Genomic DNA, 56,027 nt, shown 5'->3' on the forward strand with positions numbered 1-56,027 from the left:
GCCGAAATGGGCGGTCACGATGCCGAAACGGTCGGTCACGATGAGCCGAAATGGGGTGTCGGTCACGATGACCGAAATCACCGGTCACGATGCCGAAATCGGCGGTCACGTTGGGCCGAAATACGCACGCAACAGCACGCCCAGGATCGTGCGCTGGCGGCGCACCACCTGGCGCAGCCGCTTGAACTGCTTGGCATGGGCGTAGCCGCCGGCGCGCCGCCGCAAGCTCTGGCCCTCGCGCTCGTGCGTCATCTTGAGCTTCAGGCCCACCCGCTTGGCCAGGCGGGCGATCTTGGCCCGCGCGACTTCCAGCAACCGGCTGTCGGTCGGATGGGCAATGGCCTTCTCCTGGACCGTGGTGTCGACCGTCAGCCGTGGCTACGCCACTGCGCACCGGCAGCGCCGCATCCACCTCAGACATCATCGGCGCAAGCGTCTTCAGGAAATGACCGATCAGGGCCAGACCGGCAGTCGGGGTGGGTCGTAGTGGAGTTGCTTGACTTGGATCGGGCGCATGGCCGGGTTGTTCCAAAGCCATGAAGCTCACTGCCACTGGGCGTCACCCGCAGGGTGAAGGGCTACAGAGGGGCGGTCACGGATTCAGGACCTAGCCGGCTTCCAGAAGCATCTCAATGAGTTGTGAACGTCTCTCGTCAGGCAATGCGTGCCACAGAAGCAGCAGTTCTGCAGTTTGGTCGTCCGGCGAATAGAAGAACTCGACTGGAACATCAAGAGCCCTGGCCAACTGCTGAGCAACGCTGAACCGGGGGCTATGCACACCTCGTTGGTACTGGCTCATCCTGACGCTTGCGGCATCGTCAATTTCAGCAGCTACGGCGACCTGTTCCAGAGTCAAACCGGCACGAGCTTTGGCTTGGACGAACCGACGAGCAAATACCGGAAGTCCGCCTGCATTGGCTGGCTCGGGGCTCTTCGTGTCGGACTTAGGCTGCGCTGCTTTCACCTAAGCAACTCTTAGGCATTGGCACTTCCCTGTCCCTAAGTTATACTTAGGTAAAGATCAGCCCTCACCCTGAGGTTGATCTGGTTCACCGCTGGGAGTGACCTATGTCCTACCGCTTCTGGGAATCCACCCGCTGGCTCAACAGCGCCCTCTGCTGCCGCTACACCGTTGTGCAGTTCGGCATGCTCCAGCTTCCGATGCGGATTGACGGGGTGCGGTTCACTGCCGACTGGCACTGGGCGCTTGGCCTTTTTACCGACGGGCAGTTCCAGGTGTTCGGCGCCTGGCGCGATGAGGGCCCCGAGACGGCCCAGCGCATTGCCGAAGATCTCCACAATCGCGGGTTGGAGCGGGTGGGTGCGTTGGCGGCTGACGAGAGTCTTGTCGCCGCCATGAAGGCCCAGCGCCCGAAGTTCTGTGAACGCTCCGTGGCTGAGCTTGTCGAGTCCGGCGCTGCCAGCTATCGCATGCGGCAGGCCATCCGTTGGACCGACACCGCCGCGCAGCACCTGCAGGGACGCATGTCGCGTGCGGCGAAAAAGTACGGTCCGTTCGCCGATCACGTCGCGGCAGCCGACTTCCTCGCGCAGACATTTCAGCGCGCAGACCGGGATCTGCTGGCCGACTACTGGAAGCGCGCAAAACCGGCGCCGTATGGCGTCAGCGCTGCGCCCCGCGTCCTGGTCCGAACGGCCTGACTGCCATGTCGGCGTGGCTCGTGCACTGGCCGGAGGTTCTTGAACGGGTGCGTGGCGCCTTGCGACGCCGTGGGCAGACCGAGCACGAGGCCGAGGATCTTGTTCAGGAGGCGTGGCTGCGGCTGGTTCGCTACGAAGACGAGCGGCAACCCGTCGAACAGCCTGAGGCCTTCCTGATGCGCACGGCACTGAACTTGTCCATTGATGCGCATCGCACAGCCGTGGGACGGGGCGAGCACGTCCTGCTGGAGGATGTGGTGATTCTGGACACCGCCCCCTCCACGGAGGCCGTGGTGCTCGCCAGAGAGCGCATGGCTCGACTTGCGCTGGGTGTGAGCCGGCTGACTGAGCGGACGCGAGAAATCCTCGTGGCGAATCGAATCGATGGGCTGCCCCCCGCTGAAATCGCGAAGCGCTTCGACATCAGCGTCGCGACCGTGCATCAACACCTTGCCAAGGCGACACTGCGGCTGAACGAGTGGATGGAAGGCTGGTAGCCGTGCAACCGTGGGACGCCTCCGGGACGCAGGGGGCAAGCGACACGCCGCGCGTGACGCGCGAGATCTTGGCCGAGGCTGCCGTGTGGGTGACGCGGCTGCACGGTCCTGACCGGTCACGGGCGATGGAGCGCGAGTGCCTGGCGTGGCAGGCCCAGTCGACGGCGCATCGCCTGGCCTTCGAGCGCTGCACGGACACGTGGCAGGAGGTGGGTGGCCTGTCGCGGGCGCAGATTCAGGCAGCCGTCGAAGTGCGGCGTCGCGTGGCTCCCTTGCGCGGCCGCGCAGGACGCGTGGCCGTTGGCCTTGCGATGCTGTGCCTGGCGGCGGTGTCTGTCGTGCTCCTCTGGCCGGGTCACACGTACGGCACCGGGGTCGGCGAGCAGCGGATGATCATCCTGGCCGATGGCAGCCGCATGACGCTGAACACGTCGACTGAGGCTCGCGTCAGGTTGACAGACTCCCAACGGACCGTGACCGTCGAACACGGAGAGGCGCTTTTCGAGGTGGCGAAGGACGCGGGCCGGCCATTCGTCGTGAAGTTGGCGGACGCCCAGGTGGTCGCCACCGGAACAGCATTCCTCGTTCAATCCTCGCCGCCATCGCAGGCGGCGGAAGGTTTTGGTGTGACGCTGATCGAAGGTCAGGTGATCGTGCAGCGCTCGGCAGGATCAGCGCAGGGCGAGCCCCGTGCGCCCGTCGTCATGGCGCCGGGCGAGCGCTTGCGTGTGGCGCTGTCGCCTGGCGCTGCGCGCCAAACAGCGTCGCAGATGCGCGTGGATCGTCCCAAGCTGGATCGGCTCCTCGCCTGGCAGCGGGGCTTCGCCATATTCGATGAGACCACACTGGCAGAGGCCGTCGCCGAGATGAACCGCTACAGCACGGTGTCGATCACGCTTCGTGATCCGCAGACGTTCAAAGAGCTGCGCATCGGCGGCACTTTCCGAACCGGCGACAACGAGGCTTTTGCGCAGGCGCTGGCCAGACTGTTTGACCTGGTCGTCACGCCGCGCGACGGTGGGCTGGAATTGGCCCGCAAGTAGGTCTCGACGTGCTGTCGCTCAGCCGGTCTCGATCGCTGCCGATCGGACAATCGAGGCTGTCCCGATGCCCGCTTCGCTGGTCAAGGTGGGCTGGGCCTCGCCGATCATCAGCGCCACTGGCTGACCCGCTGCCTGCTCGAGGCTGCGCATGGCATCCACCAAGGGAAGACCGTCGATCTGGCCGATGCGGCTGGTGTCGATGTCCAGCGCGCCTGCCACCTTGACGCTGTTCAGCCCGGTCCTTCTGGCCGTGCATGACACCAAACCTGGGTGTGCCTGCAGTGCCTGGGCGACGGCCTCGGCGATCTAGGTGCCAGGGTCGCGGCGTGTCGACCAACAGGTCCACAGGAAGTACAGCAGCGGCTGGTGCAACAGCTGATGGACGCCCGTGGATCCAAGCGGAGAACTCATTCGCAAACAGTCAGAGCACTGGGGCGCGCAACCGCCGATTGCATGGGGCGGGCGTTGGGAAAAGGCGATCCTGTCTGGTGGATCGATGGGGCGAGCGACCTGGACCGACGGCTGGTCAGGACCTCATGCCACTTGGTTTTCTGCGCGCCCATCGCCAGACTGAGCAGCGGTGACCAGATGTACCGGGCTCGGCGGTGTCCTACTGCGGCGTGGGCCATAGGCGCGGGAAATCGCGGTGCCGCGCCTACGCCGGTGAGTGTGCATGCGACCTAAGGTTGCGGCATGCAGTACCAAGACAACCACGCCCATGCGCAGCGGCACGAGCGCCTCGCTGCCGAGTTCAACACCTACATCTCCGATCGTGCCTTCCCTTGCGTTGGCGCGAAGTCTGCGTCCAACCGGGGCCGCATGGACCTGATCGTCTGTGACGAGCTGGGCACCGAGGCAAGCGCGCAAAGACTGTGCTGCAGCCTGGCCCAGTTCTCTGCTCGGTATCCGGAGCCTGGCGAAGATCCGGTCTCCTTCGTTGCCATCTTCGAGGCATGCGTGGGTGAGGAGGACGAATTCCATCAGAAGTTGTGGCGTCAGCTGCAGTTGATTCACGATCTCGATGCCACCCGACATGCATGGGCGACGGGCGTCAGCGATGACCCGGCTTCAAACGACTTCTCGTTCAGCGTCGCGGGCCGGGCGTTCTTCGTCGTGGGATTGCACCCGAACTCATCACGCTTGGCGCGACGCGCGCCTCGCCCCACGCTGGTGTTCAATTTCCATGAGCAGTTCGAAGCGATGCGCGCGAGCGGCCGGTACGCCAAACTTCAGACGGCGATCCGTCAGCGTGACGTCGAGCTGCAGGGCAACATCAATCCGGTGCTGGCGCAATTCGGGCAGGCGTCCGAAGCACAGCAATACTCGGGCAAGCACGGGGGTGGCTGCCCGTTCCAGGTACGCAAGGCCGCAGCATGACCGAATCTTGCAAGTGCAGAATCCCGCCCCAGTCCGGTCAAGGCTTTCGCATGAAGCGCGGCGATGTGCTGCGTGTCACCGATCCGCAGGGGGAGCAGGTTTCAGATCTTTTTGCCTTCGAGGAAGGGAACCCTGCTTGTGCGCTGTCCTCGGGCCGCAGCATTGACTACGCCAGCAAGATCTATCTGAGCACGGGCGACGTGCTGTGGTCGAACGACAGCCGGCCCATGTTCACGGTGTTGCGCGACGACGTGAAGAGACACGACTTCCTGCTCACCCCGTGCAGTCAGGAAATGTTCGAGATCCTGTACCGACACAAAGGACACCATCCCAGCTGCTTCGAGAACCTCGCGAACGCCTTTGCGCTCTTCGGCATCGAGCCTGCGCGGATAGGGACGTCGTTCAACATCTTCATGCGCGTGGATGTCGACCCGCAAGGTCGCGTCGCGGTTCTGCCGCCGCTCTCGAAGGCGGGTGACTGCATCGAACTGCGCGCGGAAATGGATCTCGTGTGTGCGCTGACGGCCTGCTCTGCCGAGGGCTCGAACAACGGTTCCTTCAAGCCGATAGATTTTGAAGTTCTCAGCTCATCGTCCCAGGTCGATGTCTGACCATGCATCGGCTCTGCCGACATCGCGTCCGCCGATCCAAGCAATCATCAGCGGCCTTGGCGGCGCCGTACTTGTCTGGATCGCCGCATCGTCGGCGTGGAGTGGTCTACCCGCATCGGACGCAGAGGTAGCTGCGGGCCGCTCCAACGCTTGTATCGCCGCGAAGCTGAGTGACCCGCAGGCTCGGCAGCGCGGGCCCTCGAAAGGGGAGCTGGAGACCATCAAGCGCCAATGCTCGCGCTGACCTGCGACGTGCTGCCGTTCTGTCAGAACCAGGCAACCTCGCCGCGCTCAGCGCCGACATCAAAACTGCAACGTACCCTCGATCGAGTCGTCGAGCGTCTTGCCGATCGCTGCGCCGATCGCCATCTTGGCGCCAGCCACGAGGTCGCCATGCTTGTTGTCCCAGTAGTAGCCGGATACCAGCTTGACAGCGATCGTGGTGATCCGTGGATCATCCTTGCCCTGCGTGAACCACGTCTTCATCAACGGACTCCAGAGCTCCTCAATCTTTGCTGAATCCCGTCCGATGGTGGCCTGGCCTTGCAAGCTCGCGAAGCCGGAATGTTCAGAGCCTTGAAAGAACAGCCAGACGAGGGGGTTTCGCTGAATCTCGGCATTCTTGTGGCTGTCCGCCGCGCTCATGAACCACATCACGCCAGCGTCGTCGACTTCAAGCGCACCCATGGGACGGTTGGCGTGCGAACCACCGGTGCTGACGCCCGTGCAGAAAAAGCAGGTCTGATTCTTCTTGATGGTCTGGCGGACACGTTCCAAAGCATCAGCGCCCGTCAAGTCGGCACGGTTGTTCTCGGGCTGTTCGCGGTTGATCGAGTCCATTCTGATTTCCTGGTAGAGGTCGGTCTGGTGCATGGGCAATAAGCGTTCGAGACCGGCAGCGACAACATTGCGACGCCCACGGCGCCGGCTTCAGCAGCAGGCCGCCACAGCGTGCACGCCCAGGCCGACCTGCGGCGCGCAAGGACAACGGCGCGCGCACTTTGAGATCGATGCCATGCGACCCGGCCTGGCGCCGCGCGGCGTGGCACCCCGGTGTTAGAAGGTCGCCAGGGTCTCGTCGATGAAAGCGCGGCCCTGGCGCTGCCCGATGTCCAAAAGTTGCTGCCTACCGTCAACCGCATCAGGGTCATGGCCGACCGCGCGTGGGTGGCCCAACAAGGGCTGGCTGAAATCCGGCGCACGTCGCTTGGGCGTCGTGAGATAGGTCGCGTCGAACAGTGAAGCGGCAGCTGCCAGAGCAACTGCCGCTTGTTCAGGCCGCAACGACTCAGCGGTAGACGTGCTGTCCGTTGTTGCTCGTCCAGTGCCGTTCGAAGTGATCCGCGTCTTCGTCGGACTTGGTGCGAACGCCCATCAGGATGCCGCCGTTCTTCAGGCCTGCCTCGTAGTGCTTCACACGCTCTTCAGGGATGCTCCAGCCGATCAGCGCGCCAACCAGGCCGCCGCTGGCAGCACCGGCGCCTGCGCCGGCGAGAGCCGCGGCCAGCGGGCCAGCGATCACCAGACCCAGGCCGGGAATGGCAACGCTGGTGCCAACGGCTGCAACAGCCGCAGCGACAGCGCCGATCGTGCCGCCGATCGCTCCGCCTATGCCTGCGCCTTCCGCTGCCTTGGTGCCCAGTTCCGTTTCGGCACCGACGTCGGTGAAGTGACGGGTTCGGGTGTCGTCGGACATCACGACGTCCACGTCGCTGCTGCTGTAGCCGCGATCGCTGGCGGATTTGTACGCGGCTTCGGCGCTGGCGCGGTCGGGAAACAGTCCGGTCACAAGGCGTCGGTCATCGGTGGGGTTCATCATTGGCTCCTGTTGTGGGTGTTCGACCGAATCGGTCAATTGCGGTCCGCCTTCGGCGCGAGCGCAACTTCGCGGCCAGAGGCACGCGTGCTATCGCTGGCAACTGGCGTGCCTTGCGACGTGGTCATGCCGTCAACCTTGGCATCGACCTTGTCGCTGGCCTGGCGGGCGCGGTCCGCGACGGTCGGACCCGTGCGCACGACGGTGGCGGTATCAGACCTCTTGATGGCCTTGTCGTTCGCGACCTTGGCGGTTTCCGGGGAGGTGGCGATCGCGTCCGGACGCGATGCGGACGGAGCCACTACCTCCTGAGCGAAGGCGGTAGAACAGGTGGCAGCGAAGGCGAGGCCTGCGGCAATTCGCGAAATGGCGTTCATCAGTGGACTCCTGGCTAGGTTGAGGGCGTGGTGCCCGCATTGATGGGGGTGGTCAGCGTCCGCCTTGAAAGCTGACATAACGGATCTTTGCAGCGCAGGGCAGGGACGAGCGTGGGGGCGCAAGAGATGTCGGTGTAGGAGATGGCAGCCTCATCCCACCCCAATTCGAGGGGCGTGTATCGGCGATCTGGTCGGCATCGGAGGTTCCTGCCCGCATCGGGAAGTGCTCCGCACTGAACGTCAGCACCGGCTTTGCCGTTTCCATGTGAGCTGTACCGGCAGATTCGCAGGGCCGTTATGAACCCGGTCTGCAGATGCACGCGCTGCACAGGGTGGGCACCTCGGCAGCTCCCAACTCGGCGGCAAGCGTTACCTGTCGCGCCTGACCCGGCTTGAGCCGCCTGTAGGAGCTGCACGGCTGGTAGCCAGAAGATCGTGCGGCAAAGGCAACAGCAGCGACAACACGGCCCGCCCCTGCACAACAACGGCTTCAAGACACGCGCGCACGGCGTTGTAGAGCGAACCCCGATCAATCGGAGCGGGCATATGCCTTGCCGTGGCTTGCGAGCACTGAACGGAATTCCGAATGAATGCAATCGATGACGTCGCACTGCTGCCGGCAGCCATATCTGGGACAGGGATGCCCCTGCGCATCAACGGATGTGACGCTGTGGTGGATGTGAAACCGTGGACTTCGCTGCTTGACCTGCTGCGTCACGACCTCCAACTCACGGGAACCAAGAAGGGCTGCGACCACGGCCAGTGCGGCGCCTGCACCGTGCTGATCGACGGCATGCGCGTGAACGCCTGCCTGGTGCTCGCGGTCTGCGCGCAAGGATGCGAAGTCACCACCATCGAGGGGCTGGCCGCCCAGGCAGGCGATTCCGCCACTGCCAGCGGCCTGCATCCGCTGCAGCAGTCCTTCATCGACTGCGACGCCCTGCAGTGCGGCTACTGCACGCCTGGTCAGCTGTGCTCGGCAGCGGGTCTGCTCAACGAGCATCCGCCGGAAAACCGGCAGGAGATCAGGGAACGCATGAGCGGCAACCTGTGCCGCTGCGGCGCCTACCCGCAGATTGTCGACGCGGTCGCGCGGGTGGTGCTTGGGCCCGATACCGCACCGGCGGCCATCGTCGCGTCGACCGCCGCGATGACGGCCACGCGACAGACCGCTGGCGAGGAACGCGCATGAACGAGTTCGACTTCGTACGCGCGCGGTCGCCCGAACACGCCGTGCAGCTGATGAGCGCAGTCCATGAGGATGCGGCTGTACGCACGGCACCACGGTACCTTGCGGGCGGCACCAATGTCGTGGACCTCTGGCGCGAGGGCGTCATGCAGCCCAGATCAATGGTGGACATCTCGCGTTTGCGGCTGGCCGACATCACCGACGGACCGGACGGCGGGATCCGCCTCGGCGCCCTGGCCACCAATGCCGCCACCGCGAACCACCCGCTCGTGCGCAGCCGGTTGCCGCTGCTCCGGTCGGCCATCCTGGCGGGCGCGTCGCCTCAGATCCGCAACCGTGCCACCAATGGTGGCAACCTGCTCCAGCGGACCCGCTGCCTCTACTTCTACGATACCCAGGTGCCCTGCAACAAGCGCGAGCTTGGCAGTGGCTGCCCCGCAGTCCACGGTCTGGCCCGGCAACATGCGATTCTGGGTGCGAGCGATGTTTGCGTTGCGACGCATCCGTCGGACATGTGCGTGGCGCTCGCTGCGCTGGACGCCACCGTGGCCGTCATCGGCCCTGACGGCCTGCGGGCGATCCCCTTCGATGAGCTTCACCGGCTGCCCGGCGACCGACCGGACCTTGATACGACGCTGGATCCGGCCGAACTGATCACGCACATCGACATTCCCGCCAATCGCTGGCGAGCAAACAGCTGCTACCTGAAGCTGCGCGAGCGGGCGTCCTACGCGTTCGCGCTGGTGTCGGTGGCAGCGGCGCTGGACTTGAACGACGACGGCACCATCGCAGATGCACGTGTTGCGCTTGGCGGTGTCGCGCACAAGCCCTGGCGCAATCGCGATGCCGAGCGGCTGCTGGTCGGTCAGCGGCCGTCAAGCGAGGCCTTTGGCCGCTGTGCAGCGCGAATCCTTGACGATGCGCGGGCGTGTGGCGGTGCGGAGGTTCCCGGGGCACCGCCCGGCAACAGCTTCAAGATCCCGCTGGCCGCGCGAGCCATCGTGCGCGCGTTGGAGATGGCGCTGGCCGGCGTGGCTACCAACACCGGTGAAGACGCTTTCCGGGCGCTCGGCGCCGCCAGTGCCTCGCTGTCACAGGGGGCCGCGCGATGAACGAGGTCTCATTCTTCGACGACATTGACCGCGTGCGCCAGACGCAGCAGCCGATGGCCCCGGATGGCACCGGCACGGTCGCCATTGGCACGCCAACGCTGCGCATCGATGCGCTGGCCAAGGTGACGGGCGCCGCCCGCTATGCCGCCGAGCATGGTGACCGCGACGTGCTGCATGGCGTGGTGGTCAACACCGCCGCTGCGCGCGGCCGCATCGTGCGCATCGACGCGTCCAGGGCGCTGGCGTTGCCAGGCGTCATCGATGTGCTGTCGCATCTCAACCGACCGCCCATGCGCTCGCTGGACCTGTTCTACAAGGATATGACGGCGCCCGCGGGCTCGCCGTTCAAGCCGCTGCATGACGACGAGGTGTTCTACAGCGGACAGCCGGTCGCGCTCGTCGTGGCGGAGTCGCTGGAGCTGGCGCGTCGAGCTGCAGCGCTCGTCGAGGTGGAGGTCGACGTGGTGCCGCACGAGACGGGCATCCACGGCGGCCTGGTGCGAGCGCGCGACCCGTCGCATTTCAAGGTGGGCTACACGCCGCCGCCCAAACCGCGTGGCGATGCGGACGGTGCACTGCTGGCCGCTGCGCACACGGTGGACGCCGAGTTCTATGCCGGTGTCGAGCACCACAACCCCATGGAGATGCACGCCAGCACGGTGATCTACGGCGAAGACGGGCATCTGACGATCTACGACAAGAACCAAGGCTCGCAGAATTGCCGATGGCTGGTGTCGCGTGTGTTCGGCTTGTCCAAGGACCAGGTGACCGTGCGCAATGCGTTCGTCGGCGGCGCGTTTGGCTCCGGCCTGAGACCGCAGCACAACCTCGTCCTGGCGACGATGGCAGCTTTGAAGCTCAAACGCTCCGTGCGCGTCGTCCTGACCCGCCAGCAGATGTTCACCTTCGGCCACCGGCCCGAAACCTGGCAGCGCGTACGCCTGGGCGCTGATGCCTCTGGCAAGCTGATGGCGATGATCCACGAGGCTGCCGCTGAAACGTCCAGGAAAGAGGACTATGTCGAGGTCGTCGTCAACTGGTCGAGCCAGCTGTACCCGTGTGAGAACGCGCGCTTTTCCTATCAGGTCGTGCCGCTCGACCAGCACAGTCCCATGGACATGCGCGCTCCCGGCGCGGCGCACGGTGTGCATGCGATCGAGGTGGCGATGGATGAGCTGGCTCACGTCGCCCACATCGATCCGCTGGAGCTGCGTCGCATCAACTATGCGTACCGTGACATCGAGAAGGACCTCCCGTTCTCCACCAAGGCGCTGAGCGACTGTTACGACCTGGGGGCGCAGCGCTTTGGCTGGCAGCGCCGGGCGGCGCAGCCGCGCGCTCGGACGGAGGGCCATGAGCACGTCGGCTGGGGCATGGCCACTGGCACCTGGGATGCGCTGCAGATGTTTGCGCGCGTGAGGGCGACGTTGAGCCACAGCGGCCAGTTGCTGCTGGAGAGCGCCGCGAGCGATATCGGCACGGGAACCTACACCGCCATCTCCCAGATCGCTGCCGCCGAAATGGGGCTGCCTCTGGAGGCCGTCACCTTCCGCTTGGGCGACTCGACATTGCCGGTGGCGCCTATCGAGGGTGGTTCGGCACACATTGCCACGGTGGGGTCGGCAGTGCATGGTGTCTGCGAAAAGCTGAAGAAGGAACTGCTGAAGCGCGCCAAGGCGGTGGACGGACGGTTTGCCGGCGTCCGGCTGGCCGATGCCGTCTGGCGAGACGGCACTTTGGTGTGCCGGCGCACACAGGCAGCGCTGCCACTGGGGGCCCTGGTGAAGGCCAACGGCGAGGACCGCATTGAGGTCCAGTACCTGTTGTTGCCCAACGTCCTGAAACAGCGCAAGTTTGTGCGCGCGGTGCACTCTGCAGTCTTCGTCGAGGCAAAGGTGGACGAAGCGCTGGGCACTGTTCGGGTGACGCGTGTGGTCATCGCGGTCGCGGCAGGGCGCATCGTCAACCCGGTCACTGCACGCAGCCAAATCATCGGCGGCGTGGTGTGGGGCATCAGCCAGGCCCTGCATGAGGAGACGCTCAGCGATCACAAGCTGGGTCGCTTCATGAACCACAGCTTTGCCGAGTACCACATCGCCACCAATGCCGACGTGCCGGAGGTGGAGGTGTTGTTCGTCGAAGAGGACGACCGTATCGTCAGTCGCTTCGGCGCCAAGGGCGTTGGCGAGATCGGCATCGTCGGTGTGGCTGCCGTAATCAGCAATGCGATCTTTCACGCGACCGGCAAGCGCATCCGAAGCACGCCGATGACGCCCGACAAGGTCATGGCTGGGCCTGGTCTTGAGTCCTCAATGATCTGAACCGAAGGGCAGCCATGAGGGACAGTCTGATTCGAGCGGCACACGCCAGCCGGCAGGGGACAGCCGCATTGGCATGCAGCAAGGCGCCTCCGACGGTGGTCAGAGCCAAACCGGACAGCAGCAGCAATCTCTGCCACGAACAGCGCAACAACATGAGCCAGGGCGGTCAGCAGCACCGCAGCCACAGCAGCGCCACGAGCTTGGCGCTGCATCGGACGACAGTGCGACCGATCCCAACGGCGACGACATCTGATCCACCACCCGCCGACTCAAGTTCGGCGAACCCCCAACCACTAGCCAGCAGGAAATCTCATGCCTTCCAACGCTACGAAGACCTCAGCCAAGGCCACCAAGAGTGCAGCCAAGAAGCCAGCCGCATCGGCGAAGCGCAACGCCAAGCCTGACGCCATCGACTTGCTCATCAACGACCACCGCGAGGTGAAGTCGCTGTTCAAGGCCTACGACAAGCTGGTCAAAGCTGACGGGGACGCCGGCGAGAAGCAGGCCATCGCGCTTCAGATCTGCGTCATGCTTACCGCTCACGCCACCGCCGAGGAGGAAATCTTCTACCCGGCAGCGCGCGAAGTGCTTGCAGACGATGAAGACCTGGTCGACGAAGCTGACGTCGAGCACGCCAGCGCCAAGGAGCTGATCGCCCAGATTGAAGCCGGCTCGCCGCACGACGATCACTACGATGCCAAGGTCAAGGTGCTCGGGGAGTACATCGATCATCACGTCAAGGAAGAGGAGGGCGAGATGTTCCCCAAGGTCCGCAAGTCCGACGTGGATCTTGAGGCGCTGGGTGAAGCTATCGCCGAGCGCAAAGCCCAGTTGCTGGGGCAGGACGCCGATCCGCACTGAGGCCCCTGTGCATGCTGCGGACTCTCGCGAAACCGCCCCCTGCCCCTTGCGTTTCAACCCCGCTGTCATGACTCTGCGGTTGAAGAAGAACTACTTGATGAGCATGTGGCTCAGCGCGGCCAATGCTGCGCTGGGGCATGGGCGCGCGAAGGCCACTCAGGCGGTGCGGCGTCAGACCGCCACCGCGACGAACCAGGCCAAGCAACAGATCGCAGATTTCTGGTTCGGCGGGCTTGGAGCCAAACCCCAGGCCACCCGCCGCGCCAAGCCAAAGCGCAAACCCTGAAGCCCGGAGATGCCATGAACAAGTCTGTATCCAACGATGTGCACCGCGGCGTTCGCTTCGCCGTGGAGGCTGTGCCCCGCGGCGGCGGTTTCGAAGGCAGGTTCACTATCCTGGATGTCGCCACCGGTCACGTGACCGGTGCGGACGACACCTACCGTCCGACGACGGACAACCTGTGGAGCACGCCGCTTGAGGCCCTCAACTACGCTACCGAGGCGGCCCACCATGTCATCGAGGGCATCCCGGCGTTCGACAAGGGGATGCCCAGCGCGTGAGACGGGGTGCCCCTCGGATAGCCATCTTCACCAACCGGTACACAAAGCCGTCATCGGCACAGTTGATGTCGTTGCAGCAGCTTCAACCGCTGTCGAGGGTGACGCAGCCAGCTAGGCGGCGGGGTCGTGACTCATCTCGGTTGAGAGAGGAGAATGTCAGCTGTACGGAGGGTTGAACGGGGGCTCCCGACCCTGTCGCGACATCGATGGCTGAGGATTCGACCTACCTTTGCAGTCGTTCGCGATTGCGGCCGGTTGCCGTGCCAGCATCATGTCGTCGCCCTCCCACCGAGACCCGATCCAGGTGGCGTTCAGTGTCGATCGCTGCCCTGAAACCGCCAACGCGTTGCGGCGGAATGGTCACCGCACCACCAGGAATGCGCTCAGCGATGCAATGTCGATGGCGCAGTGTCCCCCGTAGACCGGATGCCACTCGGTGGTCAAGCCGAGTTGTGCGCTGCGTTGCGCCAGTTGCTCGGCGCCTTCGTAGAGACCGTATCGGTCGTAAAGACCGGCGGACAAGTAAAGGCTTGGGCGCGCCGTTTGAAGGGCAGCCTTCTCGATCAGCGCCAGTGGCGAGATGCGTTGCCACTCCTGGTCGTCGGACACATAGCGGCGGGCCAACTGCCAGACGCCGAAGATGATGGGAGGCTCAGCACCCGTGCGCGTCATCGCCGCTTGGATCTGACCGAGGGGAGCGAACGGTGAATCCTGGTAGACGTTGGGGCACAAGGCCGCCACCTTGTCGAAATGCTGGGGCTGACTGAGACCCAGCACCAGGCTGTTCAGGCCCCCCATTGACTCGCCCATCAGCAGCCGGCGCCTGGGCTTGCCCAAGAGGGCTTCAATGGCGGTGATGTGCGGCCAGATGCTGTCCAACAGACCGCTGAGTTCAGCTTGGCCCTTCGGCGCCAGCAACCATACCGGCCCGTAAGACAGCGAAACGACGGTAGGGGGTAACAGGCCGGCGCGCTGCCAGTGCGCCTGAATCATGGCGGTGAAGTACAACGGGTCGTTCCAGATCTCCGCTTCAAGGTTGCGCCCGTGCAGGTGGTAAAGCACGTCTCCATTGACGCCGCCTGAAGCGCGGTACACGCAATAGCGCAGTGGCCCCTCTTGGTGACATTGCTGGCGGGCTGGAGCGAAGTTCACGGCTTGATCGCCCCAAGGGCGGCTGAACTTTTGCCAAGCCCACCAGATAGCAACGGTCAAGGCCAGGAGTGTCGCCACGGGCACCAAGAGCCTGCGCGGTAGCTTGAACGCGATCATTTGCGGGTTCTCCTGTCAAAGAGTAGGGCATGCAGCAGCCACCACCGCAGGGCGCAGGTGGTCCAGCAGGCATGCGAGGGTTCAGGTCAGACTTGAGTGCGGCAGCGGTGGTGGGTGCCGCCGGCGACGCAGCGACACGTGCCACCGACGGGCTGCAGGGCGTTCGGCGGAGCCCTCGGACATGAGTGCGAGGCTCAGCACGTAGGCGCAGATGAAGCTGCCACCGAAGCCCACCAGCGGCGAGGGCAGCCATCCGGGCAACGACAGTGCCACCAGCAGCCCCCACACGAGGCCGTGAATGTGCGCCCCTCGGTAGCGCAACGCGGGCCCCAGCGGCAGCAATTGAAGCAGTGCCAGAGCCAGGCCGATCGCCAGACTCCGATCCATGCCACCGATCAACACCCGATCGACAAAGTCCAAAGCCTCAGGTGTCTGCCATCGTTGCCCGACGTGCAGGGCCATGACAGCGGTAACCCATGCAAGCAGCGCCAGTGCAGTGCTGCGGTCACGCCAAGCCAGCACGCTGAGAACGACCGCAGCGAGTCCCATCAACGCAACGTCGGCCATCAGCGCGAGAGCGAGGCACGCCATCAAGAGGCCGCCCAAGGCCCACCCCCGAGCAGCGGGTAGTCGCCGCACATCGGCGGCCACCAGCAGCGGTGGCAGCAGGAGCCAGGCCAGGTTCAATGGCAAAGACCCCAACCTCAGCCACGCGACAGCGCCCGTGAACATCGGGCCCGAGCTGAGCACAAGTAGCGCTGCACCCATCGCGAACGACGCCTTGGCACGCAGCAGCTCGTCAGCTTGCAGACGCTGCAGCGGGAGCAGGCGAAATGTGACGAGCGCAAAGGCCAGCGACAGCAGGTTGATCCACACATAGTGACTTGGCGCACCCGCGCGATGCATGTAGACGCAGCCCAGAAGTACGGTGGCCGAGCAGGCCAGCACCCCGAAGTGGTGGACCTGCCCCAGACCGGCCCGTGCCGATGCAAACGCATGGCCGAGCGCTGTACAAAGGCATCCCCAAGCGAAAGCCAGGGCCTCGCGCTCGTCCTCGATGGCCTTCGCTTCGGCCTGCATCGCCTGGGCCCACGCCCCATGCCGTGCGCTCAAAAGCCGGGCCGCCGCGCCCATGAGCAGGCGGCTGGCTGTGGTCACGAGCCAGGCGCAAGGGGCATGCCTCATGACCGGGCCTTTGCAGCATGCAGCGGCGTCGGCTGCACTGGCACCGCAGCGAGTGCTTCCGCCTGCGACGCCACCCAGTCACGCCCTGCCGGTGTCAGCCGGTAGACGTGTCGCGGCGGCCTCCCGGCCTGCGGCGACTCGACCCAGCGAGCCTCCAACAGCCCCTGGGATTCCAGACGCATCAGCAACGGATACAGCGTGCCGGACTTGACACCGGCCTGCGTCATGAGGTCGTACCCGTGGCGCCATTCGCCAGAAGCAGCCAGCGCGGCGACGACGCCCAAGGCTTGTGGAGACAGGGCGCGACTGCGACTCATGCCATAACTCTACATATGTAGAGTTATGGCGTCAATGACTCAGCTTGGGCTCGCGCAGACGACTGTTTGCTTGCGGGGACTGAGGAGTAGAGAACCTTGAGCAACCACCATGCGGGTTCACGCGGATGTCTGTTCATGGCCGCACCCTGACCACCAAAAGAGACGCGAGCCAAGTCTTCGGGTGTGGCGGGCTCGCCCCTTGGTCCCAATCAGGGTGTCCGCGCCGGTATTCGTGCCCGCCGTCCAAGGAACGTTCCTCCAGACGGCGCTTCCGATCAGTGCTAACCCTCCCCCATCACCATTCACAAGCGGTGGGGTGGCTGTAATTTGAGCCCAAATGCAGACCCGAGATCGGGCTGATCCTGGCCTATCTTTGTTTGAGGACGCCTGCCGTAACGCCCATCCCACGCGGGTGGCCGGATCGAGCGTCTCAACCGCCGGGAGTGCTGTATGGATAACTGGTCCCACCCAACGCGTGGTCGCCGCCGTCGCTTTCGGCGGCGCCGCCTGTGCTGCGCGCATGGGCTTGGCCATGGAGATCGCCGGTGTGCTCCTTCTCGCGCTGAACCTCGTCGGGAAGGCAAAAGCCATCAGCATCGTTCGCTACTGGCGCTTGTGCGAAGTCGCCTCAAACTTGCGAAGGAAGCAGGCGATATCCATCGCCGTACCCGGTGTGGGTCTCCTGCTGTTGCTGCTCGCCGTACGAAGAACTCTGCGCGGCGACGCCAAGTTTGCAAATGCCGCCGAGATTGGGCGCAGTGGGCTGAGCGACGACAACAGCAATGGACCGCCACCATCTCCTGGGCGACTGCTGCGCGCCATCCGTATCGACATTGCGTTGGATTTGCCCGCAGCGAAGGGCACCAGCAGCGAAAGATGCCAGTGACTGCGCCGCACAGAGGGGCCTCCCGCCGCTATGCCCGCAAAGCCCCGCCTCGAAAGCCCCTATCCAACGCGAAGGGGTCGCGAGGGGCCCGAACCTACGTCGTCTTGGGACGCAGGTCCGGCCGCCGCGCGAGGTGACATTGCCAACCGGTACGGGAGACATCCATGGTCCTGTGGTCGACGCAGCGAAAGGTTGCTGCACTGATCCTGGCTTTTTGTGCCTACGTCGCGCTGCTGCTTGTCGCGATGTACCTGGCGGGCGTGCTTTTCCTGTTGCTGAACCTGGTCAGCCCATCCCCCGCCGGGGTCTTCAGCATCGCGGAGTATTGGATGGCGTACGCGGACGATGAAGGTCTTCGCACGCGGCTGGAGGTGGCGATCGCGGCCGCTGCGGGGGGGCTGCTGATCGTCCTGCGGGTGGTGCTGTTCGTTCGGGTGCGGCCGCTGCGATATCTGCTCGGCGATGCAAGGTTCGCGTGCGCGGCCGAGGTCAGGCGCTCCGGGCTGCTCGCTTGCACTCCCGCGTCCATCCTCTTGGGTCGCTATCGCGACCGGTACCTGTCGCTGAGCGGTCAGGGCTCCGTTCTGCTGGCCGCGCCGGCGCGTAGCTGTGCCGCCTCAAGCGTCGTCATTCCGAACCTGCTGAGCTGGCCGCACTCGGTGGTGGTGGTGGATGTCGATGGTGGGGGCTACCGGGCCACGGCAGGCTTTCGGGCGAAGTTCGCAAGCGAGGTCTACGCCTTCGCGCCGTTCGATGCAGACGCGCGGAGCCATCGATGGAATCCGCTGTCGGTCGTCCGCCGGAGCGGGAACGACCGGGTGACGGACCTGCTGCGGATCGGTTGTCTCCTCTACCCGGATCGGGACAACGCCTCGACCAGAACGGCCCGCAATCTGTTCGTCGTGCTGGGCTTGCTGCTGTCGGAGTCGCCCGAGTCGCCGTTCACCATGGGTGAGATGCTGAGGCTGGCATCGGGCTATGGCGACTCTTTGACGTCGCACATCCGGAACCTGATCAGGCAGCGACGCGAAGAGGGGCGGCCGCTGTCCGACGAGTGCACCCAGGCGCTGGCCTGCGTGCTGGAGATCTCCGAGCCCGCGCTCGCCGGCATCGTCGCGGCCTTCAGGGCACCATTGCTCGTCTTCGCCGATCCCGTCGTGGATGCGGCGACCAGCGAGAGCGACTTCCGGCTGGACGCGCTGAGGCGGCGAAGGATGTCGGTCTATGTGCATCTTCCAAAGGAGCGCCTGGCGGGCGCCACGCCGCTGCTGAACCTGTTCTTTGGCCAGCTCATCGAGCTGAACACCGCTGTGCGACCCGAGGCCGATGCGACGCTGAAGTACCAGTGCCTGCTCATTTGCGACGCGTTCTCCTCCATGGGCAGGATGTCCTCGATCACGTCTGCTGCGCCTGACCTTGGCGAGTTCAACCTGAGGCTGCTCACGGTCGTTCGGACGGTGTCGGATCTGGGCGTCATCTACGGATCGAACCAGGCGGAGGTCTTCGCCCGCCATCACAGCCTGCAGATCTTCTTTGCGCCCAGGCAGCAGGACGAGGCGCATGGGTACAGCGCCATGCTGGCAGATCGCTGCCGGATGTCCGCGCCTAGGCACAGTGGTTTCGGCCTGGGGCGGTTGCTGGTGAGCCGCCAGCTGCGCGAGACGCCGTGGCCGTTCCTGATGCCGCACGAACTGAAGGAGCTCGGTAGCGATTGCGCGATCGTCAGCCTGACGGGATACCGGCCGATCCTCGCCCGCAGGATTCGCTTCGACCAGGAGCTGGCTTTTCGGGAGCGGGTGCTTGCGCCGCCGGTGGTGCCGCAGCTGGACGTGGTGCTGCACCAGGCGCTGGTGCACAAGCGCCGCTGCGAGATCGGTGAACGGCGCCAAGCTGACGAGGCAGCCAGCGTCATGGCCTTTGCCCACGACCTGTCCAGTTTCTCGAGGACCCGCAACTTCAGGGCCGATCCCTTGGGTCACAGCCTGCCAGACCCTGCAGGTGTCGGAAGCGAGCCAGACGATGGACGCTCCCACTGACTGCTGCGGTCGCGGACCCGCCGGGAAGGCTCGCCGCCTTTCGCGGGAACCTTTCGCGGGACTGGGCGACCTTCTTTTGACCACATCAGAGCGAGGTACTGCGTGATGAACGAGTCATTGGTCCAGCACAAGCCCGAGCAGCTGTCGCTTCGGGATGAAGCGACGGCGCTGCCCGTCACGGGGCTTGAGCCTCGGCGGGCGGGATGCAAGTCGCCGCCCCAGCCCTGCGACAAGCTGCAGGTGATCCTCGGTTCACTCGGACCGAGACTGCGTGCGTATGCCGTGCAGCAGCAGACGAGCATGGCGGTTGTGGTTCGACGCGCCGTTCTGAAGTGGCTCGACGAAGAGCTCGGGCCGGCGACGGCCGGGCCGGGCGGCGAGCCGTTCGAGCATTCCGCGCACAACGTGCAATTCCATCTGAACCTGCCCGCGGCCTTCGCTGCCGAGTTGACTGCGCGTGCGCGTGCGGCGGACATGACCCGGGGCGAATTCGTGTGGTCGCTGCTGAAGGGCTTGCATCCCCCGGCCCTTCCTGACGACCATGCCGCCGCCATCCTGGCGCTGAGGATCTCGACGGATCGGGTGGCGACGATTTCCACCGACCTCGCTGCTTACCTTCGCCTCCTGAACGAGACAGGGACGAAACGGGAGGATTTCGAGCCGTATGTGAACAGCGTCAGATCGCTGCAGCGGGTGGTGGGGGAGCACCTGGAGGAAGCTTCCATGCTGATCAAGGAGCTCAAGCCCTATCGGAGGGCGCGGTGGTGAGCGCGGGCCGCAACGTCGACGACGTCCTCGTCCAGTGGGGCGACCGGCTGTTCTACCCGGGCAACCGGATCGTCAAGCCTCTGCACACGCCCAAGCTGACTGCACGGGCCGGCGCGATCCGAAATCGCATCGTGGGCGTCGTGCGGCGAGCACCTCAGGTGATCGTGAAGACCGGCGGCGGTGGCAAGGGGATGTCGGCGATCCATGACCATCTGCGTTACATCACCCGCAATGGTGAACTGGAGTTCGAGGACGACCGGGGAGAGGTCCGCGAAGGCAAGGAAGCGCTGCTCGATCTGGAGCGGCAGTGGCGCTATGGCGGTGCGTTCATCCCCAATATCAGCACACGGCAGGAGTCACGCAACCTGATGCTGGCGATGCCAGCAGGGACTGACGCGCAAGGGGTGCGGCAGGCGGCAAGGGAATGCGCCCGCACTGTGCTTGCTGGATACCGCTATGTGATGGTCCTGCACACGCATCAAACCAGCCCGCATGTCCATCTGTGCGTGAAGAACCAGTCGATCACAGGAGAGCGGCTGAGCATCGGTCCGCCGGACCTCAAACGCTGGCGGGCGACGTTCGCCGAAAAGCTGCGCGACCGTGGTATCGAGGCTGAGGCGACGCCTCAGGCGGCGCGCGGCGCCACGCGAAAGTTCCACACGCTGTGGCAGTTGAAGGCAAGGGATGCAGGACGTCTGTCCGCGAAGATCCACGAGACCAAGAGTGGTCCGGTCGTTGAAAAGACCCTGGGCGACGCGCTGGAGGCCTGGTCGAACATCCTTGTCGCGCTGCGCGAGTCCGATCGGCATGATGATCGCGATCTGGCGACACAGGTGGGGGACTTCCTTTGCCGCACGCCCTATGTCCGCGAGGTGCTTCGCAGGGATCCTGAAGCCATGCCCGGCGTCAGGCGCTACCTGGAAGACAACAGGGGCCGGATCGAGGAAAGCGAACGAAGCTGGCGGCGGGAACGAGCAGCGGCGCTGGAGAGGGCCACCAGCGTTGAGCGGGGGCGGCAAAGCAACGGTTTGGAGGGAACGACGCAACGGACGCAGACAGGTCCCGAGATCGTCCGTTGAAGTTCGTTCGGTGCCAGCGTCGGTGCCCACCGGCGCGGCCCAATCGGGTGCCGACATGGTGCGTGAAGCCTGACTGCCGCTATGGGGCCTGCCGAGCCAGTGCCGGAGCTTTTCGTAGCGATGTCACCCGCCCCCGGCCTCTTACACTTGGCGTGGCCCCGCCTGGGAGGTGCCGGGACAGGACTGAGGGGCCGTTCTCGGCGGGGGTGCGGCATCTCAAGTTCAACGTCAACTGACAAAGTGGTCAGGGCTTCGCGCCGGCGCAATTGCGACTGCCACACAAGTGCCACGGGATGACATCGTTGTTGCGAACATTCGATCAGCAGATCACTCATACGCATACCGCCAGCTCATCTGCTGTGACCTGGGTTCATTCATTCGAGAGGGCGCGCCGACTGTTGGACGCTGCGCAGCCGCGCGTCGGCTGCCGCGGGGCTGATTGAGTCATGTCACTCGACCACGCCAACCTCAAGACCCTGCGCGAGCGCCACCCCGCCTGGCGACTGCTCGCCTCCGCACACGCCCCGCTGGTGGCGTCCTTCCTGCATCGCACGTTCGTGCTGCCCAACGTTCGCACCATGAGCGAGGCTGACCTGGCCGAGGCGCTGGAGGACGACCTGTTCGCATTGCGCGAGCAGTTGGGCGAGGATGCGTATCCAAAGGGTGCGACGGACTACCTGAACGACTGGGCCGGCACCGACAAGGGCTGGCTGCGCAAGTTCTACAAGCCGGGCAGCGATGAGGCGCAGTTCGACTTGACGCCGGCCACCGAGAAGGCCATCGCCTGGCTGGTGTCGCTGACCGAACGCCCCTTCGTCGGCACCGAGTCGCGGCTGCTGACACTGTTCGCGTTGCTGGACCAGATTGGTGCGGGCACCGAAGTCGATCCGGCCCGCCGCCTGGAGGACCTGCAGAAGAAGCGCGACGAGATCGACGCAGAGATCAACCGGGTTCGCGCCGGCGATGTGCCGCTGCTGGACGACACCGCCGTGAAGGACCGCTTCCAGCAGTTTCAGCAGCTGGCGCGAGAGCTGTTGGCAGATTTCCGCGAGGTGGAGCACAACTTCCGCAGCCTGGACCGGCGGGTGCGCGAGAAGATCGCGTTGTGGGAAGGCGCCAAGGGCGCGCTGCTGGATGAGATCCTCGGCGAGCGCGATGCCATTGGCGATTCGGACCAGGGCCGCAGCTTCCGCGCCTTCTGGGATTTCCTGATGTCCAGCAGCCGGCAGGAACAGTTGTCCGAACGGCTCGATCAGGTGCTGGCTCTGCCGGCCGTGGCCGCGTTGAAGCCGGAGCCGCGCATGCGCCGCGTCCACCACGACTGGCTGGAGGCCGGCGAGCACACGCAGCGCACCGTCGCTCAGCTCTCGCAGCAGTTGCGCCGTTTCCTGGACGACCGCGCCTTCGTCGAGAACCGCCGCATCCTGGAGGTGTTGCGCGGTATTGAGGCCAAGGCGCTGTCGCTGCGCGGCCAGCCAACGCCCGAGGCGCCCATGAGCCTGGACGAGATGAGCGCCAACATCGCGCTGACCCAGGAGCGTCCGCTGTTCACGCCGGGCCGCAAGGTGAGGCTGGCGGACCTGGCGCTGGACGCTGCCGCTGCCGATGAAGTCATCGACACCTCGCGTCTGTTCGACCAGTTCGTCGTCGACAAGGAGCGTCTGAGAGCCACCTTGCAGCAGGTCCTGCGCGGCAGAGCGCAACTCACCCTGCGCGAGCTGCTTGAGGCTGAGCCGCTGAGCCAGGGCCTGGCCGAACTGGTGGCCTGGCTGGAACTGGCTCACGCGGATGACGCCCGCACCACGGTGGATGATGCCGTCACGGAGCCGGTGCGTTGGACCACCCGCGATGCCCAGGGCGAGCTGGTCACGCGCGAGGCGCGGCTGCCGCGCGTGATCTTCTCGCGCTGAACCCGGGAGAATTCGGGCCATGCAAGAGGAAGCAACACAGGACGTCCAGGCGACACCCGCAGCACCCGAACTTTCCGTGCTGATGATCCACCTGCTCAAGAGCGTGCTTTACCGCGAGGACGATGAGCGCCTCTGGGCCAGCCTCTTGCGGCTGCAGTCGCGGGTGCGCGAGCAGGCCGGTGTGCTCTTGCTGGATCTGCTGCTTGATGAATCCGAAGGCTATGCCTTCCTCAAGGGTCGCCCCGACCCCGACGAAGCCGAGGGCGTGCCGCGCTTGCCGCGCCTGGTTGCGCGCCGGGCACTGTCCTACCCGGTGAGCCTGATGCTGGCGCTGCTGCGCCGGCGGCTCGCGGAGTTCGACGCGGGCGGGGGCGACAACACCCGGCTGGTGCTGGCCCGTGAGGACATCGTCGAACTGATGCGCGTGTTTTTGCCCGAGGGCTCCAACGAGGCCAAGCTGATCGATCAGGTGGAGTCGACGATCAACCGGGTTGTCGACCTCGGCTTCCTGCGCCGCCTCAAAGCGGCCGCGGGCGCCGCCGAGCACTACGAGGTGCGCCGCATCCTCAAGGCCTTCGTCGACGCGCAGTGGCTGGCCGAGTTCGACGCGCGGCTGGAGGCCTACAGGACGGCACTGTCCGACAAGGGAGCAGCGTCTTGAAGCGAGAAGTGGACGAAGCGCTGGCGCTGGACTTCGGCAGCGACGACACCCGGGTCGGCTTTCGCCTGCAGTGCCTCCAAGTGCTCAACTGGGGCACCTTCGACAAACGCGTCTGGCGCCACGAACTGAACGGCCGCAACGGCCTGCTGACCGGCGACATCGGCTCCGGCAAGTCCACGCTGGTGGACGCGATCACGACCCTGCTGGTGCCTGCGCACCGGGTCGCCTACAACAAGGCGGCCGGCGCCGATGCGCGTGAGCGCAGCCTGCGCTCCTATGTGCTGGGCCACTACAAGAGCGAGCGCAACGAGGTCACCGGCAGCGCTCGTGCGGTGGCCCTGCGCGACGCAAGCAGCTACTCGGTGATCCTGGGCAGCTTCCGCAATGAGGGCTTTGACAGCACGGTCACGCTGGCCCAGGTCTTCTGGCTGAAGGATCCGCAGGGCAAGCCGGCGCAGTTCTACGTCGCGGCCGAGCAGGCGCTGGACATCGCCAGCCACTTCACCGGCTTCGGTAGCGACATCGTCGGCCTGCGCAAGAAGTTGCGCGCCGCCGGCTGCGAAGTGTTCGACAGCTACCCGCCCTACGGCGCCTGGTTCCGCCGGCGCTTCGGCATCGAGCATGAGCAGGCGCTGGAGCTGTTCCACCAGACCGTGTCGATGAAGTCGGTTGGCAACCTGACCGACTTCGTGCGCCACCATATGTTGGAGCCTTTCGATGTCGGCACCCGCATCGAGGAGTTGATCCGCCACTTCGACGACCTCGACCGCGCTCACCAGGCGGTGCTGAAGGCCAAGCGTCAGGTGGAGCTGCTGGCGCCCTTGATTGCCGACGGCCAGCGCCACGCCGCGCTCAGCGTCGAGATCCAGGCCTGGCGCGAGGGCCGCGATGCGCTGAGGCCGTATTTCGCCGGCCTGAAGGGCGAGCTGCTGTCCCGTCGTCTGACGCTGTTGGCTGACGATGCGGCCCGCCTGGACGCACAGATCGAACGGCTTGACCAAGACAACGACACCGTGAAGTCGGAAGTCGGCCAGTTGGAGGCCGCGCTGCGCTCCAATGGCGGTGACCGGCTCGAACAGCTCGCCGCCGAGATCCGCCGCAAGGAAGCCGAGCAGGCCCAGCGCCGTCAGCGAGCTGTGCGCCATGCCGAGCTGCTCGCGCTCATTGACGAGGCGCCGCCCGCCGACGAGGCCGCCTTCCTCGCGCAGCACCGCACCATCGCCTCGCATGCCGACTCTCTGCGAGAGCGCATCGCCGACCTCGGCAACCGCGAGCGCGAGCAGGACTTCGCGTGGCGCAAGGGCCGTGAGGAACATGCGGCGCTGGACGAAGAGATCGACAGCCTGCAGCATCGCCGCAGCAACATCGACGTGGCCCAGCTGCGCATCCGCGAGGCGCTGTGCCAGGCGCTGGGGCTGGCGGAGGACGAGCTGCCCTTCGCTGGCGAGCTGATTCAGGTGCGCGAGGACGAACGCGACTGGCAGGGCGCCGGCGAGCGCCTGCTGCGCGGTTTCGGTCTGGCGCTGTTGGTGCCTGACGAACACTACGGGGCCGTCGCCGACTGGGTGGACCGGCAGCACCTCGGAGCGCGCCTGGTCTACTTCCACGTGCGCCCGCGCAAGGCGGTGCCTGGTGCGGCACTGCACCCGCAATCGATGGTGCGCAAGCTCGCCGTCAAGCCTGACTCGCCGCTGGCCGACTGGCTGGAGCAGGAACTGCGCGCCCGCTACGACATCGCCTGCTGTGACAGCGCCGCTCAGTTCCGTCGCGAGGCCCGTGCCATCACGCGCGCGGGCCAGATCAAGGACCCCAGTGGCCGCCACGAGAAGGACGATCGCCGCGCCATCGATGACCGCAGTCGCTACGTGCTCGGCTGGAGCAATGCCGACAAGCTGCGCGCGCTGCGCGACCGGCGCGCGCGGCTGGAGGCCGATCTGGCCGAACAGGCCGCCAGGCTGGCCCAGGGTCAGGCTGCGCGGCGCCAGCTCGACGGGCGGCTGGATGCACTGTCGCGGCTGGAGGAGTTCACCCGGCATGCCGAGATCGACTGGCAGGGCCTGGCCCGCGAGATTGCGCAGCTCGAGGACGAACACCGGCGACTGGAGGCTGCTTCCGATGCGCTGCAGGTGCTCGCCAGCGAGCTTGCTGCGGCGCGCCTGCGGCTGAGGGACATCGATGGCCGGCGCAGCGAGTTGCTGGGCAAGCGCGGAGAGGTCAAGAGCAAGACAGAAGCTGCGACGGAGTTGGCCGAGCAGGCCCGTTCCATCCACGCGGCGAGCCCGCTGGACGCCGCGCAGCTCAACAGACTGGAAGGCTGGCGGGCCGAGGCGCTGGGTGAGCACCAACTCTCCGTCGAGTCCTGCGACAACCGCGAGCAGGACCTGCGCAAGTGGCTGCAGGACCGTATCGACGCCGAAGACAAGCGCCTGGCCCGACTCGCCGAGCGCATCGTCAATGCGATGCGCGGCTTCAACGAGGAGTTCAAGGCCGAGACCGCTGAGATCGACGTGAGCTTGGCCGCACTGCCGGAGTATGGGCGACTTGTCGATGGCCTGCAGCGCGACGACCTGCCGCGCTTCGAAGCCCGCTTCAAGGAGCTGCTCAACGTCAACACGATCAACGAGATCGCCAACTTCAATGCGCAGTTGGCGCGTGAGCGCGAGACCATCAAGGAGCGGGTTGAACTCATCAACCAATCGCTGCAGGCCATCGACTACAACCCCGGGCGCTTCATCCGGCTGGTCGCCCAGCCCAGTCCCGATGCCGAGATCCGCGACTTCCAGCAGGACCTGCGCGCATGCACCGAGGGTGCGCTGACAGGCTCCAGTGACGAGCAGTACTCGGAAGACAAGTTCCTGCAGGTCAAGCGCATCATCGATCGCTTTCGCGGCCGCGAAGGTCTGGCCGAGGCCGACCGGCGCTGGACGGCCAAGGTCAGCGACGTGCGCAACGGCTTCTTGTTCTCGGCCAGTGAGCGGTGGCGGGCGGACAACAGCGAGCACGAACACTACTCGGACTCCGGCGGCAAGTCCGGCGGCCAGAAGGAAAAGCTCGCCTACACGGTGCTGGCCGCCAGCCTGGCCTATCAGTTCGGGCTTGAGTGGGGCGCCGTGCGTTCGCGTTCGTTCCGCTTTGTCGTCATCGACGAGGCCTTCGGTCGCGGCTCCGACGAATCGGCGCAGTACGGCTTGCGCCTGTTTCAGCAGCTCAACCTGCAGTTGCTGATCGTCACGCCGTTGCAGAAGATCCACATCATCGAGCCCTTCGTCGCCAGCGTCGGCTTCGTGCACAACGAGGGCGGGCGCGACTCGCGGCTGCGCTGCCTGAGCATCGAGGAGTACCGGGCGCAAAAGGAAGCTGGCGCAAGCCCGTCATGACCTGGACGACGCCGGCCGACCTGCGCGCGCAGTTGCAGCGCCTGTGGGAGCGCGGTGAGCTTCTGCGAGCCGCAGTGGACGAGACGCACATCGCTTGGCCTGTGCGCCTGAACCTGCGTGGCCCGACGGCTGCCGAGCTCAGTGAGCGCTTCGACGCCGCCGGCGCATGGGCCCGAGCGCTGGCCAACGTGTCCCCCTTGCGCATCGAGTCGCGTGAGTGGAGCCACCGGGTGCAGGGACGCCAGCGCCTGCCCGCCATCGCCTGGGTCGACAACCTGCGCGATGCGCTCGCTTGCATCGGCCAGCAGCGCGCGACGCAGCGCTACCGCGAACTCTGGCAAATGGCCGCTGCCGCGCAGCCGAAGCTGCTGCCCTGGCTGATGAAGCGGCCCTTGCAGGCGCTCGAACTGGCGGATCGCTGGGAGCGGTTGCTCGCCATCGTCGCCTGGATGGACGCCCATCCGCGGCCTGGCGTCTACCTGCGCCAGGTCGACCTGCCGAACGTGGACAGCAAGTTCATCGAGGCTCACCGCGGCCTGCTGGCTGAATGGCTGGATCTTGTCTTGCCGTCCGCCGCCATTGACCCCTTGGCCACCGGAACGGCACAGTTCGCGCGTCGCTACGGTTTTCTCGAGAGGCCGTCGCGCATACGTTTTCGGCTGCTCGACCCGGCGCTGCCGACGCTGCCCGGCTGCAGCGGCCTGGCCGACATCACGCTGGACGCCGCGAGCTTCGCCAAGCTCGCGCTGCCGCTGGCGCGCGTCTTCATCACGGAGAACGAGACCAACTTTCTGGCCTTTCCGCCGATGCAGCGATCGATCGTCATCTTCGGTGCCGGCTACGGCTGGGAAGGGCTCGCGCAAGCAACTTGGCTGCAAGGGTGCGCGCTGCACTACTGGGGTGACATCGACACTCACGGCTTCGCCATCCTGGACCAACTGCGCGGCCACTTCGCGCATGCCCGCTCTTTCCTGATGGACCGCGAGACCCTGCTCGCACACCGCGCGGCGTGGGGTCAGGAGCCCGAACCGGCGCGGCATGCGCTGCTTCGGCTCGACGCCGTCGAAGCGGCGCTGTACGACGAACTGCGCTTCGACCGCCTCCAGCCACTGCTGCGGCTGGAGCAGGAACGCATCGGCTACGGCTGGTTGGAGCGGCATCTGCCCGGCGGCTAGAACAGGAACCGGTGCTCCTCGAGATGCAGGCATAGCTTCGTGGCCTCGCGCCCGAGTCGATAGCGGCTCCAGGGTCACGGCACGAAGGTGGGCGATTCATCCGGTCGCGCTGAGGAGCCGCCGATCGACGCTGCGGCGCCGCGGTTTGCCAGCAGCTCTACTCCACGGCCACCTCGATCGTCCGGCCGACGTTTTTGTCATCGAAGCCTTGATGCTGTCGACCATCACTGGGGATGGCCCCCCACCGGTCTGACGAGGCGGTCAATCAAGCCGACTCAAAAGTCGCAGGGCCGTGTCGCGGCCGCGAACTTGCGGACCGAGGAAGGGTTGCTTCTCATTGTTAAGAATTCGTCCGTCAAGCTGGTGATCCGCCCGAGGGTGCCAGCGCGGATGCGGTGCTAACGTTCCAATGAACGGGCGATACAGCGCCGGACGTCACCGTCGCATTCAGCATCCCCACGTCGCGGGGCTGCCTGTACGTGGACGGATGCTAGGAAAGGGAGAACGAATGCGACTGCGCAATGAATGTCGGTACCTGATCGCCGCCTTGCTGTTCATCAGCTGGCGGACGCCTTCGCGTCGGGCTTCTGCCGCACAACGGGTTCTCAACGCTTGGTTCGACGCTGAGGATGACGCCGCTGTGCCCGCCATACTTGGCGCATTGGAGGATACAAGCGGCTCGGTGGAAGATCGGCTTCTGCAGATGGTGGACCACGTCGATGTCCATGCCGCCCACAGTCAGCTGCTGCTGGACTGGGTCGATTCCCTCGCCCGGCCGTTCGAGAACGAGAGAGTGCAGGAACTCTTCTCGAAAACGATGTTTGCCCTGGTTTTTGATCCTCTGCAGAAGGCAATGGACGAGCCCACGAACTTCGGCGCTTTGGACGGTACTGAAGCGGAGGAGGCCGATTGGAAGTTCGCTGATCCAGTTGGAAGGTACGTGGAGACCCTTGAGATCCACGGGCCGCCGAGCGACCAGGCGATGCTGGCTTGCAAGGAGTACCGCAGCGTGGTGGTGTACTTCGGGACCAACCGGGCTGACGGCAACTCAGGAGATCACCGCGCCAAGCACTTCTCCGGCGAAGATGGCGAAGAGCTTCGGTTTGGTAAAGCCGTTGTCACGCTTCCCAGGGATCGGCGGGAGGGTGATCTGGATCGCCCTTGGTCCTTTATCGTGAGATTCGATGAGGACAAGCGCGTGCATGTCGTGGTCGACGAAGTCTCGCTCCTCGGGAAGGACGATTGGATTGAGCAAGCCGCCGACGGCGCCGCGGGCCAGCCCGCCTTCCTCTTTGTCCATGGCTACAACGTGACCTTCGACGAGGCGGTGCGGCGCACGGCTCAATTGGCGTACGACCTGAAGCTCACCGCACTTCCACTGTGCTACTCCTGGCCTTCTGCCGGGCGTGTACTGTCGTACGCGAAGGACGAGGTGTCTGTCCAAAATGCGGCACTGCACTTGCAGTCGTTCATGCGGGTTGTCATGGAAGAGCTGAAGCTGACGCAGCTGCATATCGTCGCGCACAGCATGGGGAACCGTGCTGTCCTCGAGGTTCTTCGGCGCCTGAGCGAGTCCGGGGCAAGTGTGGCGCCGCTGGATCAAGTGGTGCTTGCGGCGCCTGACGTCCACACCGGGACCTTCAGACAGCTTGGCACCCACTTCACCAAGTTCAATCAGGTCACCATGTACGCGTCGCGCCGCGATTGGGCGATCTTGGCGTCCAAGGTGTTCCATCAGGGCCCTCGTGCCAGCGACGGCGCTCCTCCGCTTGTCCTACCGCCTATGGAAACCGTTGACGTCACTAACGTTTCTCAAGCTATTTTTGATCTCGGGCACGGCTACATTTCCTCGGCAACTAAAGTTTTCCGGGATCTGTACGAAATCCTCAAACATGGAACTCCTGCAGCAGAGCGCCCAAGCGTTCAGCGAGCAGATCGTGGTGCTCACTACGAGCTGCGCTGAATCCGTTGTTGCGCCGCAACAATTTGAAGCTGCAAGCGTTGTCAGTGCGTTCCGACACGGCGACGAGACGGTTTGGGGGTTGTGCCCTGCGGTCTACCGTCTTACCTTGGGAAATGAGGGGCTGGGTGAAAGAGGAACCGGCTCAAAGCTACAATGGCCTATTTTGGTGGAGGCCCTGCGTCGCAGGGTCGCCGATGACGGGAGAACTCATGCCTCGCACAATTGACGCGCTCGCGTTCTTGTCTGAGCAGGAGAAGGCGCAGTTCAAGCAAGCTGCCAGCGAAAGTCTGCGGCGGCCGGGCAAGGTCGTTCGCCTGGACCGATCCATCTGGCAACGCATGGAAGGCGCGATGAGTGATGCCTGCCATGACAAGCTTGTGCGGCTGATCGACGAGGAACGCAGCATCGAGGACGACGTCCTGCGCATGCGCATCCGTTGACCTGGCTGACCCAACGCACGTCGGCGCTGCCGGCAAATAGATTGCGCCTCTGCTGAGGCGCATTTTTTTGCTCCCGCTCTTTCCGATCGCGTGCGGCCTCCCACCCTCGAACCTGCGATGCCGTCGAAGAGGCTGCTCACCGCCGCGGCCTCATTTTCGACGAACAGACCAGTTGGCTCGGATGCTTGACTAGCGCATCTACGGGCAAGCCCTCCGGCTTGAGGCCGATTCCTGCTGATACGCTGATAACGCCGCAATAGGGCGGTGAGCGTGCAGAGAGTGGGTCGCTGTCGAACTCTCATGCCTGTTGCCTAGCGATATCGCAAAAGAGAGGCATCGGACGTCGTGCGGGAAAGCCCATCGAGATACCTTCTACTGCCTTTTGAGCCGGACAAGGCAGAGGCCATGGAGATGCTGCGCAGCTTTCTCGACGATGGCGGCGGCTCCGCAGCGCTGCTCAAGAGCGCCAGCCGCAATGATCCTTGGAAGGAGGTCGTTGCCCAGTTGGTTGCGCACGACGCCAAGATGCTGCTGGTCCAGAGCTTGGTGGTCGACCAAGACTTCATCGAAGAACACAAGATTGCCTACGCCCAGCAGCACCGCCAGGTCGACAAGTGGTGCCTGCGTGTCCATGCCTTCCGTGAGAACTTCAGACGAACCAAGAAGACCAACAGCGCCACGCACATCCTGAACTTCATTGATCGGGCAAACAGCAAGGCCGGCTGCTATCTGGGTTTCGTCACGCTGAGGCCGCTTCGGCATGCACCCGTAGGCGCCACATTCCTGCAGGTGCCGGCCAACCTGAAGATCAACGCCAGCGATCGCTTCAACGTGCAGCTCACAGGCGTCCAGTTCTCCGTTCAAGCCACGCCGTTCCTACAGCAGGAAAGCGCCGCGGGTGCTTGTGCGCAGGCCAGCATTTGGATGGCGCTGCGCACGATCTCGCAGCACATGAAGCGGCAGCGGGTTTCGGTAGCCGAATTGACGCTTGCAGCATCTCGTCAGACGCGCTTCAACCGGCGTTCACCGGGCACTGACGGGCTCACTGTCGGCGAGATGATCGAAGCGCTGAAAGCGATTGGCTGGAACTACTTTCACTTCGACATTCCTCGTGCGCAGGAAACTCGAGGAGACATCGTGTTTCGCACCGTGGGGCCCTACCTGGATTCCGGACTCCCTGTGGTCATGTCGCTGCGTGTCGGTGACGACGTGGGGCACGCGGTCGTCGCGATCGGACGGGAAATGGGCTCTGATCCGATGTTGCCCCCTTCCGAGGAAGAGAAAGAGTGGCAATGTCAATTCAGCGAAGGGTGGACGGCGCATCTGACGGTGAACAACGACAACACAGGGCCCTATGTGTCCCTCCCGATGACACCCAGGGCTACGAAGCAGTATGCGGCTTCACAGGCCAAGGGGCTCATCATTCCGCTCCCGAGCGCGGTGCTCATGTCAGCTCGCCAGGCACAGCTCATTGCTTGTGAGCTCGGCCTGCCGGTCATCAGTCGCGTCTTCACCATCACGGACGACGCGCTCAAGGTTCGCCCCGACAGGGCGGTCGTTCTTCGCACCTACTTGTGCTCTCGGCACGCCTGGCGGTCTTGGGTGGGACGCGCGAAGCACATGGGACCTGAGGTGCGCTCGCAGTACCGGTCGATGTCGCTTCCCGAGCTAATGTGGATCGTCGAGCTGCACGACGCGGACAGCTTTGATCCGGCAAAGGACTCTGGGTCCTGTTGCGGCGAGATGCTCTTCGACGCAGCCTCAAACTCGTTGCATGGTGAGAGCTTCGTTGCCGGCCGCGCTATTGCAGACCTCTATGAAGATACCGAGCGCGATGGAGAGTTGCTCGTGTGGGAGGCAAAGCGGTACCTGCTGTTCGTGGCTTCCACTGGCACCATGGGGCCCGGCATCGACAAGCCGGACTATGTCTAGGATCGTGCCGAGGTCGATGAAATTTTGTAGCAACGGCTACCCATCCCGCACTACTGAAACCGCACCCGGGCAATCGCCGTCTCTGCAATGCCGCGCTTACGTGAATCACGGCCGGTCGGTCAGCCGTGAAGTTGAACTGAAGTTCGAGGGCGACCGTGGAATGGTCCGCGAAAGCAAAGCCACTCAGCGTGACGTCGAGCGTCAGTGGCGTGACTGCGGCAGGTCCACGCGTGGCCCAGCACTCGGCTACTGCGTGCATCATGCGCCGCTGGCGATGCGCAAGCAGCCGGAGCCCGAGGCGCCAGATTCACCTCGGCAGTGAGGGGCTGCCCGTTGATGACGTTGGTTAGACAGCCACCGACTGCGCAATGGAACGATCGTGCAACCACGCTCGAAAGACATGATGCCCGGGCCGCAGGCGTCACAGGGCCGCATCGGCGGCGGCCCCGTCACGCCCTTCCGTGATGCTTTGCCTACCCGCCCGACTTGATCTCTTTCAGAACTCCTGCGATCTGCTTGGCCAGTGCGGTGCCCTGCTGGTCCAGCTTGTCCGCCACCGGGCCGAGCTTTTCGGCCTGCGCGCGCAGCTGCTTGATGACCGCCTGCTGCTTCTCCATCGACTTCGCGAGGGCCTCGTCCTTCGCAAGCAACCCCGCGATCTCGCTGCCGATTGCCGTCACGTCCTTGTGATTGTTCTTGCCCGCCTTGATCAGCTTGGCTGCGTTCACGCAGCTGGCCCTCGAGCCCGTGCTTTCGATGGTCTTGAGCGCATCGAGGATCTTCTTGTCCGCATTGGCGGCTGTCGCGCGCTTGAGCCAGCCGTGCCGCTGCAGACTCGCGGCGCTGGCGCCTAGAGCCTTCACCTGGGCTTGTGAACTCTTGATGTCCGCCAGCGTCTTGCTGGCCAATGTCTTGAAGCGCGTTGCCTCGGCGTCCGCTGCGCTAATCAGCTTGCCGAGCTCGGAAAAGTCGTCTGCCATCACACACCTCCGTCAAGTGAATATGAAAGCGCCTGATCCGGGCGCCCACGATCAGGTCGCGCCGATCTGCTTCTGGGACGTCGTCAGCATGCGCTGCACTTCGTTGGCACCCTTGAGTACGGTGACTTTGGCGGTTTCAAGCACGCCAAACTGCATGAGCGACTTGCGGACTTCCTCGCCGAGGGTGTTCATCCTGACGCGTCGCGCTCGAGCGCCGTTGGCGTTGTTGCCACCGACGACTTCTTGATAGAGGAGTTTCAACGCCTGCAGCGCCATGAGCAGGCCTTTCATGGCCAGCCAGCCGATGTTCAAAATGCTGATCAGCTCGAGTAGGGCCATCAGGTCACCCCTCAAGGCATCGAAAATTCGCGTCGTTAGCCAATCGTTCGTCATGGATCACTCCTGTTGTTTGCATGTCATGCAAAGGTGGATGAAATTCCCGCGGGCCGATAGCCCTTTCAACAAGGTCTGCCAGGGTCTGCGGCATCGTCGACCTCCAACGAATGTCCAGAGCTGTTTGCTCAGTTCGGTTTGAGGTCGACGCGTCGCCACCCTTCTCTGTAGAACGCGAAGACCTGCTGAAACACGACATCGTTTCAATGGGCTCAGCAGCTGGGTTCGGCCGCAGCCCGGCGTGGTGATGGCAACTCCTATTGAAGCTGCGGGCTCTATAGCGTTGTCTAGCATGTGCTGGGGAGAGCCTGCGCTGCACATGCTCTGGACCCACGCGGACAGTGCGCCCCCTCGCCTTCGCTGAGGCGGTGTGAGGTGCGGGAGGGCACGGGAGCCCCCGTATCGATCCGATGGTGATCCCAGTCAGACGGTTCGTTATGCTCACGCAGCGATAGCGCGGACCGGCCTTGCAGAGGCTGGCGACCGGGAGCACGCGGCAAGGGAGGATCACATGGCGAGACGACGCAATCGCGACAGCGTGGCCGAGGACATCATGAGCCTTGTGTCGAAGTTGCCCTGGTGGGTGGGCGTCTTGCTGGCCGCGGCTTCCTATGCGGCGTTGCACAGGGTCTCGCAGCAGCCGGTTGCGCAGCCGACGCAGCTGGGTCTGCTGGGCGCGACGGTCGTTGAGACGATGTGGCGCACGCTGGCCTTCTACGGGCAGTACCTGCTGCCCCTCCTGTGCCTCATCGGCGCCCTCATCTCAGCAATCAAGAGACGATCGCGCACGAGGCTGCTCGATCGCACCACGTCCAATCCGGCCGCCGATGCGCTCAACGGCATGAGCTGGCAGCAGTTCGAGCGACTGGTGGGTGAAGGCTTTCGTCGTCAGGGCTATCGGGTCACAGAAACTGGCCAGATCGGGCCGGATGGCGGCGTGGACCTCGAGCTTCGGAAAGACGCGGAGCTGCACCTCGTGCAATGCAAGCAATGGCGCGCGCAGCGGGTGGGTGTGGCCGTCGTGCGCGAGCTGTACGGCGCCATGGCGGCCCGCGGCGCAGCGGGCGGCTTCGTGGTCACGTCTGGCCGGTTCACCCAGGAGGCGGCGGACTTCGCAGACGGGCGAAATGTCCGCCTGATCGATGGCGATGGACTCAAGGTTTTGCTTGCGGCGGGGCGCATGCCGCCCGTGGCGCCTGTACGTCCTCGCGCAGAGCCGCCGTGCCCGCTGTGCGGCAAGGGGATGGTTTTGCGTGCGGCAAAGCGGGGTGCGCAGGTGGGCAACCGGTTCTGGGGCTGCTCTGCATTCCCAGGTTGTCGCGGCACGCGTGACGCGCCCTCAGACGCCGCTGCCTGACCGTTTCAGCCGCCCAATGGAGGTTGAAGATGGGCGCGCCGGCAGGATGACCATCGCCGGTGGCTGGCACCGGACTGCGGTCGCCTGAGCAGCAGGTTTCTTCGTCAACGCCGCCCCGACGCCGGCGCCGCAACGGGCGGCTGTGGCGTCACCGGCTCGAAGCCTCGTGCCAGCTCGAGCACGTCTTACAGCTTGCCACGTTGGGTGTAGGCGCTCGGGCACAGAATGACGGTGGTGCAGCAGTGCCGCACCGGCCAAGGCAGCTGCGAAGGTCTCCCGGCCCGCCACAATGGCCCCGACTCCCGCTAGTGATTCCGTCCAGAGCCGTATCCCAATGACCCGCAAGTTCCCGATTTCCCCTCTGCTTCCTTCCCTGCTCGCCGCAGCCATCCTGGCCACCACGGCCGGCACCTTCAGTGCGGCGGCGCAAGCCAAGCCCAAGTCTCAGGCCGCGGCACGCAAGGCCAAGTCAGCCGCACCTGCCGAACAGGCGATGACAACTGACGCGAACGGCCAGTCCATCCCGTTGCTCCAGAACAAGGCCTGGGTGCTGATGGACTACAACACCGGCCAAGTGCTGGCGTCCTCCAATCCGGACGAACCGCTGCCGCCGGCGTCGCTGACGAAGATGATGACCAGCTACCTGGTGGAACAGGGCCTGAAGAGCGGCAGGCTCAAGCCCGACGACAAGGTCACCATGAGCGAGAGCGCCTGGTGCCGCGGCGGCAAGGGCGGCGACAGCTGCATGTTCGTACCGCTGAACGCGCAGGCCACGGTGATGGAGATGCTGCGCGGTGTCGTGATCGCCAGCGGCAACGACGCCTCCAAGGCGCTGGCCGAACATGTCGGCGGCTCGGAGGCCGGCTTCGTCGCGATGATGAACGCTGAAGCCGCCAAGCTCGGCATGACGAAAACGCACTTCGAGAACTCGGACGGCCTGCCGGGGCCAAACCACAAGGCATCGGCGCGCGACATGGCGGTGCTGGCCGCGGCCATCATCCGCAACAGCGGCGAGTACTACCCCCTCTACGCCGAGCGCGAGTTCACCTACAACAACATCAAGCAGGGCAATCGCAACGCGCTGCTGTACACCGACCCGACCGTCGACGGCCTCAAAACCGGCCACACGCAGGAGGCAGGCTATTGTCTGACCGCCTCGTCCACGCGCAACGGCATGCGGCTGATCTCGGTCATCTTGAACGCGAACAGCATGCAGGCCCGGGCTGACCAGACGCGCGTGCTGTTCAACTGGGGCTACGCGAATTTCGAGGAAGCGACGCCCGCGAAGCCGGGCACGGCGCTCACGAACGCGAAGGTGCTGTATGGCGTTGCGCCGGAAGTGGCAGCCGGCATTGCCAAGCCGTGGACGATGGTGGTCAAGAAGGGCGAGGCTGCCGCGGTCAAGACCGAGATCACGCTGAACCCCGGCCTGGAGGCGCCGATTGCCAAGGGCGCCGTGATCGGCAAGCTTGTGGCGGTAGCGAACGGCAAGACGCTCGGCGAGACGCCGGTAGTTGCGATGGCCGATGTCGAGCGCGCGGGCTTCTTCCAGCGCATCAAGCAGCGCATCGCCGGCTGGTTTTCCAAATGACCTGAGGCCGGCCCGTCAGCGCCCGTGGGTGGCCCACCGGGCTCCGGCCTACAGGGGGCCAGGTGCTGCCGGTCGCGGTGTGTCTCGCCGTTCGGCGAGGGTCCTGTTCAAGCCCTGATGGAGCCTATGCTGGGGAAGGCGGCAGGGGCGCGGGATCCAGGTCGAGGTCGGTGCGCTGCCTCACCAGCTCGAAGCCGCCTGCCAGCTCGCGCACTTCGTACAGCTTGCCGCGTGCATTCTTGAACGGGCGGTGCACGACGAGCATCCATCGCTCTTCCAGCGTGCGGAACAGCATGCCGTGGCCACTGCCCTTGGCCAGCCAGACGGGCAGGTGCTCCCACGGCCCGAACAGGTCGCCCGACTTCGAGCGTGACAGCGTCTGGAAGTAGCCGTCGTCGCCCCAGCTGGACCACAGCATGTGCAGGCTGCCATCCGCCGTTCGGTAGAGCTGCGGGCCGTCGGTGACGATGATGCCCTGGCCCTGCTGCGGTTTGGCAGCGGACGAGGCGTCGCCGCGGAACAGCTCGCGCGGCGGGGCGGTGGCGCGGAGTTCGTCGTCGAGCGGCACGGCGGCGAAGGCGCCCACGCGCAGCTGCAGCCACTCGTGCGCGTAGACCATCCAGGGCTTGCCCTTGGTGTCGACGTAGAGCGTGCCGTCCAGCGTCATCAAGTCTTTGGAGACGACCGGTTCGCCGTCGCGCACCAGCGTGAACGGGCCGCCCAACTGGTGGGCCACCGCGAGCACGGTGCTGCGTCGGTGGGTCTTCTGCCCCGGCACCGGGCTGGGCGCCGCCAGCGGCAGGCTCTCGTTGTGCACGGTGACGAACAAGTACCACTTGCCGCGCCAGCGGTGCACCTCGGGCGCCCAGCAGCCTTCATTGGCCCAGGAGTCGGCGGGCAGCTGGAACACCAGCTCGGCCTTGCTCCAGTGCTTCAGGTCACGGCTGCGATAGGCCATCACGCCGATGGCCTTCTTGCCGCTGAACGACGGGTGGTTCTTCGTGAACAACCAGTACGTCTTCGTGGCCGTGTCGGTCACGATGAAGGGGTCGTGCAGGTCCATCTCGGGCAGCGTCATCGTGCCCGCGGGTTGCGCCCAGGCGGGCAGCGCGCCGGCCAGCGCAGCGCTCGTCAGCAGATCACGCCGCTTCATCGCGCAGCCTCCTTGTTCAGCAGGCCGCGCTGGCGCAACCAGTCTTCCGCGCGCCTGGGCCAGGCGGACGCCGTGCCCAGACCGTCGCGCATGCCGATGCCGTGGCCGCCCTGCTCGAAGACGTAGAGCTCCGCCGGCACGCGGGCGCGGGTCAAGGCCTGGAAGTACAGGATGCTGTTCTCGACCGGCACGGCCGGGTCGCCCTGCGTGTGCAGCAGCAGCGTGGGCGGCGTGGCGGCGCTTACCTGCCGCTCCGCGGACATCAGTGCGAGCTCCGCCGCGCCGGGGTTGGCGCCCAGCAGCGCCTTGCGCGAGCCGGCATGGGCGGCGGGGTCCATCATCGTGATGACGGGGTAGACCAGCACGGCGAAGTCGGGTCGCGCGCTGGTGCTGTCCAGCGCCGCGCCGGTGCGGCCATCGGCGTGGTCGAACAGCGTGCTGGCGCTGGCGGCCAGATGGCCGCCGGCCGAGCTGCCCATCACGCCGATGCGTTTCGGGTCGATGCCGAACTCGGCCGCGCGCGAGCGCACGAGGCGGATGGCGCGCAGTACGTCTTGCAGCGGCGCGGGGTGGCCCCACTCCTGCAGCCGGTTCTTCAGGATGAAGGTGGTGACGCCCAGCGTACTCAGCCACGCGGCGTACTGCAGGCCCTCGCGGTTGGACGACAGGAAGCTGTAGCCGCCGCCCGGGCACAGGATGACAGCCGTGCCATCGGGCGACAAATGGCGATCCACCGCGGGCGGCACGACGGTCAGCGTGGGCTGGGACACGTTGGCGACGCCGCCGCGCTCCTCGCGCTCGGCGCCGAGGTCGCCGCGCGCGGCAGGCGCATCGGCGCGCCGCGCCGCGGGCACGCCCTCAGGCCACAGGGGCAGCACGGTGGGCGCGGTGCCCGCGAAGGTGAATGCCGGCAGCAAGCCGGCCAGGGGCAGGAGGGTCATGAGGCGACGCTGGCGGTTCATGATGGCGCAGTGTGCCGGCACGGCGCCGTCATGGCGGCCGGCGGCCGCAACCGCTCAGCAGGTTGACGAGCGGGCCGGCTACTTGGCCGGCCGGCCCAGGCCCGTCGCGGCCCACCAGATGCCGCCCCACAGGTGATCCAGGTAGCGCTCGTCTCGGTACATCACGCCGGCGTGCCCCAGCGCGGTGACGAACACGCGTCCCTTCTCGTAGGCCTGCCACCAGGCGACCGGGTGGTCCGCGCCCATGCCCTTGGCGACCTGGCCGGGCCAGATCTTGGTGGGGTCGTAGCTGCGCTCGTCCACGGTCAGCACCGGGTGGATGGTCACGCCGTGCGGGTTGCTGAACTCGTACCACTCGTCCGACCAGAGCCACGGGTCTGGCAGGCCGAACGTGGCGGGGTGCGACGCATCGGCCTTGGTGACCACCGCCGTCTGCAGCATCGGATGGATGACGAAGCTGCGGCCCACCAGCTTCTCGTACCAGGGCCACAGCCCCGGCTTGCTGATGATGGCGCGGTGCACGACGACGGCGTTGCCGCCGGCCTTCATGTAGCGCTCCAGCCCGGCGCGCTGCGCCTCGTTGAACTCTTCCCCCGAGCTGTTCAGCAGCACGACGGCTGCGTACTTGCTCAGGTCACCTTCGAAGGCCCAGGGCTGCGCGACCCAGGTCATGTCGAACGCATGCAGCTTCGCGAGCTTCTCGAAGCTCTCGCGCGCCACCGGGATGTACTCGTAGTGGTACTTCGTGGGCATGGCCAGCACCAGCAGCTGGAACTGGCCGTCGGCGGCCTGGGCGCCCGGCGTGGTGGCGACCACGGCGGCAATGGCGAGGGTTTGCAGCGTTGGCTTCATCGTGCGGCGGATTCTTGCAGCACCGCGCGCGAAGTGCAGAAGATCGGTCCGACTCAGCGCCGCTCCAGGTTCCAGGTCGCGGTGAGCGTGGCGCTGCAGGTCACGGACCCGCGTCGCAGCAACACCGCCGTCACGCCCCTCACGTTCTCGCACTGGGCGCCGGTGCCCGTGAAGGTCTGCGTACCCGTGCCTTGCCAGACCGGCGCGGCGCCGTCCACGGCCTGGCTGAAGATGGAAGGGATCAGGTAGTAGGTGCGGTTTTCCTCGCCGTCACCGAAGCTCCGGCTTGACGCACCACCGGGGCAACCACTGCTGCGGGTTTCGACAGCGTTGCCGAGCAGTTGCGTTCGGAACGTGGTGTCGATGGCGCTGGGCGACGACAGCGTCGACGCCGTCGACAAGCCCAGGCGGTCGTCGCCGCCCAGCGTCAGCATCCAGGGGCGACGCATCCGGGCGGCGGTGGGCACGCCGTCCAGACGGTGCGCGCCGGTCGTGGCAATGGTGCAGTTGCCCAGGGGCGAGATGTAGCTGCCGCTGGTCTGCCCCGTCAGGCTGCCGCTCGCGCTGACATGCGTGAGGGTGAGCGGGGCGCCCGCGCCGCCACGCGCCACCGCGCCATTCGTCTGCGCGGCCAGCACGTGGGTCACGCTGCCGGTCTCGGTGCCGGCGCCCTTGCCGTTGCAGGTCCCGCGGTCCCCCAGGGTGTTGCCGCACTCTTCGCTGTGGTCGTAGGACCACTGCACGCTGAACGTGTACTGCAGCGTCAGCTGCCCACCCCAGGCGTTGGCCGGCACGGTGGGCGCCTCGCTGGCGGCCAGCCCGACCTGCCAGCGCTGACCGCTGAGCAGCCGGGTCTGCACGAACGCGACGAAGCTGATGTCGCTGCCACCGTCCACCGTCGCCAGCCACGGGATGACGAACTGCGTCTGCCCGTTGCTGGCCGCCTGCTCGCCGGCCAGCACCAGCACGAAGCTGCCGTCGGCTGCCGTCGTCTTGCGGTACACGCGCACGGCCTGCACGTTGTAGCCCTGCAGCGGGAACAGCACCTCGGCTGCCGTCAGGTCGACCGTGAACTTCACGTCGTCCAGCGCCTTGAAGCGGGCCTTGTCTATCGTCAGCGTGGCGGTGGGCGAGCGGCCCATCGGCACGCTGGTCTCCAGCTTGGCCTGCTCCAGGATGAGCCCGACGAGCGCGGCAAAGTCGCCCAGCGCCTCGGTGGGCGCCACGCTGGCCTCAAAGCTCAGCGCGTACTGGCCGGCGCTGGCCGCATCTTTGGCCTGCGCGTTCTCGGTGCCGAGGATGGTGGCGAACTTCAGGCCCGCCTGCGCCTCGATAGCGTCGAACTGCAGCGTGCTGCTCCAGCGCGCGCCGCCCTCGAAGTTGGCCCATGCGTACACCTGTCCGCTCAGCTCCAGCCGGTTGGCGGTGAACTCGGGCGCGACGACGTTGGGCGTCACGCTGCCGCTGGTCTGCAGGCTGTTCAGCGACGCGCAGCCCGGGTTGCAGTCGAAGCCCACCACCACGTCCGCCTGCGCCTGGCCCTTGAGGTTCAGCGCCACGCCGTTGATGGGCAGCGCGCCTTCCAGCGTGAAGCCCACACCCACCGGGAAGCCCACGCCCAGGAACAGGCCGATGGCCGGCGGCAGCGGGATGGGGATGTCGGCCAGCTCAAGCTTGCAGTCGAGCTTGCCGGTGAAGGCCAGCTTGGCGGTTGGCTCCAGCTCGAACTGCACGCCCGGCTGCCCGCTCAGGCGCAGCATCTGGCGCTGGTCGTTCCACAGCACGCGGTAGCGCAGGCTGTCCATGCCGGTGGGCGTCACCTCCTTCTTGGCCAGCTCCACGCCGCCGGCGGAGCCCTCGGCGTCGCAGTCGAAACCGGGGACGCTGAAGCTCGTCTCTGCCAGCGGGCGCACGCGGCCTGCGGCCAGCGCACGCATGCCTGCCGGGCCTGCAGCCGCAGTGCGCACGCGGGCCGGTGCGGCCTGCAGTGGCAGGTCCAGGTCCAGCTGCAACTGGGGCAGCAACTGCCGCAGCGGCACCAGCGCCAGGGTCAGCACCCGGCCGTTGACGGCCATCACCTCGCCCGCGATGGCCTGGCTGCCCCGCCCCAGCACGCGCTGGCCCACGGCTGGCGGCGCGACGTCGGGCGCCAGCGTGACGGTGTAGGTGCTGCCCACGCGCAGCGGCGCCGCCGGATCGGTGGCCTGCGGCAGGCCGATGACTTGCGCGTCGTTCAGCACGACAGTGCCCGGCGCCGCACCCGCGACGACCGCCACCGCGCTGAGGCTGCGGCTGCCGACCGTGGCCGTCACCACCGCGGTGCCGGTGGCAGCGACGGACGTCAGCGTGGCGGCCTCGCCCGTGGTGCCAGCCGCAGGAGCGGCCACGCCGACCACGGCGGGTGCGCTGCTTTGCCAGGTGACCGGAACGTTCAGCACCTGACCCTGCGCCCCGAGCGCCTGCACCTGCAGCGGTTGTTGCTGCCCGCTGGCGGTGAACAGCGGCGCGGCCGTGGCCCATTGCAGGCGCGTGACGGCGGCCGGGTCGTCGGTGCGGACGGACGGGGTGACGGCGGCGGGGGTGGCGCCGCCGTCCCCACCACCGCCGCAGCCGGCGACCCCGAGGCACAGAGCCAGCGAGAAGGCACCCAGCAGGCGGGCGGGCAGGGAAGACGGTCGAGCGTTCATGGCCGCATGCTGGCCCGCGACCGTCTCTGCGCCGTCTCACCGTGCGGCGTGTGTTGTCAGCCTGTCTTGCGTCGCGTGCCTGTGGACTTCGCGGGGGGGCGCGGCGGGGCGGCGCCTTGCCTCCGCGCAGGCTCTGCCGCAGCAGCTCGGTCAGGTCGACGACGTTGCCACAGTGGTGGTCGAGCGGCACCTCCAGGCGTTCCACGCGTGCCTTCTTGCCCGCCTTGGCCTGACGATGTCTTCCTTGCCGATCTGCTTGCGCGCGCGTTTTGTCCGAGCGCTTGTTGATGCGCTGGTATCAGCGGGGGCAGGCTGCGCTTGTCGAGCCTGTGGAAGTTGAGGTCCTGCTCGCGCGTGGCCGGGTGCAGCTTGACCGGCACGTGCACGAAGCCGAAGGAAGGCGCCCTTTCAACTGGCGCGACCCCCCGACACGGCCCCACGGTCGGCATCGGCCTGGTTGGCCGACGATCCGCTACGCGCCGCGCGTGTGCGCGGGCAACAGGGCGGCGGCTGCGGCGAACTGCGTCAGCACCACCGTAGGCTTGGGTGTGCGATCCGGCACCGGTGTGGGCGGTGGCGGCACCTCGCGGCGGCAGGCCGATAGCGCGGCCAGCGCCACCAGCGCCGCGGACATCACCTGCACCAGACGCTGCTTGGGCTTCATGGCCGGCTCCTCGCGTGCGCGCTGCGCTCAGACGCCCCAGGGGACGGGCACGCCGTAGTGGTCGTACACGCCGCGCCCGTACTCGTCCGAGTGGGCGGGGCGGTCGTCCGCGGCATAGCGCGGGCCCGCCTTGAGCTGCTCCATGTCGAGGTTGACGACATAGCCGTCCTTCTCGACGTCATAGGTCAGCATGCTCCACGGCAGCGGGAAGCGGTCCGTGCCGAGGCCCAGGAAGCCGCCGAACTCCAGCGCGGCGTAGCGCACATGGCCGTTGCGCTTGTCGATGATGAGGTCGTCGATGCTGCCCAGCTTTTCGCCGGCCAGGTTGTAGACGCTGGTCCCTTCGACGCGGGACGAGGAAATGGTGGGATGAATCATGGTGGACGCTCCGAATCGATGTGCGTTTTGACTATCGGCGGCCAGCGCCGGCGCGGCGATCAGTGCAATGGCTGTGGCGCTGTAGGCGCAGGCTGACCGCCGCGAGAGCGGGCGCCGCACTGCCGGGGGCCTTGTCCGATACGTATCGCCGAAATGGGCCGACAACCAGGGCGGCGGCAAATTCGCATCATTGCCATACCGCTTTTCACATCAGCACGCCCTACCGCCTGGAGTCTCCCGCCATGAACCGCCACTTCATCGCACCGTGGATCTGCCTGTGGTTTGCCTGCCAGGCGCAGGCGCAACAAGTGGGGCTGAACGGCGTGCCGCTGGCCGGCCAGGGCGCTGGCAGCGCGGTGGCCAACCTCGCCACCGCCGACCCCGAGCTGAACTGGCGCGATCCGCAGTGGCTGGCCCGTCAGCGCGAACAGTCCCGCTGGCGCTACCAGCTCGGGCTGGAGCAGCAGGTGCGCTCGTCCGCCACGCTGGGCCCGCAGGCCGCGGTGCGCGAGGCGGTGTGGGCCGGTGTCAGCTACGACGTGACGCGCAGGTTCAGCGGTGGCGTGGAGGCGCCGGTGTGGCAGCGCGACACGGGTTGGGCGTCCCGCATGACGTTCCAGAAACCCAAGGACAGCGGCGTCGCCGGGTTGCGCGGTGCGCTCACCTACAAGCTGGGCTCGCAGAGCAAGCTGACGTTGCGGCCCTCGGCACGGCGTGTCATGGTGACCTACGCGGCCACATGGTGAGCGGCGCTCCGGCGGCGGCGGTCAGACCACCGCCGCGCCGAGCGTGAAGCTGAACGTGGCGCCCTCGCCCGGCGTGCTGTCCGCCCAGACCCGGCCGCCGTGGCGCTCGACGATCTTGCGGACGATGGACAGGCCCACGCCCGACCCCTCGAAGGCCGCGCCGTGCAGGCGCTGGAACGGCGTGAACAGCCGCGGCGCCCGCTCGGCGTCAAAGCCCACGCCGTTGTCGCGCACGAAGAACACCGGTGCGTCCAGCGGCGTGTTGCCCACCGCATCCATGCCCACCGCGTCCATGCCCACCCGCACCTGTGGCGCCGTGTTGCCGGCGCTGAACTTCAGCGCGTTGCCGATCAGGTTGACCAGCACCTGGCGCACCAGCTTGCGGTCCGCTTCCACGACGGCGAGCGGCTCGATGACGACCGGCAGCGGCGCGTCGCCGGGCAGGCGCTGCAAGGACTCCACCACCTCGGCCGCCAGCGCGCTCATGTCCACCCGCTCGCGGCTGAGGCTGGCGTCGCTGGCACGCGCCAGCGCCATCAGGGCGTCCACCAGTTGGCCGGTGGTCTCGGCCTGCGTGGCAATGACCTGCATGAAGCGCAGCGCGCGGTCGGTGTCGTGGCTGGCGATGAACTGCTGCGCCAGCCGGGCGGCGCTGGCGATGCCGCCCAGCGGACCGCGCAGGTCGTGCGACACGCCGCGGTTGAAGCTCTCCAGGCCAGCGATCACTTCATGCAGCTCGGCCGTGCGCTGCAGCACGCGCTGCTCCAGCAGCTCGTTGGCGAGCTGCAGCTGCTCCGCGGTGCGCATGACCTTCTTGTAGAGGCTGCCGTTTTCGTAGATGCGGCCGGCCTGCGCCGCGTAGATGGACAGGATGCGCTCGTCCTCGGGCGTGAACCCGTCGGCGCCCAGCTTGTCCATCAGCAGCACCCAGCCGTAGGCGTGTTCGGGCGAGCAGATGGCGGCAATCAGGCCGTGCTGCAGCGCCGGCATCACGTGGGGCAGGCCGGCGATGGCCGGGTCGCCGCCCGGGTTGGCAAAGCGCCGGGCGCGGCCCTGGGCCATCACTTCGCCCGGCAGTCCGGCGTCGGCCACCAGCTGCTGCAGGCCCTCGGCCTGCGCCGCGGCCAGGCCCCAGCTGCTGACGTGCGTGAGGCCGCTGTCGCTCTTGTCGCGCACCGCCAGCACCGCAGCGCGCGCGCCCAGCAGGTCGCGGGCGCCCCGGCAGACCTTGTTCAGCATCACGAGCGGGTCGTGCTCCGAGGCGAGCTGCAGGTTCAGGTCGGTCAGCGCCGACAGCCGCTGGTTGGCAGCTTCCAGCTCGCTGACCTTCAGCGCCAGCTTGTCGGTCAGCAGGCGCAGGTGCTCGCGGTCGAACTGCGCCGTGTCGGCCACCGGCTCGGCCGCCCTCGCGCCCTGAAGTGACTGCGCGATCACGCGCAGGATCTCCTCGGGCTCGGTGGGCTTGATGAGCACGCGCGACACGCCGCAGGCCTGCGCCAGCGCACGCGCCTCGCGTTCCATGAAGGTGGCTGTGTAGAAGATGACCTCGGTGTGCGCGATGGCGGGCTCGGCGCGCAGCTGGCGAACGAACTCGTAGCCGTCCATCGTCGGCATCAGCAGGTCGCAGATCACCAGCTCGGGGCGCGCGGCGCGCACCTGGGCCAGCGCCAAGTGGCCGTCAGCCGCCTCCAGCGGCTCGTGGCCGGCGTACTTCAGCAGCGTGACCAGCAGGTCGCGGTTGGCAGCCTGGTCATCGACGACGAGCACGCGGGCCATGGTGGACGCTCAGACCCGCGCGGTGCGCAGAGCAGCCGGCAGGAAGGCCTCGATCTGCCCGACGAACAGCTCGGGCTCGATGGGCTTGGACAGGTAGCCGTTGAAGCCGGCCGTCATCACCTTCTGCCGGTCGTTGGGCATGGAGAAGGCCGTCACCGCCACGATGGGGATGGCGGCGCCCGCGGGGTGGCGGCGCAGCGCGTCCAACACCTGGTAGCCGTCCATCCGCGGCATCTGCAGGTCGCACACGATGAGGTCGGGCAGCTCGCGCAGGGCCACCTCCACGCCCAGCTCGCCGTTGCTGGCCTCCAGCACCGTGTGGCCGCTGAAGGACAGCAGGTAGCGCACGAGCTCCAGGTTGGCGGCGTTGTCTTCGATGACGAGAATGCGTGCCGGCACGGTTCAGGCTTCCCCGAAGGTGAGCGAGAAGCGGCTGCCCTTGCCGTTCTCGCTGTGGAAGACGATGCGCCCGCCCAGCAGCTCTGCGAGCTTCTGGCTCAGGTGCAGGCCCAGGCCGGTGCCTTCCGGCGCATTGGGTCGGGTGTTGTTGATGCGGCTGAAGGCGCCGAACAGCTTGTCGTGGTCGGCCTCCGGGATGCCCACGCCGCTGTCGTCGACATGGATCTCGACGCGGCGCAGCGCCGCATCGGCCTGCAGCGTCAGGCGCACGCCGCCGCGCTCGGTGAACTTGATGGCGTTGCCGGCCAGGTTGAAGACGATCTGGCGCAGCGCACGGCGGTCGGTGTCGCGCATGACCGGGTGGGCCGGCACCTCGACGTCGAACGTGAGGCCCTTGTCCTGCGCCTGCGGGCGCAGCGCCGCGGCCACCTCGTCCACGACAGCGCGGCAGTCCACCGGCTCGATGAACATCTGCACCTTGCCGGCCTCGATCTTGGAGACATCCAGCAGGTCGTTGATCAGCGCCAGCAGGTGCCGCGCGCTGGACTGCACCGTGCGCAGCTGCTTGTCCTGCTCGTCGTTCAGCGGGCCTGGCAGCTTCATCAGCAGCGTGCCGGTGAAGCCGATGATGGCGTTCAGCGGCGTGCGCAACTCGTGGCTCATGCCAGCGAGGAAATTGTCCTTGGCACGGTTGGCATCGGCCAGCTCCTGGTTCTTCTCCTGCAGCGCCTTCTCGATGCGCTTGCGGTCGCTGATGTCGCGGATGGCGCTCATCACGAACGCACTCTCCTCAGTGCGCAGCGGGCTCAGGCTGATCTCGATGGGGAACTCGCTGCCGTCCTTGCGCCGCCCGGCCAGGTCCAGCCCCGACCCCATCGCGCGCTTGCGCGGCTGCAGGAAGTAGTTGGAGCGGTGTCCCACATGGGCGTGCCGGTAGCGCTGCGGCAGCAGTGTGTCCACCGAGCGCCCACGCAGCTCGCCCGCGTCGTAGCCGAACAACCGCTCGGCCTGCGTGTTGGCGATGACGATGTGGCCCGTGGCATTGGCCATCACGATGCCATCGGGCATGGACTCCAGCAGGTCGCGGAAGCGCTCCTCCATGCGCTTGGCATCGCGCAGCACCCGGATCAGCGTCACGTCCTTCTCTGCCACCAGCACCAGCGCCGTGCCGTCGCCGGCGTGCACGCGGCGGGTGGACACGTCCACATACAGGAGCGAGCCGTCCTTGCGCCGGCGCACCGATTCGTAGGTGCCGCCGCCGCTGGCCAGCGCCTCGGCCAGCCGCTGGTGGTGTTCATCGATGCGGTCGGTGGGGACGACCAGGTCGTCCAGCGCGCGGTCACGCACCTCGTCGAGCCGGTAGCCGAAGATCGCATCGGCCCCGCCGCTCCAGTGCACAACATGACCCTGCCCGTCCAACAAGATCAGTGCGTCCGGCGACTGGCTTGCCATCAGGGCTAACGCTTCAGCTTCCATCGCGTTGAATCCCTTCGGAATTCTTGTTAGGACCATTAGAGCAGTTGCGACCTGGCTTGACCACGTGAGTTCGCGGCGCCACTGCTGACAGCTTCCCCTGGCCGCTTGCCCGCCTATGACCCCTCGCGCCGGGGTCCTACACGGGCGCATGCGCCGGGGACGGAGAGTCGTGGCACAGGCTGCCACGCCGTTCGTGCATGGCGCCACCTTCAACCCCGGAGACCCTCATGAGCCTCGGCGCCATCCTTCTCGTCATCGTGATCTTGCTGCTTGTCGGCGCCTTCCCCGCGTGGCCGCACAGCCGCAGCTGGGGCTACGGTCCCACCGGCGGCCTCGGCCTGGTGCTGCTGATCCTGGTGGTGCTGCTGCTGATGGGACGGTTGTAGGCGGGGCGGGGCGGGGCGCTGCTCGGCGCCGCCTTCGTGATCTGCGCCGCCGCGAAGCTGCAAGGCCTTTTCACCAACCACGCCGAGGTCTATGACGACAGAACCGGGGCAGTCTGGCGAAGCGATCCCGGTCATGAAGTCACGCCCCGTGACGACGCGGACGTCGAAGACACCGTGACGGCAGGTGCTCAGCGTCCGGGCACTGCGAGCGGCTTGCCCGCCTTCTTGTCCTGAACGGCCTGCCAAACCGCCTCGATGATCACGCCCGACGCGTTGTCAGGGTTGCAGCCCTTGCCGCAGGCGTCTTCGAGCAAACCCTCGTTGCCTCGCCAGAGGCCATAGTGGTTGCGGATGCCCATGCCGCAGCCGATATGGAAGCCGATGAGGTCGTCCTTTTTCGTCTGGCGCAGGATGTCCTTGCCTGGTTCGCCGCTGCGGACCAGCAGGTCGCCACCGTAGCCTTGACCGTGGTGGGCCATTTGCCCGGCCCGAGCACCTCTGCAGACTTCTTCTCTTGCGCGAGCGCTGCCCCTAGACGGTGGCGCCGAGGAGGAGGGCGAGCAGCAGTCTTTTCATGGACATGGGGTTGGTCGACACCGAAAAAGGCCCGGGACGTTGCGCCGCGGGCCTCATGTTCACAACCAATCGATAGGCGGTTTTTAAAAAGGTCCTAAGCACAAGGAACTGTTGATACGCCGTTTTGCCCAATGTCTACGGGCGTCGCCGCGGTATCGTTGGTTGCAAGTGTGGGTTTGGCAGTCAAAAGCCCCAAAACCTGCCCGAAGGAGGCCTGGGATAGCCGAAGCGTGGGTTGGGCGAAGAGGTTCGATCTACGGGGCGGCGTTCCATTGCGCTCGGCGTTCACTGCCCACGTGTGGAACTGCTCCAGAAGCAACTCGTTCTCGCGCTTCAGCCGGTCCGCTTTCTCTTTGAAGCGATCCCTTTCGTCCATCGCAGCAAGGATCTGCCCGTCCCGCGGCGTTCGAGGCCCTCTGGCCAACGTGCCGCTGAGCTTCTTCTTCTTGACCGCGAAGGCGTCGGCGATTCGGGGGTATTCGGCGAACGTGACCTGAGCACCCAGTCCAGCGTCCTTTGAGCACCTAATCCCGCGCCTGATGAGCACCTTGTCCGTAGGTGTCGTGCAGGGGAGCGTGTCCGTCGACTTATCAGCGCATGCAGTCAGGGGCGGCTATTCCTTCGCCCCCGGTGGTTGCGCGGGCACCAGCGGCTCCGCGAACGCCATGGCTACGGCCAGGTTCTTCCCGGCGAGCTCCCTCATCTCCTGCGAGATCGGCGCGCCCAGGTCCTCTGTCTGCGCCGCGGTCCAGAAGCGCTCGGCCGCCTTGGCGGCCAGGGACCACACCTCGGGCTTGGCGCCGATGGAGCCGACCCTGGGCTCGATGGGGGTGAGGTCTGGATCCACGCCGGCGCCGATGGAGGCGTAGCGCATGGGCAGGATGTCGTAGGCGGGAGCGATGCCCAGGTACTCACTGTCCTCGCCGATCAGCATCGAGATGTTCTCGAAGTGCCGGTCGCCGTTGCCAATGAGCTCGCTGAAGGCGGCCATGGTGTCGACCCAGAAGGCGTCCCGTGGCTTGAGATATCGGGCCTGGACACAGCGTGCAGCGAACTCGGACCACGCGCCAGTCATCCCGAAGAACTCGTTGTTGACCGACCCCGCCGAGAGCATGCCGATGCGGCCTGACAGGCCCTTGCGGTCAAATCGCTTGACCTCCAAGAAAACGTAGTCGCCGCCGACCAGCAATTGCGTGCGCGACGCCGGCACTCCGACTTCGGCTAGGGTCCGGAGCGCCAGGTGCTCGAGTGGGAGCAACTCGGCCATCCGGCTACCGAGCTTGGCGAACTTCACGATGACGTGGCCGGCGTCTGCAGTGAGTCCGAGGAACTTCGGCTGCTCTCCGCCGGCGCTGGACCCGTAGGAAGCGCCCTTGAGCGCATTGGCCATGTCGACGTAGAACTCGAGCTTGTGCTCGGTAGGGATCACCTGCGCGGCCCGGAACTCGATCTCGGTTTGCAGACATGCGTCGCCGAAGACCAGGTTGCCGGACAGGTTCAGGCCCCGGGTAAAGAGGTAAGCGACCATGTGGTCGTCTCCCCAGTCCTTTAGGCTGCTCGGGAACTGCTGACCGCGCGCGGCCTCGTTGGCGAGTTGTCGGCCCAGGAATCCGGACGGCGCTGCGAACGCCATATAGGGCGGGAGGCCGTCATAGAGCTTTGTGGTGCCGCCGTCGATGCGCTCCAGAGTTGCGCCGCCGGCGAGAAACTCCACTCCTGCAAAGGGCTCGATCTTGCCGGCGCCGAGGTAGCGATAGATGCGCTGCCGTGGTTCCAGGCCCAGCGGTAGCTGGCGCAGCAGCGCATACCGTGGGGTGCGGTCACCAGTGACCCGGAAGCTCGTGACCATGTGGAGCCCGTGAATAGCTCGTGAAAGCGTAGGCTGGGTGATCCCAAGGGCGGCGATCAGCTGGGCAGCCGACTGCGGCCCACGGCGAAGCACTCGCTCGATTTCGCTAGCGACACTTGAAGGCTGTGGATGCGATGAGGAAGCCACGTGCATGCCTCGTGAATAGTTCGTTGCATTGTACGGCGCATAGTCTCTGTGCTGCTTTGCAGCTTGTCATCGCCGGAAAGCACAAAAGCGCTCTCGATGTCGGGTTGGGGCAATTGCTGCCGCGCGGACGCCGGCCGCGAGCGTCAGCAACCGGCTGCAGAGCCGACGTACCGCTCCGTTTACCTCCTGGCCTCACCCGGTGCTCATGGTGACTGGATTGCGTGCTCATCGCGCTGGCCCGGATGCTGACGATCACTGGAATACTCAAGGGCAGACTTGCAGTGCATCGCAAGCGACGTATGCGCATGAAAAGCTGTTGGAGGAAGCGGAGGTTTCTGGACTCCCTCAGCCAGCGAAACGACGGTGCGCGGGGCCGGGCGCTGCGGGCCCGGCAGGTGCGTGGACAACACGCTGTGTTGCCCACCGGCAAATTGAGAAGCTCTCCCAATTCCGAATTCGAGCGTTTTCCCTAGCCACAAACTCACCTAAGTGATCGAGGAACTTCTCGGCCACAAGTGCTCGATTTGCGTGTGGGTAAGAAAAAAAAGCCCCGGCTCACAGGAGAGCCGAGGCTTTTAATCAACAAAAATGCTGTTCTTCTGTCCTAGAACGGGATGTCGTCATCCATGTCATCAAACCCCGTCGACGCCTTGGGCGCCGGGGCCGGAGCGCGCGGTGCCGGGGGGCGAGCCGCCGCCGGGCGCGCTGCCGGGCGGCTACCGCCGCCGCCGAAGTCGTCGCCACCACCGCTGTCGCCGCCACGGCTGTAGCCACCACCACCGCCGCCGCCACCTGCACTGCGGCTGTAGCCGCCGCCCCCTTCATCGCCGCCGCCCATGCCGTCACGGCCGCCCAGCAGCTGCATCTCCTGGGCGATGATCTCGGTCGTGTAGGTGTCGCGGCCTTCCTTGTCCTGCCATTTGCGGGTCTTCAGGCGGCCTTCGACGTACAGCGGGCGGCCCTTCTTGACGTACTCGCCGACGATCTCGGCCAGCCGGTCGTTGAAGACGACCCGGTGCCATTCGGTCTCTTCCTGACGCTCGCCGCTTTCGCGGTTCTTCCAGTTGCGCGTCGTGGCGATGCTCACGGTGCACCAGGCACCGCCGTTGGGGTTGTAACGAATCTCGGGGTCCTTGCCGACGTTGCCGATGATGATGACTTTGTTGACGCTGGCCATGACGCTCGCCTGAATTCGATGGGGGAGGGGCTGAATTATGCCGGGAGGCCCCCGGCGCGGGGCGTCAGCAACACCCCCCAGACCGCATCCCGCACCCCGGAGCCCGCACTTCGTCTACCCGCGCCCCTGCCGGCCAGGCGCCATCCCTAAGATGAGCCCATGACCCCGCTCGCCGCAATCCCCGGCAGCCGCCGCACGAACCGGCGGCTGTGGCTGGCCTATGCCGGCTGCTGCTTGCTGGCCTGGTGCCTGTTCGTGTTGGCCGGCAGCGAGTTCGACCGCGGGCTGGACCCATTCTGGCTGGCCGTCTACCAGGCCACCACCATGCTGTGGGCGCCCATGCTGCTGGGCATCGCCATCTGGCCGCTGGCGCGCCGCCTGCACGGCAGCGATGCCGGCTTCGCGGCGGCGGCGATGGCGCACATCCTGGCGGCGGTGGCGTTCTCGGCGCTGTGGCAGGCGGGCGAGTTCGCCGTCAACGCGACGCTGTTTGGCACCGACCACGCCGGCGCGGTGCTGGTGGCGGGGCTGCTGTGGCGCTCGGTTTGGGGGCTGGTGGTGTACGCGGCCATCGCCACGGCGTTCGGGGCGGTGCTGCAGGCGCGCTCGGCACGCTCGGCGGCAATCGCCGCGGCGCAGGCCGAGAGCGCGCTGGCCAGGGCCGAGCTGTCGGCCATCAGCGGCAAGCTGAACCCGCATTTCCTGTTCAACACGCTGAACACGCTGATCGCGCTGACGCGCAAGGACCCGGCCGGCGCCGAGGCCGCGCTGCTGAAGTTCGCGTCCATGCTGCGCTATGTGCTGGACACCAAGCGTGGCACCGAGGACCGCGTGATGCTGGGAGACGAGATCGAGTTCCTGCGCGACTACCTGGCGCTGGAGGCGCTGCGCCTGGGCACGCGGCTGCGCGTGGACTGGGACCTGGAGGAGCGCGTGCTGGCCGACGAGCTGCCGCCGCTGACGCTGCAGCCGCTGGTCGAGAACTCCATCCTGCACGCCGTGGCGCCGCGCAAGGGCGGTGGCCGGGTGACCATCACCGCACGCCGCAATGCGCTGAACCACGGGCTGGACCTGGCCGTGGCCGACGACGGCCCGGGTTGCGAGCCCGAGGCGCTGGAGCCGCAGCCCGGCCAGCGCCGCGGCGTGGGCCTGGCGGCGCTGCGCAAGCGCTTCGCCCTGGACTACGACGGCCAGGCGCGGCTGCGCATCCACACGGCGCCCGGCGCGGGTTTTCGCGTCGACCTGTTCATTCCACAGACCTGACCATGACCACGACTGTCCTGATCGCCGAAGACGAACCGCTGGCTGCCGAGGCGCTGGCCGACTGGGTGAAGGCCACGCCGGGGCTGCAGCTCGTCGCCGTGTGCGAGGACGGCGAGGACGCGCTGGACAAGATCCGCGCGATGAAGCCGGCGCTGGTGCTGACTGATATCCAGATGCCGGGGCTGACCGGCCTGCAGGTGGTGCAGGCGCTGCAGCACGACGCCCACCAGCCGCGCATCATCTTCACGACCGCCTACGACCAGCACGCGCTGACCGCCTTCGAGCTGCACGCGGTGGACTACCTGCTCAAGCCGTTCTCGCGGGCACGCTTCGACGAAGGGGTGGCCCACGCGCTGCGCGATGCCGCGCCGACGCATCTGCGCACCGCGGCCGATGTGGCACAGGCGCTGGGTGCGTCGCACGACGCGCCGCTGACGCGTCTGCTGGTGCGCGATCAGGGCAAGATCTTCCCGTTGCAGGTCAGCGATATCGAGTGCCTGCGCTCCGACAACAAGTACACCGCCATCACCAGCCGGGGCCGCAGCTTCCTCGTGCGGTTGCCCATCGCGGACTTCGAGGCGCGGCTGGACCCGGCGCGCTTCCTGCGCGTGCAGCGCGGCTGCATCGTCAACCTGGACTTCGTCGACAGCATGACGCCGGATGAGAACTCGCAGCTCATCGTGCAGCTGCGCGACGGCACGCGCATCACGGCCAACCGGGAGGTGTCCAAGATGCTGCGGGAGCAGTCGCTTTGAAAACGCCTGGCTGGATCCTTCTGCTGTCGGCCGCAGGCCTGGCCCAGGCGCAGACGGTGCCCGCGGCACCGGCGGCGCCCGCCGCGACGCCACCGCATGCCGCACCCGCAGCGCCCGCCGCACCCGCGCAGCCTGCCTTGGCGGCCGTGCCCGCGCTGCCGGCCGGTCCGGGCAAGGTTTACGCGCCGGGCGAGTTCGACCGCCTGGAGCTGGCCGGTGCGGCCCGCGTGCTGCTGGTGCAGGGCGAACGCAATCAGGCCTTTGTCGCCGGCGATGAGGAGGTGCAGCAAGGCATTGCGGTCGAGCTGCATGGCCGCATGCTCGTCATCCGACCCGCGGGCGGCTGGAAGTTCTGGCACGCCGACAAGCCGTTCGTGCAGGTCGAGGTGCGCCAGCTCAAACAGCTGTCGGTGTCCGGCGCCAGCGACGTGCATGTGCCCGGCCTGCTGCGCGCCGATCAGCTCCGGCTGACGATCAGCGGGTCCGCCAGCGTGCGCGCAGAGCAGCTGGAAGCGCGCCAGCTCACCTTCGGCATCAGCGGGGCCGGCGACGGCCAGCTGGGCGGGCGCGTGGACGAGCTGGCGTTGCAGATCTCCGGCAAGGGCAAGGTCGTGGCCGACAAGCTGCAGGCCCAGAAGGCGCGCGTCAGCGTCAGCGGCATCGGCAACGTGGTCGTCTGGGTCACCGAGGAGCTGACCGCCCGCATCTCCGGCATCGGCTCGGTCGACTACTTCGGCAGCCCCCACGTGCTGCGCTCGGTGTCCGGGATGGGCACCATCACCGCCAAGGGCGACAAGCGCTGACGCGCCGGCGCCGGCGGGTCAGTCCCGAAGGACCTCAGGGGAGCTCAGCGGACCTCAGCGGCCGTAGGTGAAGTTGCCCAGCTTCAGCCCGCTGCCCGACAGGCTGTAGGGCTGTGTGTAGACCTTGGCCCAGTTGATGGTCGGCGGCCGGTCGTTGGCCTCGGTCTTGTCGTAGTTGTAGCCATCGCTCTGCAGCGTTGCGCGAACGATCCGGTAGCGCAGCGTGCCGCCGTCGCAGGACGAGATCGCCAGCACCGTGGTCTGCCGCGCACTGCCGCCCTGGTTCACGGAGCGCTGCACCAGCGTCGCGCGGGCGCCGTCGAAGGTCCAGCTGCCGCCGGTGTCGTGCGACCACGTGCCCTGCAGCTCGTCGAGACAGCTTGCCACCTTGGCGGGCGGCGTGGGCTGTGCCGGCGCCGTGTTCGGCGTGGGCGCCGCCCCGGCGGCCTGCGGCGCGACGGCCACCGCTGCGGGCGGCTGGGCGGGCACTGCAGTCGTCTGGGCGACCACCGGCGGCTTCGGCCGGCTGCGCTCGATCTCGGCGGCGTTCTTCTCGCCGTCCACCTGCTGCCAGCCGGCGACCAGTTCGCGCCGCTGCTGCGCGGTCAGCGCCTGCTGCTGGGCCGTGGCGAGCGCGTCCTCCGCGCAGCCGAAGTCGCGCGCCTTCGCGCAGGCCGTGCCGCGCGCCAATGCCTGGCGGAATGCCGCGCTGTCGGCGGCCTGCGCGCGGGCCGGCACCGGGGGCGTGCCGCCGGCGGACTGGCCCGCAGGCGGATGCGGGTCGGGCAGCTGGCTGTAGCGCGTGTCGGCGGTCAGGCGCGCGAACAGCTGGCGCATCGCCGTGCCCGCGCTGCTGCCCTCCAGGTTGCGCGCCTGGGCCCACTGGTAGAAGTGGTCCGCCGCGATGCCGATGGCCACCCCGGTGCCGACGGCGACCAGGAACGGCGATGCCGCCCCGATCAGCGCAGCGGTCTCTCCGGCGGCCAGCGTCTGGCCGGCCAGTTTGACGGTGAAGGCCGCGCCACCCACCAGCGAGGCCTTGAACATCTCGTGCAGCGGCGCGGCCCAGCGCTCGCGCGCGTCCTGCGCCGACTGGCTGAAGAAGCCGTCCAGCAGCCCGGTCTGCGCATGCGCCGCCGGGATCAGGTCCACGCGCTGCCACCAGGCCTGCAGCAGCGCCGTGATCGTCTGCGGCGTGCGCGCTCGCGCCGTCGTGTCGACGCCCATCTGCG

Annotated in this window: 52 protein-coding genes and 1 pseudogene (1 of these 53 running past the window's edge); 29 read left to right on the forward strand and 24 right to left on the reverse strand. The window is 66.5% G+C overall.

Going from position 1 to position 56,027, the window contains the following annotated elements; translation table 11 throughout:
- Window positions 1-126: 126 nt before the first annotated feature.
- Together ACG02S_RS00005 and ACG02S_RS00010 are read right to left on the reverse strand one after the other, a co-directional pair.
- Window positions 127-375, reverse strand: a pseudogene (locus ACG02S_RS00005) (IS5/IS1182 family transposase); the annotation flags it as partial.
- A gap of 232 nt (window positions 376-607) precedes the next feature.
- Window positions 608-964, reverse strand: coding sequence for a helix-turn-helix domain-containing protein (locus tag ACG02S_RS00010; protein ID WP_394468380.1), 357 nt, complete (start codon window positions 962-964; stop codon window positions 608-610).
- 104 nt (window positions 965-1,068) lie between these two features.
- Between ACG02S_RS00010 and ACG02S_RS00015 the strand changes: the two genes are divergently transcribed.
- The 3 genes from ACG02S_RS00015 to ACG02S_RS00025 are packed head-to-tail and all read left to right on the forward strand — an operon-like array spanning window position 1,069 to window position 3,202.
- On the forward strand, window positions 1,069-1,662 hold the full coding sequence (locus tag ACG02S_RS00015; RefSeq protein WP_394468381.1) for a hypothetical protein: 594 nt from the start codon (window positions 1,069-1,071) through the stop codon (window positions 1,660-1,662).
- A gap of 5 nt (window positions 1,663-1,667) precedes the next feature.
- Window positions 1,668-2,159, forward strand: coding sequence for an RNA polymerase sigma factor (locus ACG02S_RS00020; protein ID WP_394468382.1), 492 nt, complete (start codon window positions 1,668-1,670; stop codon window positions 2,157-2,159).
- A gap of 53 nt (window positions 2,160-2,212) precedes the next feature.
- Window positions 2,213-3,202, forward strand: a complete 990-nt coding sequence (locus ACG02S_RS00025) for a FecR family protein (RefSeq protein WP_394468383.1) — start codon at window positions 2,213-2,215, stop codon at window positions 3,200-3,202.
- A gap of 18 nt (window positions 3,203-3,220) precedes the next feature.
- On the opposite strand, the gene ACG02S_RS00030 is transcribed toward ACG02S_RS00025, so the two are convergent.
- Window positions 3,221-3,421 carry a hypothetical protein gene (locus tag ACG02S_RS00030; protein ID WP_394468384.1) on the reverse strand — a complete coding sequence of 67 codons (201 nt, stop codon included), beginning with the start codon at window positions 3,419-3,421 and terminating at the stop codon, window positions 3,221-3,223.
- 474 nt (window positions 3,422-3,895) lie between these two features.
- Between ACG02S_RS00030 and gntA the strand changes: the two genes are divergently transcribed.
- Together gntA and ACG02S_RS00040 are read left to right on the forward strand one after the other, a co-directional pair.
- On the forward strand, window positions 3,896-4,579 hold the full coding sequence (gene gntA / locus ACG02S_RS00035) for a guanitoxin biosynthesis heme-dependent pre-guanitoxin N-hydroxylase GntA (RefSeq protein ID WP_394468385.1): 684 nt from the start codon (window positions 3,896-3,898) through the stop codon (window positions 4,577-4,579).
- A complete protein-coding gene (locus tag ACG02S_RS00040; protein ID WP_394468386.1) occupies window positions 4,576-5,190 on the forward strand; it encodes a DUF1989 domain-containing protein in 615 nt (204 codons plus the stop codon). Before gntA ends, ACG02S_RS00040 begins: the two co-directional genes overlap by 4 nt.
- Before the next feature lie 303 nt (window positions 5,191-5,493).
- Here ACG02S_RS00040 and ACG02S_RS00045 read toward each other — a convergent pair whose 3' ends face one another.
- The 3 genes from ACG02S_RS00045 to ACG02S_RS00055 form a co-directional block, all read right to left on the reverse strand.
- Window positions 5,494-6,063, reverse strand: a complete 570-nt coding sequence (locus tag ACG02S_RS00045) for a pyridoxamine 5'-phosphate oxidase family protein (protein ID WP_394468387.1) — start codon at window positions 6,061-6,063, stop codon at window positions 5,494-5,496.
- Between the two features lie 415 nt (window positions 6,064-6,478).
- The gene (locus tag ACG02S_RS00050; protein WP_394468388.1) at window positions 6,479-7,006 is read right to left on the reverse strand and encodes a hypothetical protein; all 528 of its coding nucleotides are present in this window, start codon (window positions 7,004-7,006) and stop codon (window positions 6,479-6,481) included.
- A 35-nt stretch (window positions 7,007-7,041) separates the two neighbouring features.
- A complete protein-coding gene (locus tag ACG02S_RS00055) occupies window positions 7,042-7,383 on the reverse strand; it encodes a hypothetical protein (protein WP_394468389.1) in 342 nt (113 codons plus the stop codon).
- A gap of 640 nt (window positions 7,384-8,023) precedes the next feature.
- Here ACG02S_RS00055 and ACG02S_RS00060 point away from each other — a divergent pair.
- The 6 genes from ACG02S_RS00060 to ACG02S_RS00085 all read left to right on the forward strand — a co-directional run bounded on the left by ACG02S_RS00060 (window position 8,024) and on the right by ACG02S_RS00085 (window position 13,427).
- Window positions 8,024-8,575 carry a (2Fe-2S)-binding protein gene (locus tag ACG02S_RS00060; RefSeq protein ID WP_394468390.1) on the forward strand — a complete coding sequence of 184 codons (552 nt, stop codon included), beginning with the start codon at window positions 8,024-8,026 and terminating at the stop codon, window positions 8,573-8,575.
- Complete coding sequence (locus ACG02S_RS00065; RefSeq protein WP_394468391.1) at window positions 8,572-9,684, forward strand: FAD binding domain-containing protein; 1,113 nt, start codon at window positions 8,572-8,574, stop codon at window positions 9,682-9,684. Before ACG02S_RS00060 ends, ACG02S_RS00065 begins: the two co-directional genes overlap by 4 nt.
- Window positions 9,681-12,005: a xanthine dehydrogenase family protein molybdopterin-binding subunit gene (locus ACG02S_RS00070; protein ID WP_394468392.1), complete on the forward strand. Its 2,325-nt coding sequence runs from the start codon at window positions 9,681-9,683 to the stop codon at window positions 12,003-12,005. Before ACG02S_RS00065 ends, ACG02S_RS00070 begins: the two co-directional genes overlap by 4 nt.
- Window positions 12,006-12,317: 312 nt before the next feature.
- A complete protein-coding gene (locus tag ACG02S_RS00075) occupies window positions 12,318-12,866 on the forward strand; it encodes a hemerythrin domain-containing protein (protein ID WP_394468393.1) in 549 nt (182 codons plus the stop codon).
- Window positions 12,867-12,945: 79 nt separating this feature from the next.
- The gene (locus ACG02S_RS00080; protein ID WP_394468394.1) at window positions 12,946-13,152 is read left to right on the forward strand and encodes a hypothetical protein; all 207 of its coding nucleotides are present in this window, start codon (window positions 12,946-12,948) and stop codon (window positions 13,150-13,152) included.
- Between the two features lie 14 nt (window positions 13,153-13,166).
- Window positions 13,167-13,427, forward strand: coding sequence for a hypothetical protein (locus ACG02S_RS00085; RefSeq protein ID WP_394468395.1), 261 nt, complete (start codon window positions 13,167-13,169; stop codon window positions 13,425-13,427).
- A 360-nt stretch (window positions 13,428-13,787) separates the two neighbouring features.
- Here the strand turns inward: ACG02S_RS00085 and ACG02S_RS00090 are convergent, their stop codons facing one another.
- From ACG02S_RS00090 to ACG02S_RS00100, 3 genes are all read right to left on the reverse strand, one after another.
- On the reverse strand, window positions 13,788-14,696 hold the full coding sequence (locus ACG02S_RS00090; protein WP_394468396.1) for an alpha/beta hydrolase-fold protein: 909 nt from the start codon (window positions 14,694-14,696) through the stop codon (window positions 13,788-13,790).
- Between the two features lie 81 nt (window positions 14,697-14,777).
- Window positions 14,778-15,854, reverse strand: coding sequence for a hypothetical protein (locus ACG02S_RS00095; RefSeq protein WP_394468397.1), 1,077 nt, complete (start codon window positions 15,852-15,854; stop codon window positions 14,778-14,780).
- Between the two features lie 23 nt (window positions 15,855-15,877).
- Complete coding sequence (locus tag ACG02S_RS00100) at window positions 15,878-16,198, reverse strand: PadR family transcriptional regulator (protein ID WP_394468398.1); 321 nt, start codon at window positions 16,196-16,198, stop codon at window positions 15,878-15,880.
- A 475-nt stretch (window positions 16,199-16,673) separates the two neighbouring features.
- Here ACG02S_RS00100 and ACG02S_RS00105 point away from each other — a divergent pair, with 475 nt between their 5' ends.
- The 11 genes from ACG02S_RS00105 (at window position 16,674) to ACG02S_RS00155 (ending at window position 32,425) form a co-directional block, all read left to right on the forward strand.
- A complete protein-coding gene (locus ACG02S_RS00105) occupies window positions 16,674-17,084 on the forward strand; it encodes a hypothetical protein (RefSeq protein ID WP_394468399.1) in 411 nt (136 codons plus the stop codon).
- Between the two features lie 164 nt (window positions 17,085-17,248).
- Window positions 17,249-19,120 carry a type IV secretory system conjugative DNA transfer family protein gene (locus ACG02S_RS00110; RefSeq protein WP_394468400.1) on the forward strand — a complete coding sequence of 624 codons (1,872 nt, stop codon included), beginning with the start codon at window positions 17,249-17,251 and terminating at the stop codon, window positions 19,118-19,120.
- Between the two features lie 105 nt (window positions 19,121-19,225).
- Window positions 19,226-19,888, forward strand: a complete 663-nt coding sequence (locus tag ACG02S_RS00115) for a hypothetical protein (protein ID WP_394468401.1) — start codon at window positions 19,226-19,228, stop codon at window positions 19,886-19,888.
- Window positions 19,885-20,967: a relaxase/mobilization nuclease domain-containing protein gene (locus ACG02S_RS00120; protein WP_394468402.1), complete on the forward strand. Its 1,083-nt coding sequence runs from the start codon at window positions 19,885-19,887 to the stop codon at window positions 20,965-20,967. Before ACG02S_RS00115 ends, ACG02S_RS00120 begins: the two co-directional genes overlap by 4 nt.
- A gap of 446 nt (window positions 20,968-21,413) precedes the next feature.
- Complete coding sequence (locus ACG02S_RS00125) at window positions 21,414-22,877, forward strand: DUF3375 domain-containing protein (protein WP_394468403.1); 1,464 nt, start codon at window positions 21,414-21,416, stop codon at window positions 22,875-22,877.
- A gap of 82 nt (window positions 22,878-22,959) precedes the next feature.
- Window positions 22,960-23,538 (forward strand): DUF4194 domain-containing protein, encoded by a 579-nt coding sequence (locus tag ACG02S_RS00130; protein ID WP_394468404.1) that lies wholly within the window; start codon window positions 22,960-22,962, stop codon window positions 23,536-23,538.
- Entirely contained in the window at window positions 23,535-26,915 is a 3,381-nt protein-coding gene (locus ACG02S_RS00135) for an ATP-binding protein (protein WP_394468405.1), read from the forward strand. Before ACG02S_RS00130 ends, ACG02S_RS00135 begins: the two co-directional genes overlap by 4 nt.
- The gene (locus tag ACG02S_RS00140; protein WP_394468406.1) at window positions 26,912-28,090 is read left to right on the forward strand and encodes a Wadjet anti-phage system protein JetD domain-containing protein; all 1,179 of its coding nucleotides are present in this window, start codon (window positions 26,912-26,914) and stop codon (window positions 28,088-28,090) included. Before ACG02S_RS00135 ends, ACG02S_RS00140 begins: the two co-directional genes overlap by 4 nt.
- Window positions 28,091-28,598: 508 nt before the next feature.
- Window positions 28,599-30,053 carry an alpha/beta hydrolase gene (locus ACG02S_RS00145; RefSeq protein ID WP_394468407.1) on the forward strand — a complete coding sequence of 485 codons (1,455 nt, stop codon included), beginning with the start codon at window positions 28,599-28,601 and terminating at the stop codon, window positions 30,051-30,053.
- Window positions 30,054-30,247: 194 nt separating this feature from the next.
- Entirely contained in the window at window positions 30,248-30,493 is a 246-nt protein-coding gene (locus ACG02S_RS00150; protein WP_394468408.1) for a hypothetical protein, read from the forward strand.
- A 405-nt stretch (window positions 30,494-30,898) separates the two neighbouring features.
- Entirely contained in the window at window positions 30,899-32,425 is a 1,527-nt protein-coding gene (locus tag ACG02S_RS00155) for a hypothetical protein (RefSeq protein ID WP_394468409.1), read from the forward strand.
- A 473-nt stretch (window positions 32,426-32,898) separates the two neighbouring features.
- Here ACG02S_RS00155 and ACG02S_RS00160 read toward each other — a convergent pair whose 3' ends face one another.
- Together ACG02S_RS00160 and ACG02S_RS00165 are read right to left on the reverse strand one after the other, a co-directional pair.
- A complete protein-coding gene (locus ACG02S_RS00160) occupies window positions 32,899-33,405 on the reverse strand; it encodes a hypothetical protein (RefSeq protein WP_394468410.1) in 507 nt (168 codons plus the stop codon).
- Window positions 33,406-33,456: 51 nt separating this feature from the next.
- Window positions 33,457-33,798: a hypothetical protein gene (locus ACG02S_RS00165; RefSeq protein WP_394468411.1), complete on the reverse strand. Its 342-nt coding sequence runs from the start codon at window positions 33,796-33,798 to the stop codon at window positions 33,457-33,459.
- Window positions 33,799-34,309: 511 nt separating this feature from the next.
- On the opposite strand from ACG02S_RS00165, the gene ACG02S_RS00170 reads away from it, so the two are divergent.
- Window positions 34,310-35,155, forward strand: coding sequence for a restriction endonuclease (locus tag ACG02S_RS00170; RefSeq protein WP_394468412.1), 846 nt, complete (start codon window positions 34,310-34,312; stop codon window positions 35,153-35,155).
- Between the two features lie 334 nt (window positions 35,156-35,489).
- Window positions 35,490-36,746, forward strand: coding sequence for a D-alanyl-D-alanine carboxypeptidase family protein (locus ACG02S_RS00175; protein ID WP_394468413.1), 1,257 nt, complete (start codon window positions 35,490-35,492; stop codon window positions 36,744-36,746).
- 124 nt (window positions 36,747-36,870) lie between these two features.
- Here the strand turns inward: ACG02S_RS00175 and ACG02S_RS00180 are convergent, their stop codons facing one another.
- From ACG02S_RS00180 to ACG02S_RS00205, 6 genes are all read right to left on the reverse strand, one after another.
- Entirely contained in the window at window positions 36,871-37,899 is a 1,029-nt protein-coding gene (locus tag ACG02S_RS00180) for a glycoside hydrolase family 43 protein (protein WP_394468414.1), read from the reverse strand.
- The gene (locus ACG02S_RS00185; RefSeq protein ID WP_394468415.1) at window positions 37,896-38,840 is read right to left on the reverse strand and encodes an alpha/beta hydrolase; all 945 of its coding nucleotides are present in this window, start codon (window positions 38,838-38,840) and stop codon (window positions 37,896-37,898) included. Before ACG02S_RS00185 ends, ACG02S_RS00180 begins: the two co-directional genes overlap by 4 nt.
- A gap of 99 nt (window positions 38,841-38,939) precedes the next feature.
- Window positions 38,940-39,713, reverse strand: coding sequence for a ThuA domain-containing protein (locus tag ACG02S_RS00190; RefSeq protein ID WP_394468416.1), 774 nt, complete (start codon window positions 39,711-39,713; stop codon window positions 38,940-38,942).
- A gap of 53 nt (window positions 39,714-39,766) precedes the next feature.
- Window positions 39,767-42,400 carry a hypothetical protein gene (locus ACG02S_RS00195; protein WP_394468417.1) on the reverse strand — a complete coding sequence of 878 codons (2,634 nt, stop codon included), beginning with the start codon at window positions 42,398-42,400 and terminating at the stop codon, window positions 39,767-39,769.
- A 472-nt stretch (window positions 42,401-42,872) separates the two neighbouring features.
- Window positions 42,873-43,064 (reverse strand): hypothetical protein, encoded by a 192-nt coding sequence (locus ACG02S_RS00200; protein ID WP_394468418.1) that lies wholly within the window; start codon window positions 43,062-43,064, stop codon window positions 42,873-42,875.
- A gap of 27 nt (window positions 43,065-43,091) precedes the next feature.
- Window positions 43,092-43,442 carry a PRC-barrel domain-containing protein gene (locus ACG02S_RS00205; RefSeq protein ID WP_394468419.1) on the reverse strand — a complete coding sequence of 117 codons (351 nt, stop codon included), beginning with the start codon at window positions 43,440-43,442 and terminating at the stop codon, window positions 43,092-43,094.
- Window positions 43,443-43,684: 242 nt separating this feature from the next.
- On the opposite strand from ACG02S_RS00205, the gene ACG02S_RS00210 reads away from it, so the two are divergent.
- Window positions 43,685-44,188 carry a hypothetical protein gene (locus ACG02S_RS00210; protein WP_394468420.1) on the forward strand — a complete coding sequence of 168 codons (504 nt, stop codon included), beginning with the start codon at window positions 43,685-43,687 and terminating at the stop codon, window positions 44,186-44,188.
- A gap of 21 nt (window positions 44,189-44,209) precedes the next feature.
- On the opposite strand, the gene ACG02S_RS00215 is transcribed toward ACG02S_RS00210, so the two are convergent.
- The 3 genes from ACG02S_RS00215 to ACG02S_RS00225 are packed head-to-tail and all read right to left on the reverse strand — an operon-like array spanning window position 44,210 to window position 47,875.
- Window positions 44,210-45,964 (reverse strand): ATP-binding protein, encoded by a 1,755-nt coding sequence (locus tag ACG02S_RS00215; RefSeq protein WP_394468421.1) that lies wholly within the window; start codon window positions 45,962-45,964, stop codon window positions 44,210-44,212.
- Window positions 45,965-45,973: 9 nt separating this feature from the next.
- The gene (locus ACG02S_RS00220) at window positions 45,974-46,363 is read right to left on the reverse strand and encodes a response regulator (RefSeq protein ID WP_394468422.1); all 390 of its coding nucleotides are present in this window, start codon (window positions 46,361-46,363) and stop codon (window positions 45,974-45,976) included.
- A gap of 3 nt (window positions 46,364-46,366) precedes the next feature.
- The gene (locus ACG02S_RS00225) at window positions 46,367-47,875 is read right to left on the reverse strand and encodes a PAS domain S-box protein (RefSeq protein WP_394468423.1); all 1,509 of its coding nucleotides are present in this window, start codon (window positions 47,873-47,875) and stop codon (window positions 46,367-46,369) included.
- A 191-nt stretch (window positions 47,876-48,066) separates the two neighbouring features.
- Here ACG02S_RS00225 and ACG02S_RS00230 point away from each other — a divergent pair, with 191 nt between their 5' ends.
- Entirely contained in the window at window positions 48,067-48,225 is a 159-nt protein-coding gene (locus ACG02S_RS00230; RefSeq protein ID WP_394468424.1) for a DUF3309 family protein, read from the forward strand.
- 188 nt (window positions 48,226-48,413) lie between these two features.
- Here ACG02S_RS00230 and ACG02S_RS00235 read toward each other — a convergent pair whose 3' ends face one another.
- The 3 genes from ACG02S_RS00235 to ssb form a co-directional block, all read right to left on the reverse strand.
- Window positions 48,414-48,704: a DUF6794 domain-containing protein gene (locus ACG02S_RS00235; protein WP_394468425.1), complete on the reverse strand. Its 291-nt coding sequence runs from the start codon at window positions 48,702-48,704 to the stop codon at window positions 48,414-48,416.
- A gap of 710 nt (window positions 48,705-49,414) precedes the next feature.
- On the reverse strand, window positions 49,415-50,650 hold the full coding sequence (locus tag ACG02S_RS00240; protein ID WP_394468426.1) for a HipA domain-containing protein: 1,236 nt from the start codon (window positions 50,648-50,650) through the stop codon (window positions 49,415-49,417).
- Window positions 50,651-51,401: 751 nt separating this feature from the next.
- The gene (gene ssb / locus ACG02S_RS00245) at window positions 51,402-51,974 is read right to left on the reverse strand and encodes a single-stranded DNA-binding protein (protein ID WP_394468427.1); all 573 of its coding nucleotides are present in this window, start codon (window positions 51,972-51,974) and stop codon (window positions 51,402-51,404) included.
- A 159-nt stretch (window positions 51,975-52,133) separates the two neighbouring features.
- Here ssb and ACG02S_RS00250 point away from each other — a divergent pair, with 159 nt between their 5' ends.
- From ACG02S_RS00250 to ACG02S_RS00260, 3 genes are read left to right on the forward strand one after another with little or no spacing between them, the layout of a single operon-like run.
- Window positions 52,134-53,237, forward strand: coding sequence for a sensor histidine kinase (locus tag ACG02S_RS00250; protein ID WP_394468428.1), 1,104 nt, complete (start codon window positions 52,134-52,136; stop codon window positions 53,235-53,237).
- Window positions 53,238-53,239: 2 nt separating this feature from the next.
- Complete coding sequence (locus ACG02S_RS00255; RefSeq protein WP_394468429.1) at window positions 53,240-53,992, forward strand: LytR/AlgR family response regulator transcription factor; 753 nt, start codon at window positions 53,240-53,242, stop codon at window positions 53,990-53,992.
- Window positions 53,989-54,795, forward strand: coding sequence for a head GIN domain-containing protein (locus tag ACG02S_RS00260; protein ID WP_394468430.1), 807 nt, complete (start codon window positions 53,989-53,991; stop codon window positions 54,793-54,795). The genes ACG02S_RS00255 and ACG02S_RS00260 overlap by 4 nt, the downstream gene beginning before the upstream one ends.
- 54 nt (window positions 54,796-54,849) lie before the next feature.
- Here the strand turns inward: ACG02S_RS00260 and ACG02S_RS00265 are convergent, their stop codons facing one another.
- Window positions 54,850-56,027, reverse strand: partial view of an MORN repeat-containing protein gene (locus ACG02S_RS00265; RefSeq protein WP_394468431.1) — the 3' portion only. The gene runs 988 nt beyond the window's last position; the window shows 1,178 of its 2,166 coding nt (coding positions 989-2,166); its start codon lies off the right edge, out of view — the gene reads right to left on this strand; the stop codon is at window positions 54,850-54,852.

It is taken from the genome of Pelomonas dachongensis (assembly GCF_043555865.1).
In the GTDB taxonomy this organism is placed as follows: Bacteria; Pseudomonadota; Gammaproteobacteria; order Burkholderiales; family Burkholderiaceae_C; genus Pelomonas; species Pelomonas dachongensis.

Excerpts from the sequence above, each read along its gene's own strand:
- ACG02S_RS00225 (WP_394468423.1), bottom strand. The coding sequence starts at position 47,875 with ATGGTCCTAACAAGAATTCCGAAGGGATTCAACGCGATGGAAGCTGAA.
- ACG02S_RS00185 (WP_394468415.1), bottom strand. The coding sequence starts at position 38,840 with ATGACCCTCCTGCCCCTGGCCGGCTTGCTGCCGGCATTCACCTTCGCG.
- ACG02S_RS00115 (WP_394468401.1), top strand. The coding sequence starts at position 19,226 with ATGAACGAGTCATTGGTCCAGCACAAGCCCGAGCAGCTGTCGCTTCGG.
- ACG02S_RS00155 (WP_394468409.1), top strand. The coding sequence starts at position 30,899 with ATGGAGATGCTGCGCAGCTTTCTCGACGATGGCGGCGGCTCCGCAGCG.
- ACG02S_RS00065 (WP_394468391.1), top strand. The coding sequence starts at position 8,572 with ATGAACGAGTTCGACTTCGTACGCGCGCGGTCGCCCGAACACGCCGTG.
- ACG02S_RS00210 (WP_394468420.1), top strand. The coding sequence starts at position 43,685 with ATGAACCGCCACTTCATCGCACCGTGGATCTGCCTGTGGTTTGCCTGC.
- ssb (WP_394468427.1), bottom strand. The coding sequence starts at position 51,974 with ATGGCCAGCGTCAACAAAGTCATCATCATCGGCAACGTCGGCAAGGAC.
- ACG02S_RS00130 (WP_394468404.1), top strand. The coding sequence starts at position 22,960 with ATGATCCACCTGCTCAAGAGCGTGCTTTACCGCGAGGACGATGAGCGC.
- ACG02S_RS00160 (WP_394468410.1), bottom strand. The coding sequence starts at position 33,405 with ATGGCAGACGACTTTTCCGAGCTCGGCAAGCTGATTAGCGCAGCGGAC.
- ACG02S_RS00125 (WP_394468403.1), top strand. The coding sequence starts at position 21,414 with ATGTCACTCGACCACGCCAACCTCAAGACCCTGCGCGAGCGCCACCCC.
- ACG02S_RS00150 (WP_394468408.1), top strand. The coding sequence starts at position 30,248 with ATGACGGGAGAACTCATGCCTCGCACAATTGACGCGCTCGCGTTCTTG.
- ACG02S_RS00070 (WP_394468392.1), top strand. The coding sequence starts at position 9,681 with ATGAACGAGGTCTCATTCTTCGACGACATTGACCGCGTGCGCCAGACG.
- ACG02S_RS00165 (WP_394468411.1), bottom strand. The coding sequence starts at position 33,798 with ATGACGAACGATTGGCTAACGACGCGAATTTTCGATGCCTTGAGGGGT.
- ACG02S_RS00250 (WP_394468428.1), top strand. The coding sequence starts at position 52,134 with ATGACCCCGCTCGCCGCAATCCCCGGCAGCCGCCGCACGAACCGGCGG.
- ACG02S_RS00075 (WP_394468393.1), top strand. The coding sequence starts at position 12,318 with ATGCCTTCCAACGCTACGAAGACCTCAGCCAAGGCCACCAAGAGTGCA.
- ACG02S_RS00195 (WP_394468417.1), bottom strand. The coding sequence starts at position 42,400 with ATGAACGCTCGACCGTCTTCCCTGCCCGCCCGCCTGCTGGGTGCCTTC.
- gntA (WP_394468385.1), top strand. The coding sequence starts at position 3,896 with ATGCAGTACCAAGACAACCACGCCCATGCGCAGCGGCACGAGCGCCTC.
- ACG02S_RS00060 (WP_394468390.1), top strand. The coding sequence starts at position 8,024 with ATGCCCCTGCGCATCAACGGATGTGACGCTGTGGTGGATGTGAAACCG.
- ACG02S_RS00170 (WP_394468412.1), top strand. The coding sequence starts at position 34,310 with ATGGCGAGACGACGCAATCGCGACAGCGTGGCCGAGGACATCATGAGC.
- ACG02S_RS00205 (WP_394468419.1), bottom strand. The coding sequence starts at position 43,442 with ATGATTCATCCCACCATTTCCTCGTCCCGCGTCGAAGGGACCAGCGTC.
- ACG02S_RS00090 (WP_394468396.1), bottom strand. The coding sequence starts at position 14,696 with ATGATCGCGTTCAAGCTACCGCGCAGGCTCTTGGTGCCCGTGGCGACA.
- ACG02S_RS00255 (WP_394468429.1), top strand. The coding sequence starts at position 53,240 with ATGACCACGACTGTCCTGATCGCCGAAGACGAACCGCTGGCTGCCGAG.
- ACG02S_RS00190 (WP_394468416.1), bottom strand. The coding sequence starts at position 39,713 with ATGAAGCCAACGCTGCAAACCCTCGCCATTGCCGCCGTGGTCGCCACC.
- ACG02S_RS00230 (WP_394468424.1), top strand. The coding sequence starts at position 48,067 with ATGAGCCTCGGCGCCATCCTTCTCGTCATCGTGATCTTGCTGCTTGTC.
- ACG02S_RS00215 (WP_394468421.1), bottom strand. The coding sequence starts at position 45,964 with ATGGCCCGCGTGCTCGTCGTCGATGACCAGGCTGCCAACCGCGACCTG.
- ACG02S_RS00100 (WP_394468398.1), bottom strand. The coding sequence starts at position 16,198 with ATGAGTCGCAGTCGCGCCCTGTCTCCACAAGCCTTGGGCGTCGTCGCC.
- ACG02S_RS00235 (WP_394468425.1), bottom strand. The coding sequence starts at position 48,704 with ATGGCCCACCACGGTCAAGGCTACGGTGGCGACCTGCTGGTCCGCAGC.
- ACG02S_RS00015 (WP_394468381.1), top strand. The coding sequence starts at position 1,069 with ATGTCCTACCGCTTCTGGGAATCCACCCGCTGGCTCAACAGCGCCCTC.
- ACG02S_RS00180 (WP_394468414.1), bottom strand. The coding sequence starts at position 37,899 with ATGAAGCGGCGTGATCTGCTGACGAGCGCTGCGCTGGCCGGCGCGCTG.
- ACG02S_RS00045 (WP_394468387.1), bottom strand. The coding sequence starts at position 6,063 with ATGCACCAGACCGACCTCTACCAGGAAATCAGAATGGACTCGATCAAC.
- ACG02S_RS00240 (WP_394468426.1), bottom strand. The coding sequence starts at position 50,650 with ATGGTCACGAGCTTCCGGGTCACTGGTGACCGCACCCCACGGTATGCG.
- ACG02S_RS00175 (WP_394468413.1), top strand. The coding sequence starts at position 35,490 with ATGACCCGCAAGTTCCCGATTTCCCCTCTGCTTCCTTCCCTGCTCGCC.
- ACG02S_RS00050 (WP_394468388.1), bottom strand. The coding sequence starts at position 7,006 with ATGAACCCCACCGATGACCGACGCCTTGTGACCGGACTGTTTCCCGAC.
- ACG02S_RS00040 (WP_394468386.1), top strand. The coding sequence starts at position 4,576 with ATGACCGAATCTTGCAAGTGCAGAATCCCGCCCCAGTCCGGTCAAGGC.
- ACG02S_RS00140 (WP_394468406.1), top strand. The coding sequence starts at position 26,912 with ATGACCTGGACGACGCCGGCCGACCTGCGCGCGCAGTTGCAGCGCCTG.
- ACG02S_RS00110 (WP_394468400.1), top strand. The coding sequence starts at position 17,249 with ATGGTCCTGTGGTCGACGCAGCGAAAGGTTGCTGCACTGATCCTGGCT.
- ACG02S_RS00020 (WP_394468382.1), top strand. The coding sequence starts at position 1,668 with ATGTCGGCGTGGCTCGTGCACTGGCCGGAGGTTCTTGAACGGGTGCGT.
- ACG02S_RS00145 (WP_394468407.1), top strand. The coding sequence starts at position 28,599 with ATGCGACTGCGCAATGAATGTCGGTACCTGATCGCCGCCTTGCTGTTC.
- ACG02S_RS00200 (WP_394468418.1), bottom strand. The coding sequence starts at position 43,064 with ATGAAGCCCAAGCAGCGTCTGGTGCAGGTGATGTCCGCGGCGCTGGTG.
- ACG02S_RS00055 (WP_394468389.1), bottom strand. The coding sequence starts at position 7,383 with ATGAACGCCATTTCGCGAATTGCCGCAGGCCTCGCCTTCGCTGCCACC.
- ACG02S_RS00085 (WP_394468395.1), top strand. The coding sequence starts at position 13,167 with ATGAACAAGTCTGTATCCAACGATGTGCACCGCGGCGTTCGCTTCGCC.